This is a genomic window from Burkholderia anthina, from assembly GCF_902498995.1.
GTDB classification, from domain to species: domain Bacteria; phylum Pseudomonadota; class Gammaproteobacteria; order Burkholderiales; family Burkholderiaceae; genus Burkholderia; species Burkholderia anthina.
Genome location: NZ_CABVLY010000009.1, coordinates 168034 through 225704, shown reverse-complemented (window position 1 = coordinate 225704; position 57671 = coordinate 168034). Strand labels below are relative to the sequence as shown.

Here is a 57671-nt window from a genome sequence, read left to right as displayed (position 1 = left end):
GACAGCGCGAACAGCTCGCGCCAGTCGTCGAGCGTGAGCACGGCGCCCGTCGGGTTGCCCGGCGAGCACACGTACAGCAGTTGCGTGCGCGCCCAGACTTCGTCGGGGACGGCCGCGTAGTCGCACGCGAAGTTGCGAGCCGGGTCGCTGTTCGCGAAATAGGGTTCGGCACCGGCCAGCAGCGCCGCGCCTTCGTAAATTTGATAGAAAGGATTCGGACAGAGTACGATCGCCTTCTTGCCGTCCTCGGTCGGGCGTGCGTCGATGACCGTCTGCGCGAGCGAGAACAGCGCCTCGCGCGACCCGGACACCGGCAGCACCTGCGTCGCCGGATCGATCGCCGGCAGCCCGTAGCGGTGTTCGAGCCAGTGCGCGATCGACGTGCGCAGCGCGTCCGAGCCGGCGGTGGCCGGGTACGACGCGAGGCCGTCGAGGGCCGCGACCACGGCGTCGCGGATCAGCGCCGGGGTCGGGTGCTTGGGCTCGCCGATGCCGAAGCTGATCGGTTTCAGGCTGGCGGACGGCGTACCGGCACCGGGCGTCACGTCCTTGAACAGGGCGCGCAGCTTTTCGAAGGGATAGGGCTGGAGCGAGTCGAGTCGAGGGTTCACGGGCGAAGCGGCCATCGCGGCCTGGTTGGGGCGAAAGGGGGCGGCTCAGGGGCCGCGCGGCTGCGAACGGGCGCCGGGCGCGCGGTTCGCAACGGACGATTATAGCGTGACGCAATGCGGTCACGGCCCGCCGGAACGGCGGCCGGGCCGGTCGAATAAAGGGTATCGAACCAAATGAACAACCCGGTACGCGGCAGCCTGCCGACGCTGGCCATCCTGATCGGCGCCTCGGTATGGGGTCTGATCTGGTATCCGCTGCGGATCCTCGCGTCGCTCGGCCTCACCGGCACGCTCGCGAGCGCGCTGACGAGCGCCGTCGCGTTCCTGTTCGTGGTCGTGGTGCGCCACGGCACGATTTCGACGCTGCGCTGGCACTGGGTGCTGCCGGGCATCGCGATCACGGCCGGCGTGACGAACCTCGGCTTCGTGTGGGGCACGATCCACGGCGAAGTGCTGCGCGTGATGCTGCTGTTCTACCTGACCCCGGCGTGGACCGCGATCTACGCGCATTTCCTGTTGCGCGAGCGGCTGACCTGGGCCGGCGCGGGGCTGGCGGCGCTGTCGATCGGCGGCGCGATGCTGATGCTGTGGTCGCCGAAGCTCGGCGTGCCGCTGCCGGCCAACCCGGCCGAGTGGGCGGGGCTCGCGGCCGGACTGAGTTTCGCGATGAGCAACGTGCTCGTGATCAAGGCGAGCCGCGAGCTGCCGGAGATGCGCGCGGAAATGCGCACGGCGACGCTGTTCGGCGGCGCGGCGGTGTTCGGCGCGATCGCGTCGCTGTTCGAGGGCTTGCCGGCCGCGCCGGCGGGCGGCCAGTTCGGCACCGCGGCGCTGATCATCGTCGCGATCGGCGTGACGATCGCGGTGAACAACCTGCTCGTGCAATACGGGCTCGCGCGCGTGCCGGCGAACCGCGCGTCGATCATCATGCTGTTCGAGATCGTGATCACCGCGCTGTCGGCGTGGGTGTTCGCGAACGAACTGCCGACCGCGCGCGAGTGGGCGGGCGGCGCGTGCATCGTGCTCGCGACGCTGCTGTCGAGCCGGGTCCATCGTGCCACGCCGGCACCGGGCAAACCCGGCGACGGGCGGGACGGCGCACGCGCGATGGTATGATGGAAGCCGTTTGCGGGGCCCAACGCTGGATGCGCGCGGCCCCGCTTTTGAATTCCGGGGCGCGTCGCGCACACGGGCCGTTCGGCCCCGCGCATCGCGGCCCCGTCCGTTTCACACCTTCTTCACATCCGATACCGCCGTGCGTCTGAGCTCGATCAAACTCGCTGGCTTCAAATCCTTTGTCGATCCCACGCATTTCCAGGTTCCGGGCCAGCTTGTCGGCGTGGTGGGCCCGAACGGGTGCGGCAAGTCCAACATCATCGATGCCGTGCGCTGGGTGCTCGGCGAGTCGCGCGCGTCCGAGCTGCGCGGCGAGTCGATGCAGGACGTGATCTTCAACGGCTCGACCGCCCGCAAGCCCGGCAGCCGGGCAAGCGTCGAACTGATCTTCGACAACTCCGACGGCCGCGCGGCCGGACAGTGGGGCCAGTACGGCGAGATCGCCGTGAAGCGCGTGCTGACGCGCGACGGCACGTCGAGCTACTACATCAACAACCTGCCGGCGCGCCGCCGCGACATCCAGGACATCTTCCTCGGCACCGGTCTCGGCCCGCGCGCATACGCGATCATCGGGCAGGGGATGATCGCGCGGATCATCGAGGCGAAGCCGGAAGAGCTGCGCGTGTTCCTCGAGGAAGCCGCGGGCGTGTCGAAGTACAAGGAGCGCCGCCGCGAGACCGAGAACCGTCTGCACGACACGCGCGAGAACCTGACGCGCGTCGAGGACATCGTCCGCGAGCTCGGCGCGAACCTCGAGAAGCTCGAGGGGCAGGCCGTCGTCGCGACCAGGTACAAGGAACTCGTCGCCGACGGCGAAGAGAAGCAGCGCCTGTTGTGGCTGCTGCGCAAGAACGAGGCCGCGGGCGAGCAGCAGAAGCAGCAGCGGGCGATCGAGCAGGCGCAGATCGACCTCGAGGCGCAGACGGCCAGGCTGCGCGAGGTCGAGTCGCAGCTCGAGACGCTGCGGGTCGCGCATTACTCGGCGAGCGACGCGATGCAGGGCGCGCAGGGCGCGCTCTACGAGGCGAACGCCGAAGTGAGCCGCCTCGAGGCCGAGATCAAGTTCATCGTCGAATCGCGCAACCGCGTGCAGGCGCAGATCGCCGCACTGAACGCGCAGCGCGAGCAATGGCGCGCGCAGGCCGGGAAGGCGCAGGACGAACTCGAGGAAGCCGAAGAGGCGCGCGCGATGGCCGACGAGAAGGCCGCGCTCGCCGAAGACAACGCGGCGGCGAAGCACGACGCGCTGCCGGCCCTCGAAGCGAAGTGGCGCGACGCGCAGGCACAGCTCAACGATGAGCGCGCGCGGATCGCGCAGACCGAACAGTCGCTGAAGCTCGAAGCCGCGCACCAGCGCAACGCCGACCAGCAGCTCCAGCAGCTTCAGCAGCGCCACGAGCGCCTGAAGTCCGAGGCGGGCGGGCTCGACGCGCCGGACGAAGCGCAGCTCGAAGAGTTGCGCATGCAGCTCGCCGAACAGGAAGAGATTCTCGCCGAAGCGCAGGCGCGGCTTGCCGACGCGCAGGAAACGGTGCCGCGCCTCGACGGCGAACGCCGCGCCGCGCAAGAGCGCGTGCAGGCCGAAAGCGCGCAGATCCACCAGCTCGAGGCGCGGCTCGCCGCGCTGAAGCAGCTGCAGGAGAACGTGCAGACCGAAGGCAAGATCCAGCCGTGGCTCGACAAGCACGAACTCGGCGCGCTGCCGCGCCTGTGGAAGAAGCTGCACGTCGAACCGGGCTGGGAAGCGGCGCTCGAGGCGGTATTGCGCGAGCGTCTCGCCGCGCTCGAAGTGTCGAATCTCGACTGGGTGAAGGCGTTCGCGACCGACGCGCCGCCCGCGAAGCTCGCGTTCTATGCGCCGCCCGCGGCCGGCGAACCGCCTGCCGCGGCAGCCGGGCTGCGCCCGGTGCTGTCGCTGCTGCGCATCGACGACGCGGGCATCCGCGCGGTGCTGAACGACTGGCTCGGCAACGTGTACGTCGCCGACGACGTCGCGCAGGCGCTCGCGGCGCGCGCGCAACTGCCGGCGGGCGGCGCATTCGTCGTCAAGGCCGGCCACATCGTCACGCGGGTCGGCGTGCAACTGTACGCAGCCGATTCGGAGCAGGCCGGGATGCTGGCCCGCCAGCAGGAAATCGAAAACCTGACGCGCCAGGTGCGCGCACAGGCGCTGCTCGCCGACGAGGCGCGCACGGCCGCCGTGCGGGCGGAAGCCGCGCACACGCAGGCCACGCAGGCGCTGGGCGACGTGCGCGCCCAGGCCGAACGCGCGACGCAGCGCGTGCACGCGCTGCAGATGGACGTGCTGAAGCTCGCGCAGGCACATGAACGCTACACGCAGCGCAGCACGCAGATCCGCGAGGAACTCGAGGAAATCGGCGCGCAGGTCGACGAGCAGCGTGCGCTGCGCGCGGAGTCGGAAGCGAACTTCGAGCGCTTCGACGGCGAGCTTGCCGAGTTGCAGGCGCGTTTCGAAGACAACCAGCTCGCGTTCGAAACACTCGACGAATCGCTGACGCAGGCACGCCAGGAAGCCCGCGACCTCGAGCGCGGCGCGAACGACGCGCGCTTCGCCGCGCGCAACGCCGTCACGCGGATCGACGAGCTCAAGCGCAGCATCCAGGTCGCGCACGAGCAGAGCGAACGCGTCGCCGCCTCGCTGGAAGACGCGCGTGCCGAACTGGAAACGATCAACGAGCAGACCGCGCACACGGGCCTGCAGGACGCGCTCGAAATTCGCGCGGTCAAGGAAGAAGCGCTGCAGGCCGCGCGGATCGAACTCGACGATCTGACCGCGAAGCTGCGCGCATCGGACGAGCAGCGTCTCGTGGCCGAACGTTCGCTGCAGCCGCTGCGCGATCGCATCACCGAGCTGCAACTGAAGGAGCAGGCCGCGCGCCTGTCCGTCGAGCAGTTCGCCGAGCAGCTCACGGCGGCCGAGGTCGACGAGGAAGCGCTGCGCGACAAGCTGACGCCGGATCTCAAGCCGTCGTACCTGCAGGGCGAAGTCACGCGCCTGAACAACGCGATCAACGCGCTCGGCCCGGTGAACATGGCCGCGCTCGACGAGCTGAAGGCCGCCAGCGAGCGCAAGGTGTTCCTCGACGCGCAGTCGGCCGACCTGACCGACGCGATCACGACGCTCGAGGACGCGATCCACAAGATCGACCAGGAAACCCGCACGTTGCTGCAGGGCACCTTCGACGAGGTCAACCGTCACTTCAGCGACCTGTTCCCGCGCCTGTTCGGCGGCGGCCAGGCGAAGCTGATCATGACGGGCGACGAAATCCTGGATGCCGGCGTGCAGGTGATGGCGCAGCCGCCGGGCAAGAAGAACGCGACCATCCACCTGCTGTCGGGCGGCGAGAAGGCGCTGACCGCCACCGCGCTGGTGTTCGCGATGTTCCAGTTGAACCCGGCGCCGTTCTGTCTGCTCGACGAGGTCGATGCGCCGCTCGACGACGCGAACACCGAGCGTTTCGCGAATCTCGTGCGCGCAATGTCCGACAAGACGCAGTTCCTTTTCATCTCGCACAACAAGATCGCGATGGAGATGGCGCAGCAGCTGATCGGCGTGACGATGCAGGAGCAGGGTGTGTCGCGGATCGTCGCGGTGGACATGGAAACCGCCGCGGGTTTTGCGCAGAATTGACGTTTGACGAAACCGGATCGCGTTCGCGCGGCGCATGGGCGCCCGTTCGCGGTTCCGACGAAAAAGAATTGCTGATGGAGCGTGCATGGACGAGTTGACACTCGGTTTGATCGGCGCGGGCGCCGTCGTGGTGGGCGGCGTCGTGGTCTACAACGCGTGGCAGGGCGCGAAGGTGCGGCGCAAGATGCCGCGCCCGATGCCGGAAGAAGCGGCCGAGGCGATGAATCGCCCCGAGCGCGACGATGAGCGGCCGTTCATCGAGCCGGTGCGCCAGCCCACGCGGCGTGAACCGGCCGCACCGGCGCCGGCGGCGGCCGCGAGTGCGTCGACCGACGCCGCGCGCGTCGAGCCGACGTTCGGCGGCGTAGCGCCGGCGGACACGCCGGCCGACCTGCAGGCCGAGGCGACCGGCACCGACCCGTCGCCGGAGTCGACCGAATCGGCTGCATCGACCGAACCGACCGTTCACGCAGAACCGGCAGCCGCCGCGTCCGAAGCACCGGCGCCCGCGGCATCGAACGAGCCGGCCGAACCCGTGCTGCCGGCTGCGACGACGATCTCGTCGGCGCCTCCCGCGATCGTCGACCGCCGGATCGACTGCATCGTGCCGATCCGCCTTGGCGGATCGCTGCCGGGCGACAAGATCCTGCCGGCCGCCCAGCGGCTGCGCCGGGCGGGCAGCAAGCCCGTGCATATCGAAGGCAAGCCGGAAGGCGGCCAGTGGGAGCTGCTGCAGAACGGCGTGCGCTATGAAGAGCTGCGCGCGGCCGCACAGCTCGCGAATCGCAGCGGCGCGCTCAACGAGCTTGAATTCTCCGAATTCGTGACGGGTGTCCAGCAGTTCGCCGATGCAATCGACGGCGCGCCGGAATTCCCGGACATGATGGAGACGGTCGCGATGGCGCGCGAGCTCGACGGCTTTGCCGCGCAGTGCGATGCGCAGCTGTCGATCAACGTGATGTCGGACGGCGCGCCGTGGTCGGCGAACTACGTGCAGGCTGTTGCCTCGCAGGACGGGCTGCTGCTGTCGCGCGACGGCACGCGCTTCGTGAAACTCGACGCGAAGCAGAACCCCGTGTTCATGCTGCAGTTCGGCGACACGAACTTCCTGCGCGACGACCTCACGTACAAGGGCGGCAACATGATCACGCTGGTGCTCGACGTGCCGGTCGCGGAAGAGGACATCCTGCCGTTCCGGCTGATGTGCGATTACGCGAAGTCGCTGTCCGAGCGGATCGGCGCGCGCGTCGTCGACGATTCGCGCCGGCCGCTGCCGGAATCGACGCTGGTCGCGATCGATCAGCAGTTGATGAAGCTGTACGCGAAGCTCGAGGAAGCCGGCATCCCGGCCGGTTCGCCGGTCACGCGCCGCCTCTTCAGCCAGTAACGCGTGTTGCGGGCGGCGGCATCCGGTGCCGCCGCCCGTCGCTGCAGTGCCGCACACACGCCGCCCGCGTGCGCTGCGAGGGGCCGTGTGGCACGCATTGCGTGTCGCCGTCGCGGCGTCAAACTGAGATAATCGAACATCCGATTTTTCAGAACGAATCTGCCGCCAGCATGGCCCGAACCCAAGCCGAACCGCCAGCCAGCCAGCCCGACGCGCGTGCCGCGTGGCTGCGCGACCAACTCGAGCGGGCGAACCACGCCTACTACGTGCTCGACCAGCCGGATCTGCCCGACGCCGAATACGACCGGCTGTTTGGCGAGCTGCAGCAACTCGAAACCGATCATCCCGAACTCGTGACGCCCGATTCGCCGACGCAACGCGTCGGCGGCGAAGTGGCAAACGGCTTCACGCCGGTCGTCCATGACGCGCCGATGCTGTCGTTGAACAACGGTTTCGCCGACGAGGACATCGTCGCGTTCGACAAGCGCGTCGCCGATGCGCTCGACAAGACGACCGACCTCGCCGGTTCGGTGACCGACCCCGTCGAATACGCGTGCGAGTTGAAGTTCGACGGGCTCGCGATCTCGTTGCGCTATGAGCGCGGCGTATTCGTGCAGGCGTCGACGCGCGGCGACGGCACGACGGGCGAGGACGTGACGGAGAACGTCCGCACGATCCGCTCGATTCCGCTGAAGCTGAAAGGCGCCCACGTGCCGGCCGTGCTCGACGTACGCGGCGAGGTACTGATGTTCAAGCGCGATTTCGCACGCCTGAACGAACGTCAGCGCGCGGCCGAGCAGCGCGAATTCGCGAACCCGCGCAATGCGGCGGCGGGCAGCCTGCGCCAGCTCGACCCGAAGATCACCGCGCAGCGTCCGCTGTCGTTCTTCTCATACGGGATCGGTGTGCTCGACGGCATGCCGATGCCGGATACGCACAGCGCGCTGCTCGACTGGTACGAGTCGCTCGGGTTGCCGGTGAACCGTGAGCGCGCGGTCGTGTACGGCGCCGACGGGCTGCTTGGCTTCTTCCGCAAGATCGGCGAGAAGCGCGAGTCGCTGCCGTACGACATCGACGGCGTCGTCTACAAGGTGAACCGGCGCGACGAACAGGACCGTCTCGGCTTCGTGTCGCGTGCGCCACGCTTTGCGCTCGCGCACAAGTTTCCCGCACAGGAAGCGCTGACGAAGCTCGTCGCGATCGACGTGCAGGTCGGCCGTACCGGCGCGATCACGCCCGTTGCACGGCTCGAACCCGTGTTCGTCGGTGGCGCGACGGTGACCAACGCGACGCTGCACAACGAGGATGAAGTACGCCGCAAGGACATCCGGATCGGCGATACCGTGATCGTTCGACGAGCGGGCGACGTGATTCCGGAGGTCGTCGGCGCGCTGCTCGATCGCCGGCCGGCCGATGCGGCCGAATTCGTGATGCCGACCGAATGCCCGGTGTGCGGCTCGAAGATCGAGCGGCTGCCCGACGAGGCGATCGCGCGCTGCACGGGCGGCCTGTTCTGCCCGGCGCAGCGCAAGCAGGCGCTGTGGCATTTCGCGCAGCGCCGCGCGCTCGACATCGACGGGCTCGGCGAGAAGATCATCGATCAGCTGGTCGAACTGAATCTCGTGCGCACGCCGGCCGACCTGTTCAATCTGGGTTTCGCGACGCTCGCGGAACTCGACCGGTTTGCCGACAAGTCCGCGCAGAACCTGCTCGACTCGCTCGAGAAGGCGAAGCACACGACGCTCGCGCGCTTCATTTACGGGCTTGGCATCCGGCATGTCGGCGAGTCGACCGCGAAGGATCTCGCGAAGCATTTCGGTTCGCTGACACCGATCATGGACGCGTCGATCGACGAACTGCTCGAAGTCAACGACGTCGGGCCGATCGTCGCCGAGTCGCTTCACCAGTTCTTCGCGGAAGAGCACAACCGGACCGTGATCGAGCAACTGCGCGCGCCCGGCAGGGTCACGTGGCCGGAGGGCCCGCCTGCGCCGAAGGCGCCGCAGGGTGTGCTGGCCGGCAAGACGGTCGTGCTGACGGGCACGCTGCCTACGCTCACGCGCGACGCCGCGAAAGAGATGCTCGAAGCGGCGGGCGCGAAAGTCGCGGGCTCGGTATCGAAGAAGACGGATTACGTGGTTGCGGGTGCCGAGGCGGGCAGCAAGCTCGTGAAGGCCGAGGAACTCGGCATTCCCGTACTGGACGAAGACGGACTGCACCAACTCCTGGAGGGCAACACGCCATGATTCGCGAGATCCTGAAGATGGGCGACCCGCGCCTGCTCGAAGTCGCCAAACCGGTCGAGCGGTTCGATACACCCGAGTTGCACGAGATCGTCGCGGACATGTTCGAGACGATGCATCACGCGAACGGTGCGGGGCTTGCCGCGCCGCAGCTCGGCATCGGGCTGCAGATCATCATCTTCGGCTTCGGCAGCAACAACCGTTATCCGGACGCACCGCCCGTACCCGAGACCGTGCTGATCAACCCGAAGATCGAATACATGCCGCCGGACATGGAAGAGGGCTGGGAGGGCTGCCTGTCGGTGCCGGGCATGCGCGGCGTCGTCAGCCGCTACGCGAAGGTGCGCTATAGCGGTTACGACCAGTTCGGCGCGAAGATCGACCGCGTCGCCGAAGGCTTCCACGCGCGCGTGGTCCAGCATGAATACGACCACCTGATCGGCAAGCTCTATCCGATGCGGATCACCGACTTCACGCGCTTCGGTTTCACCGAGGTGCTGTTCCCGGGGCTCGATCCGGCCGACGACGACTGACCGGCACGCGGACGCCTGCGCGGCATGAGGTGCAGGCGCTGCACCGGAAAAGAAAAAGCCCGCGCAAGCGGGCTTTTTCTTTGCGTGGTACGCGTAGCGTGCTCGCCGTCAGAACGTCAGAACGACTCGTCGGCCGACAGATAGCGCCATTGCCCTTGCGGCAGCGCGCCCAGCATCACGCGGCCCATGCGCACGCGCTTCAGGCCGATCACTTCGAGGCCGACCAGCTCGCACATGCGGCGGATCTGACGCTTCTTGCCTTCGCGCAGCACGAAACGCAACTGCTCGCCGTTCTGCCAGCTCACCATCGCCGGCTTCAGCGCGACGCCGTCGAGTTCGAGACCGTGGCGCAGCTTCGCGAGCGATTCAGCCGGGAAATGCTGATCGATGTCGATGAGCCGCTCGCCGAAGCGCACGCGCACCAGATATTCCTTGTCGATGTCCGACTGCTCGCCGATCAGTTGCTTCGCGATCCGGCCGTTCTGCGTCAGCACGAGCATGCCGGTCGAATCGATGTCGAGGCGACCGGCCGGCGCGAGCGCGTGCAGGTGCTGCGGCGAGAATCGAACCTGCGAACGGTCGCCGCTCCACTGGTTCGCGCGCGTGATCAGCACGGATGCGGGCTCATAGCCGTCTTCCGCCTGACCGGACACGTAGCCGACCGGCTTGTGCAGCAGGATCGTCACTTGCGCGGCCTGCGCGGCGCTGGCGCGCTCGTCGATCTCGATCTTCTGGTCGGGGCGGACCTTGGTGCCGAGCGTGTCGATGCGTTCACCGTCGACGAGCACCCAGCCTTTCTCGATCCATTCGTCGGCTTCGCGGCGCGAGCACAGGCCGAGCTCGGACATGCGCTTCGACAGGCGCATCAGGCCCGTTTCGTCGCCGTGATCGATGTCGGCCTCGCGGCGCTTGACGGGTTGCGCGGTTTTCAGCGGCGCGCCGCTCGAGCGGCGCGCGGTGCTGCTGCGTTCGCCGTCGCGTGCGGGACGGGCCGGACGGTCGGACGACGTGCGGCGCTCGCCGAAGCTGCGCTTCGCGCCTTCACCGGCCGCCTTGTCGCGATAGGGCGCGCGTGCGGCGCCTTCGGCGCCGGCGCGGCGCGGTCGCGCATCGTCATCGCTGCGGCGGGCCGGACGATCGGACGACGTGCGGCGTTCGCCGAAGCTGCGCTTCGTGCCTTCACCGGCTGCCTTGTCGCGATAGGGTGCGCGTGTGCTGCCTTCGGCACCGGCGCGGCGCGGCCGCGCATCGTCGTCGCTGCGGCGGGCCGGACGATCGGACGACGCGCCGCGCTCGCCGAAGCTGCGTTTTTCGCCGTAGCCGGTTGCCTTGTCGCGATAGGGCGCGCGTGCGCCGCCTTCGGCATCCGAGCGGCGCGGCCGCGCATCGTCGCTGCGACGTGCGGGGCGATCGGACGACGCGCCGCGCTCGCCGAAGCTGCGCTTCTCGCCGTAGCCGGTTGCCTTGTCGCGGTAGGGCGCGCGTGCGCCGCCTTCGGCACCTGAGCGGCGCGGCCGCGCATCGTCGTCGCTGCGACGTGCGGGGCGATCGGACGATGCGCCGCGTTCGCCGAAGCTGCGCTTCGCGCCTTCACCGGCTGCCTTGTCTCGATAGGGTGCGCGTGCACCGCCTTCGGCGCTGCGATACGGACGGGCATCGCCGCGCTCGCCGCGGCCGCCCGGCTTCGCATCGCTGCGATAGCCGCGTTCCGCACCGCCGTCACGCGGGGCCCGCTTCGCCGGAGCACGTTCCGCATCCGGACGTTCCGTGGCACGCGGCTTGAATGCACGTTCGCCGGCGGCTGCCGGCGCGGACGCCTTCTTCGGGCGCGCCGGCTTGTCGGCCGCGGACGGTGCGGCGGGGCGCACGGCCTTGCGGGCGACGAGGCTGCCGGAGCGGACGGGGGCGCGGGTCGGCGACGCCGGCTTCGGATTCTTGACGGTTAATTTGGTGCGCATAAACGCTGGGATTCATTCAGACTGCGATCGCGCGCAGCAATTCGGTTTCGAGCTGGATCTGCAGGCGGTTGTCGGACAGGCCGGCACCGTCGAGCAGGAAGATGTCCTCGACGCGTTCGCCGAGCGTATTGATCCGCGCCGCGTGGACGCCGACCTGATGCTCGGCCAGGACGCGCGCGATCGAATAAAGGAGGCCCGGCCGGTCGTTCGCGGACACGGACAGGATGTAGTACTGGCCGCGCTCGTCGGCCCGGAGGTCGACGCGCGGCGTGATCGGAAACGTCCGGGACAGCCGCGACAGGCGGCCCTTGGACGGCTCCGGCAGCGCTGCGGTTTCGGCGAGCCGCGTCGCGAGTTGCTGTTCGACGAGGTTCGCGATGTCGCGGTAGCGCACGTCACGTTCGGTCTGCGTGACGATGAAGTTGTCGAGCGCATAGCCGTGCCGTGTCGTGCTCACGCGTGCATCGAGCACCGACAGCCCGTTGCGGTCGAAATACGCGCAGATGCCCGCGAACAGGTCGGGGCGGTCCTTCACGTACACGAGCACTTGCAGCGCGTCGCCGATCGGCGACGGCCGCGCGCGGACGATCGCGGTTTCGGCATTCACGTGCCGGTACAGCACGCGCGTCTGCCATGCGATGTCGGCCGCGTCGTGGCGCAGGAAGAAGCCGATGTCGAGCTGATCCCACAGCGCGCGGTGCGCGTCGTCGGGCACGGTCTCGAGGCGCAGCAGCGCGAGTGCTTCCTCCTGCCGCGACTTCAGCTCCGAATGCGCGTCGGGGTTCGCGCCGCCGAGCACCGCGAGCGTGATCCGGTACAGATCCTCGAGCAGCTTGCCCTTCCACGCGTTCCATACCTTCGGGCTCGTGCCGCGGATGTCGGCGACGGTCAGCAGGTACAGCGCGGTGAGCCGGCGCTCGGTGCCGACGAGTTCGGCGAAGCGCTTGATCACTTCCGGATCGCTCGTGTCCTGCTTCTGCGCGACCTGGCTCATCGTCAGGTGATGCTGGACGAGCCACACGATCAGTGCCGCATCGTCGCCGGTGATCCCGTGCTCGCGGCAGAAGCGCCGCGCGTCGGCCATCCCGAGCGTCGAGTGGTCGCCGCCGCGGCCCTTCGCGATGTCGTGGAACAGCGCGGCCACATACAGCACCCACGGGCGCTCGAAATTGCCGATCAGCTGACTGCAGAACGGGTACTCGTGCGCGTGCTCCGCCACCGCGAAGCGGCGGATGTTGCGCAGCACCATCAGGATGTGCTGGTCGACCGTGTACACGTGATACAGGTCGTGCTGCATCTGGCCGACGATGCGGCGGAAATTCAGCAGGTAGCGGCCCAGCACGCTCGTCTGGTTCATCAGGCGGAACGCGTGAGTGATGCCTTCGGGCTGCTGCAGGATCTGCATGAACATGCGGCGGTTCTGCGGTTCGCGCCGCCACGCGTTGTTCATGATTTCGCGCGAGTTGTACAGCGCGCGCAGCGTGCGGGCGGACAGGCCCTTCACGCCGCGGGTCGTCTCGTACAGCAGGAACGCTTCGAGGATTGCGTCGGGATGGCGCTCGAACACGCTGTCGTCGACGATCTCGAGCATGCCCTGCTTCTCGACGAAGCGGTCGGGCGACAGCACGCGCGTGATGCCGCTCGTCGCGGGGAACAGCTGCGCCTCGATGTTCTGGATCAGGATCGTCGCGAGCTGCGTGACGGCCTTCGCTGCCCAGTAGTAGCGGCGCATCAACTGCTCGCTCGTGCGCTTGGCCGGCGTCGGCCGGTAGCCGAAGCTCTCGGCCGCCTGCGTCTGCAGGTCGAACACGAGCATGTCCTGGCGCCGGCCGGCGATCACATGCAGCCGCGCGCGCAGCGTCTTCAGGAATCCTTCGTTGCGGCGCAGCTCGCGCGCTTCGCGCTCGGTGATGAGGCCGCGCGTGTCGAGTTCGCGCCAGCTGCTGCCGAAGCCGGCCGCGCGCGCGATCCACAGGATCGTCTGCAGGTCGCGCAGCCCGCCGGGGCTTTCCTTCACATTCGGCTCGAGGCTGTACGGCGTGTCCTGGAACTTCGCGTGGCGCTGGCGCATCTCGAGCACCTTCGCGGTGAAGAACGCGCGCGCGTCGAGCGCTTCGTGATAACGCACGGTGAAGCGCTCGAACAGCGCGGTGCTGCCGACGATGCGGCGCGCCTCCAGCAGCGAAGTCTGCACGGTGACGTCCTGCGATGCCTCCTCGATGCACTGGGCAACGGTACGCACGCTGCTGCCGATCTCGAGACCGAGATCCCATGCCATGCCGATGAAGCGCTCGATCCGCGTGTCGAGCGCGGGGTCGTGCGCATCGGGCAGCAGCACGAGGATGTCGACGTCGGAGTACGGTGCCAGCTCGGCGCGCCCGTAGCCGCCGACGGCGACGAGCGCGAGCGTCGCGGGCAGCCCGCAGTCGTCCCACACGCGCCTGAGCGCATCGTCGGTGAGTTTCGACAGCGCGTGCATCAGCGACGCGACGTTGGTCGCGCTGCGAAAGCGCTCGAGCATGTCGGTCTTGGCGGCCTTGAATTCGGCGCGCCGCGACAGCGCTTCGGGCGAGGGGGCGGCGTGAGCGCTCATGGGCGGCCGTTCAGGTGCGGGCAGGGCGGGCTGGCGCGACCGCGCTCAGACCGCGGCGGCCGGTTGCGCGAACACCGGCCGCGCGGGCGTGCCGGCCGACACGGTCAGCACGTCGTAACCCGTCTCGGTGACGAGTACCGTGTGTTCCCACTGCGCGGACAGGCTGCGGTCGCGCGTCTTGACCGTCCACTGGTCGGGCATCGTGCGGATGTCGCGCTTGCCCGCGTTGATCATCGGCTCGATCGTGAAGATCATCCCGGCCTTCAGCTCGATGCCGGTGCCCGGCCGGCCGTAGTGGACGACCTGCGGATCTTCGTGGAACACCGTGCCGATGCCGTGGCCGCAGTATTCGCGCACGACGCTGTAGCCCTGCGCTTCCGCGTGCTTCTGGATCGCATAGCCGATGTCGCCGAGGTGTGCGCCCGGCTTGACCTGGTCGATGCCGAGCCACATGCACTCGTAGGTGGTCTGCACGAGGCGCTTCGCGAGGATCGAGCCTTCGCCGACGATGAACATCCGGCTGGTGTCGCCGAAGTAGCCGTTCTTGATCACGGTGATGTCGATGTTCAGCGCATCGCCGTTCTTGATCACCTTCTCGCCCGGGATGCCGTGGCAGATCACGTCGTTGACCGAAATGCAGGTTGCCTTCGGGTACGGCGGATAGCCGGGCGGCTGATAGTTCAGCGGCGCGGGGATCGTGCCCTGCTCGTTGAGCATGAATTCGTGACAGAGCCGGTCGAGCTCGGCGGTCGTGACGCCCGCAACGACGTGCGGGGTGATGAAGTCGAGCACTTCGCTCGCGAGACGGCAGGCGACGCGCATCTCGGCGATGTCGTGTTCGTTTTTGAGCGTAATAGCCATCGAGGTATGCCTGGAATGCGGTGAATTGACGGATTATCGCACCTTATGGCGGGCCTCGCAGCCCCTGCCGGCGGTGCGGATGCGGGTTTTCGCGGATTGTCCGGCCCGCTGCCGCGCGGCAAGCAAAAGTAGCGGGCGACTTGAGAGCCGACAAATCGGCGTGCTATACTCTTTGGCTAAGTCGACATCCAAATGCCGAACCTGCCTCGGGCCTGCCCCCGGCGGGGCGGCAGTGGCGATGAAAGGCTTGCGGCACGGGCATTTTCGTACGTGCCGAATCGCAAGCCGGCGCAACCAGGGTGCCGGCCGCGCGGAACGAAGGTCCTTCGGGGCGCGTTCGCGCGGCGGTACGGCAGCCGGCTTAAGACCCAACCCTCGTGGAGAATTTACATGGCAGTTACGATGCGCCAAATGCTGGAAGCGGGTGTCCACTTCGGTCACCAGACGCGCTTCTGGAACCCGAAGATGGCTCCGTTCATTTTCGGTCACCGCAACAAGATTCACATCATCAACCTCGAAAAGACGCTGCCGATGTTCACGGACGCACAGAAGTACGTGCGCCAGCTGGCAGCTAACCGCGGCACGATCCTGTTCGTCGGTACGAAGCGCCAGTCGCGCGACACGATCGCTCAGGAAGCGCAGCGCGCGGGCATGCCGTACGTCAACGCACGCTGGCTCGGCGGCATGATGACCAACTTCAAGACGCTGAAGGTTTCGATCAAGCGCCTGAAGGACATGGAAGCAGCTGTCGAATCGGGCGAAACCGAGAAGATGAGCAAGAAGGAAGCGCTGCTGTTCGAACGCGAAATCGCCAAGCTGCAGAAGTCGATCGGCGGCGTGAAGGACATGGGCGGCATTCCGGACGCGATCTTCGTCGTCGACGTCGGCTACCACAAGATTGCCGTCACGGAAGCGAACAAGCTGGGCGTGCCGGTCATTGCCGTGGTCGATACGAACCACTCGCCGGAAGGTGTGGATTACGTGATCCCGGGTAACGACGACTCGAGCAAGGCAGTCGCGCTGTACGCCGAAGGCGTGGCCGACGCGATCCTCGAAGGCCGTGCGAACGCGGTCAACGAAGTGGTCCAGGCCGCACGCGGCGACGACGAATACGTCGAGGAAAACGCGTAACTGGCCCCGAGCCGGCGCAAAAAGGGGGCTCTCAACAGGCCCCCTTTTTTTAAGCTTGTGCGCCGGACCTGATCGCGTCGAATCGGCGCGGGTCCGGAAACGATTTTCGGCCGTTCGCGTCCAAGCGGGCGGCGTTGTGAATACAGACTCAAGGAGCGAATGATGGCGGCAATTACCGCAAGCATGGTGGCAGAACTGCGCGCAAAGACCGATGCACCGATGATGGAGTGCAAGAAGGCGCTGACGGAAGCCGACGGCGATCTGGCCAAGGCCGAAGAGCTGCTGCGCGTCAAGCTCGGCAACAAGGCGAGCAAGGCGGCATCGCGCGTGACGGCCGAAGGCGTCGTCGCATCGTTCGTCGGCGGCAACGCGGGCTCGCTGGTCGAGCTGAACTGCGAAACCGATTTCGTCGCGAAGAACGACGACTTCCTCGCATTCTCGAAGACGGTTGCAGAACTCGTCGCGACGCAAAACCCGGCCGACGTGGCTGCGCTGTCGGCGCTGCCGCTGGAAGGCTCGACGGTCGACGCAGTGCGCCTGGCCCTGGTCGGCAAGATCGGCGAAAACGTCTCGATCCGCCGTTTCGTGCGTTTCGAAACCGCGAACAAGATCGCGACGTACCTGCACGGCGCGCGTATCGGCGTGATCGTCGAGTACACGGGCGCGGAAGAGCAGGTCGGCAAGGACGTCGCGATGCACATCGCCGCGATGAAGCCGGTCGCGCTGTCGTCGGCCGACGTGCCGGCGGAACTGATCGACACGGAACGCCGCGTCGCCGAACAGAAGGCCGCCGAATCGGGCAAGCCGGCTGAAATCGTCGCGAAGATGGTCGACGGCAGCATCCAGAAGTACCTGAAGGAAGTGTCGCTGCTGAACCAGACGTTCGTTAAGAACGACAAGCAGACGATCGAGCAGATGCTGAAGGCAGCGAATGCGGCAGTGCAGAAGTTCGCGCTGTTCGTGGTCGGCGAAGGCATCGAGAAGCGCCAGGACGACTTCGCCGCCGAAGTGGCCGCGCAAGTCGCAGCAGCAAAGCAGCAGTAAGCAGTCAGGCAGTATCCGCGGCGGGCGTCCGCTCCGCCGCGGCCGGCGCCGCCGCCGGCCGGCCGGGAACCCCGGTTCGGCCGTCGGCGCTTGCCCGAATCAGTATTTCGCCCCTACAGTTCGTGGTTGTCATCCTCTCGTCGCTCGGAAGCCCCTATGTCCAATGCCTATAAACGCGTCCTCCTCAAACTCTCCGGCGAAGCGCTGATGGGCGACGATGCCTTCGGCATCAATCGCGCGACGATCGAGCGGATGGTGGCGGATATCGCCGAAGTCGTGGGTCTCGGCACGCAGCTCGCCGTTGTGATCGGCGGCGGTAATATTTTCCGCGGTGTCGCGGGCGGTGCGGCGGGCATGGACCGCGCAACGGCCGACTACATGGGGATGCTGGCGACGATGATGAACGCGCTGGCGCTGCAGGACGCGATGCGCCACGCCGGTATCGTCGCGCGCGTGCAGTCCGCGCTGCGCATGGACCAGGTCGTCGAGCCGTATATCCGGCCCCGCGCGATCCGCCAGCTCGAGGAAGGCAAGGTCGTGATCTTCGCGGCCGGCACGGGCAACCCGTTCTTCACGACGGACACGGCCGCCGCGCTGCGCGGTTCGGAAGTGGGCGCCGAGGTCGTGCTGAAGGCGACCAAGGTCGATGGCGTATATTCTGCCGATCCGAAGAAGGATCCGTCGGCCACGCGCTACACGACGATCAGCTTCGACGAGGCGATCAGCCGCAATCTGCAGGTGATGGACGCGACGGCCTTCGCGCTGTGCCGCGACCAGAAGCTGCCGATTCGCGTGTTTTCGATCAACAAGCCGGGCGCGCTCAAGCGCATCGTGCTGGGCGAGGACGAAGGTACGCTCGTCCACGTGTAAACTCCCGCGGATGCGGGCAAGCGGCGTGGGTCGTCGGCCGTGGTGCGAAGCGCGCCGGGCGGGGCCCGCGTTCTTTGAAGGTTTGAAGGTTCGGAGGTTGAAATGAGTGTCGCTGATGTCAAGAAGGGCGTAGAGCAGAAGATGCAGCGCTCGATCGAAGCGTTCAAGAACGATCTGGCGAAGATCCGCACGGGCCGTGCGCACACCGGTCTGCTCGATCACGTGCAGGTCGACTACTACGGGTCGATGGTGCCGATCTCGCAGGTCGCGAACCTGACGCTCGTCGATGCGCGTACCATCGGCGTGCAGCCGTGGGAAAAGAACATGGTCGCGAAGGTCGAGAAGGCGATCCGCGAAGCCGATCTCGGCCTGAACCCGGCCACGTCCGGCGACCTGATCCGCGTGCCGATGCCCGCGCTGACGGAAGAGCGCCGCCGCGAGCTGACCAAGGTGGTCAAGGGCGAAGGCGAAACGGCCAAGGTCGCGATCCGCAACCTGCGCCGCGACGCGAACGAAGCGCTCAAGAAGCTCGTGAAGGACAAGGAAATCTCGGAAGACGACGAGCGCCGTGCGAGCGACGACGTGCAGAAGCTGACGGACAAGCACGTCACCGAAGTCGACAAGCTCGTGCAGAGCAAGGAAGCCGAGATCATGACGGTCTGACGACCGTCCTCGCGCGCCGCCTTCTTCCCGCATTACTGTCTCAACGGCCATGACTTATACCAGCTCTACCGTTCGCGTGCCTGACGTCGGCGCCGTGCCGCGTCACATCGCGATCATCATGGACGGCAACGGCCGTTGGGCGACCGAACGCCGCTTGCCGCGCGTCGCGGGGCACACCCGCGGCGTGGATGCCGTGCGGGCGGTGGTCGAAGGCTGCGCGCGCGCCGGCGTCGAATACCTGACGCTGTTCGCGTTCAGTTCGGAAAACTGGCGGCGTCCGAACGAAGAAGTGTCGTTCCTGATGCGGCTGTTCATCACCGCGCTGGAGCGCGAAGTCGGCAAGCTGCACGCAAACGGGATCCGTCTGCGCGTCGTGGGCGACCTCGACCGCTTCGAGCCGCGCATCCGCGAACTGATCCGCCGCGCCGAAACCAAGACGGCGCGCAACACCCGCCTGACCCTGACGATCGCCGCGAACTACGGCGGCCGCTGGGATATCCTGCAGGCGACGAAGAAACTCATCGAGCAGTCCGTGCGCGAGGGGCGCGAGGTCGACGTGACCGAAGACGCGTTCGCGCCGCATCTGGCGATGGCCTACGCGCCGGAGCCCGATCTCTTCATCCGTACCGGCGGCGAACAGCGTGTCAGCAATTTCCTGCTGTGGCAGCTCGCGTACGCAGAATTCTATTTCACCGACAAATACTGGCCGGACTTCGACGGCGCGGCGCTGGCCGACGCGATCGCGTCGTATACCGAGCGCGAGCGCCGTTTCGGGCGTACCAGCGCGCAACTCGAACCGCAATCGCAGAACGCCGACTCCCTTTCATGCTGAAAACCCGTGTGATCACGGCGATCGTCATGCTGGCAGTGCTGCTGCCGGTGACGCTGTTCGCGCCGCTCACGGCGTTCGGCGCGCTGATCGGCGTCGTGCTCGTGTTCGCCGCGTGGGAATGGGCGCGCCTGCTGAAGCTGGGCGGCGCCGGTTCCGTCGTCTATGCAGTCGTCGCGGCGCTGGTACTCGCGGCGACCGTGCCGCTCGGCGTCGACGCGGCTTCATCCCGCCCCCTTTTCATGGCGGCCGGCGTGTTCTGGCTGCTGGTCGGTCCGTTTGCGCTGCGGCGCAAGCCGACGCTCGCGGCCGGCATATGGCGGCCGTTCCTGCTCGCAGCCGGGTTGCTGGTCTTCGCGGCCTGCTGGCACGCGCTCGTTGCGGCGCGTGCGCAGGGCGTTCCGTTCGTGTTGTCGCTGCTTCTGGTCGTCTGGCTGGCCGATATCGGCGCATACTTCGCCGGCAAGGCCTTCGGAAAGCGTAAACTGGCGATCACGATCAGTCCCGGAAAGAGCTGGGAAGGCGCGATCGGCGGCTGGCTTGCCGTGATGGTCGTAGCCGATGTCGCGATGGCCGCGCACTGGTTCGAGCCGACCCTGTTTTCCGCATTTGCCGCGCGCTACGGGATGCCCGGTGCGTGGGCCGCGCTGACGCTGCTGGTCGTCTACAGCGTGATCGGCGACCTGTTCGAGTCGCTGCTCAAGCGTCAGGCGGGCGTGAAGGATTCGAGCGGACTGCTGCCCGGTCACGGCGGCGTGCTCGACCGTGTCGATGCGCTGCTGCCGGTGCTGCCGCTCGCGATGCTGCTGCTTGGTTAAACCACTATTTCTGTTATGCAAAAACGTCTGACACTGCTCGGTTCCACGGGCTCGATCGGAGACAGCACGCTCGACGTGGTCGCCCGCCATCCGGAGCGTTTCTCGGTCTACGCGTTGACCGCGCACCGCAACGGCGACAAGCTCGTCGAGCAGTGCCTGCGCTTCGCGCCCGAAGTCGCGGTGGTCGGCGATGCGGCAACGGCCGCGCACGTCGAGGCGAAACTGCGCGCGGCGGGCAGCAAGACCACGGTGCTGTACGGGCCGCAGGCGCTCGTCGACGTGTCGAAGAGCGACGGTTGCGACACGGTCGTCGCGGCGATCGTCGGCGCGGCCGGCCTCGCGCCGAGCCTCGCGGCCGCGCGCGCCGGCAAGCGCATCCTGCTCGCGAACAAGGAATCGCTCGTGATGTCGGGCGGGATCTTCATGGACGCGGTGCGCGACCATGGCGCGATCCTGCTGCCGGTCGACAGCGAACACAACGCGATCTTCCAGTGCATGCCGCGCGACGCGAACGAGCACGGCGGGATTTCGAAGATCATCCTGACCGCGTCGGGCGGCCCGTTCCGCACGCGCGAGCCGGCCACGCTCGTCGACGTGACGCCGGACGAAGCCTGCAAGCATCCGAACTGGGTGATGGGCCGCAAGATCTCGGTCGATTCCGCGACGATGATGAACAAGGGCCTCGAAGTGATCGAGGCGCACTGGATCTTCGGCTTGGCCGGCGACCGGATCGAGGTGCTGATCCATCCGCAAAGCGTGATCCATTCGCTGGTGTCGTACCGCGACGGCTCGGTGCTCGCGCAGCTCGGCAACCCCGACATGCGTACGCCGATCGCGCATGCGCTCGCGTTCCCGGAGCGCGTCGACGCGGGCGTCGAGCAGCTCGACCTCGCGCAGATCGCACAGCTGTCGTTCGAAAAGCCCGACTACACGCGTTTCCCGTGCCTCGCGCTCGCGCTGAAGGCGCTTGAAGAGGGCGGCATCGCGAGCGCCGCACTGAACGCGGCGAACGAAATCGCGGTCGAAGCGTTTCTCGAGCGCCGGATCGGTTTCATGGCGATTGCGGCGACGGTCGATGCCGTGCTCAACGCGCTGCCGAACCGCAACCCGAACGGGCTCGACGACGTCCTTGCGGCGGATGCCGAGGCACGCCGCCTCGCCGCCGGAATCATTGCCCAAGCGCCTGCGCCCCGCGTGGAGCGTACTGTCTGAATGAGGTGCTCATGAACGTGCTGGTCGAACTGATCGCGTTTGCGGTGGCGATCGGGGTGCTGGTCGTCGTGCATGAGTACGGACATTATCGCGTCGCGCGCTGGTGCGGCGTGAAGGTGCTGCGTTTCTCGATCGGTTTCGGCCAGCCCGTTGCCCGTTGGGTCAGCCGCAAGACCGGCACCGAATGGACGCTCTCCGCATTGCCGCTCGGCGGTTACGTGAAGATGCTGGACGAGCGCGAGCCGGGGCCGGACGTCAAGCCCGAAGAGCTCGACCAGGCGTTCAACCGGCAATCGGTATTCAAGCGCATCGCGATCGTCGCCGCGGGCCCGATCGCGAACTTCCTGTTGGCAATCGTCCTGTTTTCCGCCGTATTCGCAACCGGCGTGACCGAGCCGGTCGCGGTGCTCGCACCGCCGGCCACCGGCACGGTCGCGGCGCGCGCGGGCTTCGACGGCGGCGAGACGATCGTGTCGATCCGCGACGAGCGCGGCAGCGAGTCCGAGCCCGTGCGATCGTGGTCGGATCTGCGCTGGAAGCTGCTGTCCGCCGCATTCGATCATCGCGAGATCGTGCTCGGCGCGCGCGACGGCGGTTCGACGTTCGACTTCCGCGTCGATCTGCGCAACGTTCCCGAAAGCCAGCTCGACGACGATTTCATGACGCACCTGGGCTTCGAGACCGGCGGCGGCACGTTGTCGGTGGCGTCCGTGCAGCCCGGCAGCGCGGCCGAGCAGGCGGGCCTGAAGACCGGCGACAAGCTGCTCGCGCTCGACGGTACGCCCATCGGCGGCGCATCGCGCTTCATCGACACGGTGAAGCACCATGCGGGCAAGCCGGTCGAGCTGCAGATCGAGCGTGGCGGCGCCACGCAGACCGTGTCGGTCGTGCCGCAGACGCAGCGCGACGACGACACGGGGCAGGAGATCGGCCGCATCGGCGCGGCGCTGTCGATGCACACGCCGTCGGTCGACGTCCGTTACGGCCCGATCGAAAGCCTGCAACTCGGCGCGCGCCGCACGTGGGACATCTCCGTCTATTCGCTGAAGATGTTCGGGCGGATGATCACGGGCAACGCATCGCTGAAGAATCTGTCCGGCCCGGTGACGATCGCCGACTACGCGGGCAAGAGCGCGCGACTTGGTCCGTCGGCCTTTCTATCGTTCCTCGCCCTTGTCAGCATTAGCCTCGGCGTACTGAACTTGCTGCCGATTCCCGTTTTGGACGGGGGGCATCTGTTATATTATCTGGTTGAAGCCGCGACCGGGAAAGCCATCTCGGAGCGCTGGCAGCTGATTCTGCAAAGAGCCGGGTTGATCTGCATCGTCGCGTTGTCGGCGATCGCGCTGTTCAACGACCTGGCTCGGTTAATCCATTTCTGAAGCGTCAGGCGGCCGCCGCTGGGCAGTCGCCTGATTCGATGCAGCTAAATATTGGGGATGCACGTTGTTCAAACCTCATCGCTTTGTACCTAAGACAGTTGCAGCGGCCGCGCTCGCCGCTCACGGCCTCGCGGCGCATGCAGCGGCACCGTTCGTGGTGCAAGACATCAAGATCGAGGGGTTGCAGCGCGTCGAAGCGGGCTCGGTGTTCGCCTACCTGCCGATCAAGCAGGGCGATACCTTCACCGACGACAAGGCATCCGAAGCAATTCGCGCGCTGTACGCGACGGGCTTTTTCAACGACGTGCGCATCGCCACGCAAGGCAACGTCGTGATCGTGCAGGTGCAGGAGCGTCCGGCCATCGCGTCGATCGACTTCACCGGCACGAAGGAATTCGACAAGGACAACCTGACGAAGGCGCTGCGCGCGGTCGGCCTGGCCGACGGTCGCTATTACGACAAGGCGCTCGTCGACAAGGCGGAACAGGAACTCAAGCGTCAGTATCTGACGCGCGGCTTCTACGCGGCCGAGGTCAAGACGACGATCACGCCGGTCGACGCGAATCGCGTGTCGATCCTGTTCGCGGTCGCCGAAGGCCCGAGCGCGAAGATCCGCCAGATCAACTTCATCGGCAACAAGGCATTCAGCACCGGCACGCTGCGCGATGAAATGCAGCTGTCGACGCCGAACTGGTTCTCCTGGTACACGAAGAACGACCTGTACTCGAAGGAAAAGCTGACGGGCGACCTCGAGGCCGTGCGCTCGTACTACCTGAACCGCGGCTATCTCGAGTTCAACATCGAGTCGACCCAGGTGTCGATCTCGCCCGACAAGAAGGACATGTACCTGACGGTCACGCTGCACGAAGGCGAGCCGTACACCGTGTCGGGCATCAAGCTGTCGGGCAACCTGCTCGATCGCGAAGCCGAACTGAACAAGCTGATCAAGATCAAGCCGGGCGATCGCTTCTCCGCTGAAAAGCTGCAGCAGACGACCAAGTCGATCGTCGACAAGCTGGGCGAATACGGCTACGCATTCGCGACCGTCAACGCACAGCCGGAAATCGACCAGGCGAACCACAAGGTGAACCTGAACCTCGTCGTCGACCCGAGCCGCCGCGTGTATGTGCGCCGCATCAACGTCGTCGGCAACACGCGTACGCGCGACGAAGTGGTGCGTCGCGAAATGCGTCAGCTCGAAAGCTCGTGGTTCGATTCGAACCGCCTCGCGCTGTCGAAGGACCGCGTGAACCGTCTCGGCTACTTCACCAACGTCGACGTGACGACGGTGCCGGTCGAAGGCACGAACGACCAGGTCGACGTGAACGTGAAGGTCGACGAAAAGCCGACCGGCGCGATCACGCTGGGCGCGGGCTTCTCGTCGACGGACAAGGTCGTGCTGTCGGCCGGCGTGTCGCAGGACAACGTGTTCGGTTCGGGCACGAGCCTGTCGGTGAACGTCAACACCGCACGCAGCTACCGTACGCTGACCGTCACGCAGGTCGATCCGTACTTCACGGTCGACGGCATCAAGCGGATCACGGACGTCTACTACCGCACGTACCAGCCGCTCTACTATTCGACGAGCTCGAGCTTCCGGATCATCAGCGCGGGCGGCGACCTGAAGTTCGGCATCCCGTTCTCGGAAGTCGACACCGTGTATTTTGGCGTCGGTCTCGAGCAGAACCGTCTCGACGTCGATTCGGCGACGCCGCAGAGCTACAAGGATTACGTGAACGAGTTCGGCCGCGTGTCGAACACCGCGCCGCTGACGGTGGCGTGGTCGCGCGACGCGCGTGACAGCGCGCTGATTCCGAGCCGCGGCTACTTCACGCAGGCGAACGTCGAGTACGGTGCGCCGATCGGCAAGATCCAGTACTACAAGGCCGACCTGCAGGCGCAGTACTACTATTCGTTCTCGCGCGGCTTCATCCTGGGCATGAACCTGCAAGGCGGTTACGGTAACGGTATCGGCAACTCGTACCCGATCTTCAAGAACTACTACGCGGGCGGTATCGGCTCCGTGCGTGGCTACGAGCCGAGCTCGCTGGGCCCGCGCGACACGACGACCAACGACCCGATCGGCGGTTCGAAGATGGTCGTGGGCAACATCGAACTGACGTTCCCGCTGCCGGGCACCGGCTACGACCGCACGCTGCGCGTGTTCACGTTCTTCGACGGCGGTAACGTGTGGGGCAACGCGCCGGGCGGCACGAGTACGGGTGCGAACGGCCTGCGTTACGGCTACGGTGTCGGTCTGGCGTGGATCTCGCCGATCGGCCCGCTCAAGCTGAGCCTCGGTTTCCCGCTGCAGAAGCACGAAGGCGACCAGTACCAGAAATTCCAGTTCCAGATCGGAACGGCGTTCTGATCGAACGCATGACAACAGCAACGAGAGGGTAATTTTGCTAACCGGTAAGTTTTCGAAACGAGTGATGTGTGCGCTGACCGTTGCGCTGGCCTTGGGCGCGGCGACGGCACATGCTCAGGACGTCGCCCGCATCGCGGCGGTCAATTCGGATCGGATCCTGCGCGAGTCCGCGCCCGCCAAGGCGGCGCAGACGAAGCTCGAAGCCGAGTTCGCGAAGCGCGACAAGGATCTGCAGGACATGGCGGCCCGTCTGAAGACGATGTCCGATTCGCTGGACAAGAACGGCGCGTCGCTGTCGGCGGCCGATCGCGCGCAGAAGCAGCGCGATCTCGCGCAGCTCGATACCGATTTCCAGCGCAAGCAGCGCGAATTTCGCGAAGACCTGAACCAGCGCCGCAACGAGGAACTCGCTGCCGTGCTGGAGCGCGCGAACAGGGTCATCAAGCAGATCGCCGAGCAGCAGAATTACGACCTGATCGTGCAGGAGGCCGTGTACGTCAGCCCGCGCATCGACATCACCGACAAGGTGCTCAAGGCGCTCGCGTCCGGCTCGACGAACTGAACGGAGCAGACGACGAATGGCATTGACGCTTGAGGAACTCGTAAAGCGGTTCGGCGGCGAGATCGCCGGCGACGCCCAGTGCAAGGTGAGCGGCCTCGCGCCGCTCGACCAGGCAGGCCCTCAGCAACTCGCGTTTCTCGCGAATCCGAAATACCTGTCGCAGGTCGAAGCGACCCGCGCCGGCGCGGTGCTGATCGCGCCGAAGGATCTCGAAAAGCTGCGCGCGGCTGCCGGTCCCCAGGAGGCCGGCCCTCGCAATTTCATCGTGACGCCGAACCCGTACGCGTACTTCGCACGCGTCGCGCAGATGTTCATCGATCTCGCCACGCCGCAGCGCGCGGCCGGCGTGCATCCGAGCGCAACGATCGATCCGGCCGCAAAGGTTGCCGCGAGCGCGGTGATCGGCCCGCACGTGACGGTCGAAGCCGGTGCGGTGATCGAGGACGGCGTGCAGCTCGACGCGAACGTGTTCATCGGCCGCGGCACGACGATCGGTGCGAATTCGCATCTGTATCCGAACGCGTCGGTGTACCACGGCTGCAAGATCGGCCCGCGCGCGATCATCCACTCGGGCGCCGTGATCGGCTCCGACGGGTTCGGCTTCGCGCCGGATTTCGTCGGCGACGGCGACGCGCGCACCGGCAGCTGGGTCAAGATCCCGCAGGTCGGCGGCGTGTCGGTCGGCCCGGACGTCGAGATCGGCGCGAACACGACGATCGATCGCGGCGCGATGGCGGACACCGTCATCGAGGAATGCGTGAAGATCGACAACCAGGTCCAGATCGGCCACAACTGCCGGATCGGCGCCTATACGGTGATCGCCGGCAGCGCGGGCATCGCGGGCAGCACGACGATCGGCCGCCACTGCATGATCGGCGGCGCGGCGGGCATTGCCGGCCACGTGACGCTCGGCGACTATGTCATCATCACCGCGAAGTCGGGCGTGTCGAAGTCGCTGCCGAAGGCCGGCATCTACACGAGCGCGTTCCCGGCCGTCGACCACGGCGAATGGAACCGGAGCGCCGCGCTCGTGCGCAACCTCGACAAGCTGCGCGACCGCATCAAGGCGCTTGAAACCGCGCTTGCCGCCCAAGGCGGCACGGACGCCTGACCCATCATGCGAGACCACGAACCGGGCACGGCCAGCGCATCCGGCCCGGTTCGCCAGACCGGGCCGCATGACGGCCCGCTTCAGCCTTTGCATCACCACCGCGCAGCACCTGCGTGAGACGAACCATCATGAGCACTGAAAAAATCAATCTCGACATCCACAAGATCCTCACGCTGCTGCCGCACCGCTATCCGATTCTGCTCGTCGATCGCGTGCTCGAACTCGAACCGCACAAAGGGATCAAAGCGCTGAAGAACGTGTCGATCAACGAACCGTTCTTCCAGGGGCATTTCCCGAAGCGGCCCGTGATGCCGGGCGTGCTGATCCTCGAGGCGCTGGCGCAGGCCGCGGCGCTGCTGACCTTCTCGGAAGAGCAGCCGAAGGATCCGGAGAACACTCTGTACTACTTCGTCGGGATCGACGGCGCGCGCTTCAAGCGACCGGTCGAGCCGGGTGACCAACTGATTCTGAACGTGACGTTCGAACGCTACATTCGCGGCATCTGGAAGTTCAAGGCGGTGGCGGAAGTGGACGGCAAGGTGGCGGCGGAAGCCGAACTGATGTGCACGGTCAAGACGACCGACGTGGCGCCCTGAGCGACGCGGCACGGACAGGCAACGCAACGCGACACATCATATCGAGAGGCAACGGCGCATGACCAGGATTCATCCCACCGCGATCGTCGAACCGGGCGCGCAGATCGACGAATCGGTCGAGATCGGCCCGTACGCGATCGTCGGTCCGAACGTCACGATCGGCGCGCGGACGACGATCGGCTCGCACAGCGTGATCGAAGGTCACACGACGCTCGGCGAGGACAACCGCATCGGCCACTACGCGTCGGTCGGTGGCCGTCCGCAGGACATGAAGTACAAGGACGAGCCGACCCGGCTCGAGATCGGCAACCGCAACACGATCCGCGAATTCACGACGATCCACACGGGCACCGTGCAGGATGTCGGCGTGACGACGCTCGGCGACGACAACTGGATCATGGCCTATGTGCACATCGGTCATGACTGCCGCGTCGGCAACAACGTGATCCTGTCGAGCAATGCGCAGATGGCCGGGCACGTCGAGATCGGCGACTGGGCGATCGTCGGCGGGATGTCGGGCGTTCACCAGTTCGTGCGCATCGGCGCGCACTCGATGCTGGGTGGCGCATCGGCGCTCGTGCAGGACGTGCCGCCGTTCGTGATCGCGGCCGGCAACAAGGCCGAGCCGCACGGCATCAACGTCGAAGGCCTGCGCCGGCGCGGTTTCTCGCCCGACGCGATTTCGGCGCTGCGCAGCGCATACCGCGTGCTGTACAAGAGCGGCCTGTCGCTCGAGGAGGCGAAGGTGCAGTTGCGCGAACTGGCGACGGCGGGCGGCGAAGGCGACGCGGCAGTCACCGCGCTCGTCGAGTTCGTCGACGCGTCGCAGCGCGGCATCATCCGCTAAGCGATGTCGCTCCCGACCAATCAGATCCGGCTCGCGATGGTGGCCGGCGAGCCGTCGGGCGACCTGCTCGCGGCCTCGCTGCTCGGCGGACTTCACGAGCGTCTGCCCGCGTCGACCCAGTATTACGGGATCGGCGGGCAGCGGATGCTCGCGCATGGCTTCGACTCGCACTGGCAGATGGACAAGCTGACGGTGCGCGGCTACGTCGAGGCACTGGGCCAGATCCCCGAGATCCTGCGGATTCGCGGCGAGCTGAAGCGCCAGCTGCTCGCGGAGCGGCCGGACGCGTTCATCGGCGTCGATGCACCCGATTTCAACTTCAACGTCGAACAGGCGGTGCGCGACGCGGGCATCCCGTCGATCCATTTCGTGTGCCCGTCGATCTGGGCATGGCGCGGCGGCCGGATCAAGAAGATCGCGAAGTCCGTTGATCACATGCTGTGCCTGTTCCCGTTCGAACCGGCGCTGCTCGACAAGGCGGGCGTCGCGTCGACGTACGTCGGCCATCCGCTTGCCGACGAGATTCCGCTCGAGCCCGACACGCACGGCGCGCGCATCGCGCTCGGGCTGCCGCCCGACGGCCCCGTGATTGCGGTGCTGCCGGGCAGCCGGCGCTCGGAGATCGGGCTGATCGGCCCGACGTTCTTCGCGGCGATGGCGCTGATGCAGCAGCGCGAGCCCGGCGTGCGGTTCGTGATGCCGGCGGCGACGCCCGCGTTGCGCGAGCTGCTGCAGCCGCTCGTCGACGCGCATCCGCAACTCGCGCTGACGATCACCGACGGCCGCTCGCAGGTCGCGATGACGGCTGCCGACGCGATCCTCGTGAAGAGCGGCACCGTCACGCTGGAAGCCGCGTTGCTGAAGAAGCCGATGGTGATCTCGTACAAGGTGCCCTGGCTGACCGGGCAGATCATGCGCCGGCAGGGTTATCTGCCGTATGTCGGCTTGCCGAACATCCTGGCGGGGCGCTTCGTCGTGCCGGAGTTGCTGCAGCATTTCGCGACGCCCGAGGCGCTTGCCGACGCGACGCTCACGCAGCTGCGCGACGATGCGAACCGCCGCACGCTGACCGAAGTCTTTACCGAAATGCATGTGTCGCTGCGGCAGAACACGGCCGCGAAGGCCGCCGAAGCGGTCGTCCGCGTACTCGAGCAACGCAAGGGGCGCGCATGACGACCGTTCGTGCATCACGCCGCCGCGCGTCGCTTGACGAGCAGGGCGGGTTCGACTTCAGCCGCCCCGGCGAGATCGTCTGCGGCGTCGATGAAGCCGGCCGCGGCCCGCTCGCGGGGCCGGTGGTCGCCGCCGCGGTGATTCTCGATCCCGCGCAGCCGATCGACGGGCTCGACGATTCGAAGGCGTTGTCCGCCAAGAAGCGCGACGCGCTGTATGAACTGATCGTCTCGCGTTCTCGCGCGTATTGCGTCGCGTCGGCGAGCGTCGACGAAATCGACACGCTCAACATCCTGCACGCGACGATGCTCGCGATGAAGCGGGCCGTCGAGGGTCTGTCGGTGCTGCCGACGCTCGCGCAGATCGACGGCAATCGCTGTCCGACGCTGATGGTGCGTGCCGAGGCGATCGTCAGCGGCGACGCGCTCGTGCCGAGCATCTCGGCCGCGTCGATCCTCGCAAAGGTCACGCGCGACCGGATGCTCGTCGATCTGCATGAACGCTTCCCGGTGTACGGCTTCAACGTGCACGCCGGGTACGGCACCGCGAAACACCTGGCCGCGCTACGCGAACACGGCCCGTGCGAAGCGCATCGGCGCTCGTTCGCGCCCGTGCGGGCGGCGCTCGATCTGGTGGCCGGTTCCCGCTCATAGCGGGCCAGCCCCTGGAAAGGGATTTTTAGTTTCGGGAACGTGCGTTGCCGGCCGCATTGCGGCGTCGCGCGTTGCTTCCACTGCGACCGGCAACGCACGTTCGCAAGCCCGTTATTAGCGGGAACAGACCCTCTGATGAAAAGCATTACTTCCCGCGACAACCCGCTGTACAAGCGCCTGAAGGCGCTCGCGGGTTCGACGTCCCAGCAGCGCCGCGGCGGCCAGGCGCTGCTCGAAGGGTTCCACCTGGCGAGCGCGTATCTCGAGACGGGCGCCACGCCCGAGCTGTGCGTCGCGACCGAAGGCGCGCTCGAGCACGCCGAGGCGCAGGCGATCATCGCGCGCATCGACGCGCAGCGGGTGGTCACGCTGCCCGATGCGCTGTTCGGGCAACTGTCGAACGTGGTCAGCGGCGTCGGTTTCCTGTTGCTCGTCGACCGGCCCGCGCAGCCGTTGCCCGAGCGCGTGACGCACACATCGGTCGTGCTCGACGGCGTGCAGGATGCCGGCAACGTCGGGTCGATCCTGCGCAGTGCGGCGGCGGCCGGCGTGCGGCACGTGTTCTGCGCGCCGGGCACCGCGTATGCATGGTCGTCGAAGGTGCTGCGCTCGGGAATGGGCGCGCATTTTCTGCTGTCGATCCACGAGGACGTCGCGCCGGACGTGCTCGCCGGGCGGCTCGACGTGCCGGTCGCGCTGACCGATTCGCACGGCGCGCAGGCGATCTACGACTGCAACCTGGCCGGGCCGGTGGCATGGGTGTTCGGTAACGAGGGTGCGGGCGTGTCGGCGTTCTGGCGCGACGCGGCCACGCATCGCGTGACGATTCCGCAGCCGGGCGGAATGGAGTCGCTGAATGTCGCGGCGGCAGCGGCGGTGTGTCTGTTCGAGCAGGTGCGGCAGCAGCGGCACGGATGACGACGTGACGCGCGGCGTGCCTGCAGGTACGCCGCAACAAACGAAAAGGCCGCGTCCGACGCGGCCTTTTTTGTTCTTCACGGCGGCCTGACGGCCGTCAGCGGGCAGGCGATCAGTACGACTGCCGGTCGAGACGGATCTCCTGCAGGATCGTCGTCGCGATCTCCTCGATCGACTTGTGCGTCGACGACAGCCACTTGATCCCTTCGCGGCGCATCATGGCTTCGGCCTCGTTGATCTCGTAGCGGCAATTCTCGGGCGCCGCGTACTTGCTGCCGGGGCGGCGCTCGTTGCGGATCTCCGACAGGCGCTGCGGATCGATCGACAGCCCGAACAGCTTCTCGCTGTACGGCGACAGCGCCGACGGCAGCTTGCCGCGCTCGAAGTCTTCCGGAATCAATGGGTAGTTGGCCGCCTTGACGCCGTACTGCATCGCGAGATACAGGCTCGTCGGCGTCTTGCCGCTGCGCGACACGCCGACCAGGATCACGTCGGCTTCCGACAGGTTGCGGTTCGACTGGCCGTCGTCGTGCGCGAGCGAAAAGTTGATCGCCTCGATCCGCGTCTTGTATTCGTCGGTATCGGCATTCTGGTGGCCGCGGCCCATCGCATGGCTCGATTTGAGCTCCAGCTCCTGTTCGAGCGGCTCGACGAAGCGCTGGAACATGTCCAGCACGAGCGCGTTCGAGCGCTTGACGATGTCGTTCGACTCGCTGTCGACGAGCGTCGTGAACACGATCGCGCGACGGCCGTCGTGCACGGCGGCGTCGTTGATCTTTTCGACGGTCGCATAGGCTTTCTCGAGCGAGTCGACGAACGGCACGCGCACGAGGCGGAATTTCTGGTCGAACTGGGAGAGGATCGAATGCGCGAAGGTTTCGGCAGTGATCCCGGTGCCGTCGGAGACGATGAAAACGGTAGGCAGCATGAATCTGGGCGTCGAGCGTGAAGGGCAGTTGCGCGGACGGCTGGAGGTTCGCCTCCAGACGCAGTGACAAGGTCGCGCCACATCCGGCAGCCGGCACGGTAGAATAGCGGCAACCTGTTGGATAAGCAATTGCGGGGGCAGGGTGCAAACGGCACCCAGGGCTTGCCGTTTGATCCAAAACTCCCGGCAAGTTCGGCGATTGGTATGAATATATCGCCTTTCTGCCGGGATTTTTGCAAATCGGGTCGGAAGCGATTCCGTCCTGCGATTGTTTATCTAACAGGTTGCGCAAGACGCGCCGCGCCTTTTTGCAAGCGCCCGCGTCCGAGCCCACTTGCGCAATCGAGCATTTTTTTCACACTTAGGGGCTTGTATGACTAACGCAGCAAACGTCGCAAAGGACCAGGCGTATGTAATCCCGTTCGAGCAGTTGCGGATGACCGATGTGGAGATCGTGGGCGGCAAGAATGCGTCGCTCGGCGAGATGATCAGCCAGCTGTCCGAGGCAGGCGTTCGCGTCCCCACCGGTTTCGCCACGACCGCGCTCGCTTTCCGCGATTTCCTCAAGCACAACGATCTGACCGATCGCATCGCCAAGCGTCTCGAGTCGCTCGACATCGACGACGTGAAGGCGCTCGCCGAAGCCGGTGCCGAAATCCGCAAGTGGATCGTCGACGCGCCGATGCAGGCACGTCTCGAGCAGGAAATCCGCGCACAGTTCGAAATCCTGAAGAGCGGCTCGCCGGGCGAGCTGTCGTTCGCCGTGCGTTCGTCCGCGACCGCGGAAGACTTGCCCGACGCATCGTTCGCCGGTCAGCAGGAGTCGTATCTGAACGTCGTCGGCATCGAGGACGTGCTCGACCGCATGAAGCACGTGTTCGCGTCGCTGTACAACGACCGCGCGATCTCGTATCGCGTGCACAAGGGCTTCACGCACGCGGAAGTCGCGCTGTCGGCCGGCGTGCAGCGCATGGTCCGCTCGGACGTCGGCGCAGCCGGCGTGATGTTCACGATCGACACCGAATCGGGCTTCAAGGACGCCGTGTTCATCACGTCGAGCTACGGCCTGGGCGAAACCGTCGTGCAGGGTGCGGTGAACCCGGACGAGTTCTACGTGTTCAAGACGACGCTCGCGCAGGACAAGTACCCGATCATCCGCCGCTCGATCGGCTCGAAGCTGATCAAGATGGAATTCACGCAGCCGGGCGAGCCGGGCCGCGTGAAGACGGTCGACGTGCCGCACGAACAGCGCAACCGCTACTCGATCACCGACGAAGACGTGATCGAGCTCGCGAAGTACGCGGTCATCATCGAGAAGCACTACCAGCGTCCGATGGACATCGAGTGGGGCAAGGACGGCCGCGACGGCAAGATCTTCATCCTTCAGGCACGTCCGGAAACGGTGAAGAGCCAGGCGAGCGGCAAGGCCGAGCAGCGCTTCAAGCTGAAGGGCCAGTCGCAGGTGCTGGCGACGGGCCGCGCGATCGGCCAGAAGATCGGCGCGGGCCCCGTGCGCGTGATCCAGGATCCGTCGGAAATGGAACGCGTGCAGCCGGGCGACGTGCTGGTGGCCGACATGACCGACCCGAACTGGGAGCCGGTGATGAAGCGTGCGTCGGCGATCGTCACGAACCGTGGCGGCCGTACCTGCCACGCGGCGATCATCGCGCGTGAGCTCGGCGTGCCGGCAGTCGTCGGCTGCGGCGACGCGACCGACATCCTGAAGGATGGCGCGCTCGTTACCGTGTCGTGCGCGGAAGGCGACGAAGGCAAGATCTACGACGGGCTGCTCGAGACGGAAGTCACGGAAGTGCAGCGCGGCGAACTGCCGGAAATCCCGGTCAAGATCATGATGAACGTCGGCAACCCGCAGCTCGCGTTCGACTTCTCGCAACTGCCGAACGGCGGTGTTGGCCTCGCGCGTCTCGAGTTCATCATCAACAACAACATCGGCGTGCACCCGAAGGCGATCCTCGAGTACCCGAACATCGACCAGGATCTGAAGAAGGCCGTCGAGAGCGTTGCGCGCGGTCATGCGTCGCCGCGCCAGTTCTACGTCGACAAGCTGACGGAAGGCGTTGCGACGATCGCCGCGGCGTTCTATCCGAAGCCCGTGATCGTGCGCCTGTCCGACTTCAAGTCGAACGAGTACAAGAAGCTGATCGGCGGTTCGCGTTACGAGCCGGACGAAGAAAACCCGATGCTGGGCTTCCGCGGCGCGTCGCGCTACATCGCCGAAGACTTCGCACAGGCGTTCGAGATGGAATGCCGCGCATTGAAGCGCGTGCGTGACGAGATGGGCCTGACCAACGTCGAGATCATGGTGCCGTTCGTGCGCACCGTGAAGCAGGCGGAACGTGTCGTCGGCCTGCTCGAGAAGTTCGGCCTGAAGCGCGGCGAGAACGGCCTGCGCCTCGTGATGATGTGCGAAGTCCCGACCAACGCGATCCTCGCCGAAGCGTTCCTCGAACACTTCGACGGTTTCTCGATCGGTTCGAACGACCTCACGCAGCTTACGCTCGGCCTCGACCGCGACTCGGGCATGGAATTGCTGGCCGCCGACTTCGACGAACGCGACCCGGCCGTCAAGTTCCTGTTGAAGCGTGCGATCGACACCTGCCGCAAGATGGGCAAGTATGTCGGGATCTGCGGCCAGGGCCCGTCCGATCACCCGGATTTCGCGGAATGGCTGACCGACGAAGGCATCGTGTCGATCTCGCTGAACCCCGACACGATCATCGATACGTGGCAGGCGCTGGCGAACCGGAAGTAACGCCCGGTCATGCCGATTCGACGAAAGGGCGGTGCTGCCGCGCTTTCGTTGAAGGCAAAATGCAAGCTTCATGCTATAAACACCCCGGTAAGCACCGGGGTGTTTTTGTTTGTCGGTATGCGTCGGGGATGTTTTTCTGGAGACCGCAATGATGTCGGGGCATCTGTTCTGGTGGATCGGGGGCGGCGTGCTGGTCGTGGCCGAATTGCTGACCGGCACGTTCTATCTGTTGATGATCGCGCTCGGCTTTCTCGCGGGCGCGTTGCTGCAGCTCGCGGGCTTCGCGCCGCATGCGCAGTTCGGCGCGGCCGCCGCGGTCGCGATCATCGCGATGGTCGTGCTGCGCCGCTCGGGGCTCGGGCGCAAGCAGAAGCGCGATACGTCGACGAATCCGGACGTCAATCTCGATATCGGCGCGACCGTCACGGTCGACGCGTGGCATGACGGCCGCGCGCGCGTGCAGTATCGCGGCGCCGACTGGGACGTCGAGCTCGCGCGCGGCGAGCGCGACGATGCGCGCGTGTATCAGGTGAGTGCCGTGCGCGGCAACTGCCTCGTCGTCGTAGCGAAACCCGCGGGCTGATCGTCCACTGATACAACAAGGAGGGAACGCTTCATGGATACGCTGGTCATCTGGGTCGTCCTGCTCGTCATCGCCATCGTGATCGTGTCGAAGACGGTGAAGATCGTGCCGCAGCAGCATGCGTGGGTGCTCGAACGTTTCGGGCGCTATCACGCGACGCTGTCGCCCGGTCTCAATATCGTGCTGCCGTTCGTCGACCGGATCGCATACCGGCACATGCTGAAGGAAATTCCGCTCGACGTACCGAGCCAGGTCTGCATCACGCGCGACAACACGCAGCTTCAGGTCGATGGCGTGCTGTACTTCCAGGTCACCGATCCGATGAAGGCGTCGTACGGGTCGAGCAACTTCGTGCTGGCGATCACGCAGCTCGCGCAGACGACGCTGCGCTCGGTGGTTGGCAAGCTCGAGCTCGACAAGACCTTCGAGGAGCGCGACTTCATCAACCACAACATCGTGTCGGCGCTCGACCAGGCCGCGGCGAACTGGGGCGTGAAGGTGCTGCGCTACGAAATCAAGGACCTGACGCCGCCGAAGGAGATCCTGCACGCGATGCAGGCGCAGATCACCGCCGAGCGCGAAAAGCGTGCGCTGATCGCCGCCTCCGAGGGCCGCAAGCAGGAGCAGATCAACCTCGCGTCGGGCGCGCGCGAGGCGGCGATCCAGAAGTCGGAAGGCGAGCGGCAGGCCGCGATCAACCAGGCGCAGGGCGAGGCGGCCGCGATTCTCGCGGTTGCCGAGGCGAACGCGCAGGCGATCCAGAAAATCGCGCTGGCGATCCAGTCGCAAGGCGGGATGGACGCCGTGAACCTGAAGGTCGCCGAGCAGTATGTCGGCGCGTTCTCGAACCTCGCGAAGCAGGGCAATACGCTGATCGTGCCGTCGAACCTGTCGGATCTGGGCACGGCGATCGCATCGGCGCTGACGATCGTGAAGAGCGCGGCACCGGCCGCGGGCGGCAAGGGCTGAGCGTGCGCCGAACGCACGGCGATCGGCTCCGGCGCCTCATACCGTAGAAAGCAACACGGCCCGCGTCGAGCGGGCCGTGTCGTTTGCGATGCAGGCTGGGCGAATCAGGTGCCGGCGCGCATGATGCGGGCCTTTTCGCGTTCCCAGTCGCGTTTCTTCTCGGTTTCACGCTTGTCGTGCAATTTCTTGCCCTTCGCGAGCGCGATGTCGCATTTTACGCGACCGCCCTTGTAGTGGAAGTTCAGCGGTACGAGCGTGTAGCCGCGCTGCTCGACCTTGCCGATCAGTTTCTTGATTTCCTCACGGTGCAGCAGCAGCTTGCGCGTGCGGACCGGATCGGGGGTGATGTGCGTCGAGGCTTCGGGCAGCGGGCTGATATGGGTACCGATCAGGAAGATCTCGGCGTTCTTGACGACGACGTAACCTTCCTTGATCTGGCCGCGGCCGGCGCGCAGCGCCTTGACTTCCCAGCCCTCCAGCACGAGCCCCGCCTCGTAGCGTTCCTCGATGTGATAATCGAAGTGCGCTTTCCTGTTGTCGATGATGCTCATGAAAGGATCGGGCCAACTCGTTTAAAATCACGATTTTAGCAAAGCGGGGCGGCAATCGCCCGGCTTGCGTTCTCACTTAAGGCGATGCCGCGCGATTTATGGCAGATGTCCAGAAAACCGTATTGATCCGCCACTCGGCGGAACAGATGTTCGACCTTGTCACCGACGTGGCCGACTACCCCAATTTCCTGCCGTGGTGCGGCGGCGTCGAAGTCCGTCGTCAGGACGACAGCGGGATGGAGGCGCGCATCGATATCAACTTCAAGGGCATCAAGCAGCATTTCGCGACGCGCAACACGCAGCAGCGTCCGACGCGGATCGACATGGAGTTCGCGGACGGCCCGTTCAAGAAGTTCACGGGTTCGTGGCGCTTCATCCCGCTGCGCGCCGATGCGTGCAAGATCGAATTCGCGCTGCACTACGAGTTCTCCAGCATCCTGCTCGAGAAGATCATCGGGCCCGTGTTCAGCCATATCGCGAACACGTTCGTCGATTCGTTCGTCAAGCGCGCCGACCAGCGCTACGGGAAGGGGTGACGTGATGCTGTCGATCGAAGTCTGCTACGCGCTGCCGGATCGCCAGACGCTGATCCCTGTGTCGCTGCCCGACGGCGCGACCGTGCGCGAGGCGATCGACGCGAGCGGCGTGCTCGCGCGGCACCCGGAGATCGATCTCGCGCATGCGAAGACCGGCGTGTTCGGCAAGCTCGCATCGCTCGACGCGCCGCTCGCCGACCACGACCGCGTCGAGATCTACCGCCCGCTGATCGTCGATCCGAAGCTCGCGCGCCAGCGGCGCGTCGACAAGACCCGTCGCGAAGGCTCCATCGAGGGCCGCAAGTGGATGCACAAGGACGCGCGCTGACGCGTGCCAATCCATCCGCCTTCTGCGCCCCGATTCATCAGACAAGACGCGCGGCCGCGCTCAGTGGGCCGCGCTGTTCGCGCTCGCGGCCGCGCCGCCGGCGTGCGTGTCGCTGTGCCGGCGCACCGATCCGTAGACGCCCGCCAGCAGCAGCGCGAGCGCCGCGATCTCGAGCGTGCGCGGCATCCGGTGATCGTAGACGAACGCGTAGAGCATCGCGAACACGGTTTCGAACACGATCAGCTGGCCCGACAGCGTGAGCGGCAACCGCTTCGACGCTGCGTTCCACAGTCCGTTGCCGAGCCACGACGCGCCGATCGCGAGCGCGAGGTTCAGCCCCCAGAACAGCTGCCAGCGCGACGCCGGGACGGCCGCCTGCACCGTGCCGGACGGCAGCGCGAGGATCGCGACCCAGCAGAGGCCGCCGATCAGCCCCGTCACGACACCCCACAGCACCGACCACTCGTTGCCGCTGAAATGATGGTGGCGCTGCAGGTAGCGCGCGTTCGCGACGGCGTACCAGGTCCAGCTCGCGAGCGCGCCGCTTGCGCACGCGATGCCGGCGAGCTTCTGGCTGAGCGTCGTCGCCTGCGCGGCTTCCGACGTGAAGAGGTCGATGTTGATGCAGACGATGCCGGCGATCACCAGCGCGAGCGGGGCGGCGAGGCGCCGCAGCGGGACCGCGCCGTGGTCGCCGAGGCCCACGAGCGTGACGGTCACGGGCAGCACGCCGATGATCAGCGACGTGGGGGCGATGCCGATCAGGTGCACGGCGGTGGACAGCAGCATGTAGTACGCGAGATTGCCGATCAGCGCGAGCGTCGCGAGCGCGACGAGATCCTCGCGGGTCAGTCGCGCGAGCAGCGAACGGGCCGCGGGCAGCGCGGCCGCCAGCGACACGAGGCCGTACATGGCATAGCGGCCGGCGCTCAGCAGCAGCGGCGAGAAATCGGTCATCAGGCGCGGAACGAGAAATACCATGCCCCACAACGCGCCCGCGAGGACGCCATACACTACACCGCGCTGCATCGACTGCTCCGAACAAAATGACTGACGAGCGCGCATCTTAACGATGCAGGCGCGACCGCGTCTTGTTCATTCCTGCACTTCTGCACTCGGGATGGAGCGGGATGCCGAGGTTGTCGCGATCCGGTCCTGTTTGCCGGCGGATCGCGGCGGGTCGGGTTGCCTGCCGGCGATCAGCGGATCAGCGCTCGACCGGTTCGGCCGTCGTCGCATCGTCACCGGCCGCGCGTGCATGCGCGGGGCGCCGCACGGTGCGCAGCTTGCCGCTGTTGCCGCCGCCGCAGAAGAACGTGTCGCGGCCGTCGGATTCCAGCCCCGACACGCCGATGCCGGGCGGCATGTCGACCTGTTCGAGTACCTGTCCCGTGTGCGGGTCGATCCGTCGCAGCTCGCTCTGGTCGGCTTCCCACGTGCCGTGCCACAGCTCGTCGTCGACCCACGTCACGCCGGTGACGAAGCGGTTCGATTCGATCGTGCGCAGCACGGCGCCCGATTGCGGATCCACCTGATGAATCTTGCGCTCGCGGTACTGGCCGACCCACAGCGTGCCTTCCGCCCACGCGAGCCCGGAATCGGCGCCGCCGCCGGGCGCGGGAATCGTCGCGAGCACGCGGCCCGAGTCCGGATCGATCTTCTCGATGCGGTCCTCGACGATCTGGAACAGGTAGCGGCCGTCGAACGCCGTGCCGGCATGCGCGGCGACGTCGAGCGTGCGTACGGTCGTGCCGCGTTCCGGATCGAGCGCGTTCAGCTTGTCGCCGGACGCGAACCATACGTGCTGCCCGTCGAACGTGACGCCGTGCACGCCGTCGCCGCCGGGGAACGGGCCGTATTCGCGAATGATGTCTGCGGTGGAGCGTTTCATGCCTGTCACCTCGTCGTTCGGTGCACCCATCCTAGTCTCCCGGCAGCGGCATAGGGAGTAACAAGGTCGTCGCGAATCCGGGCAGCGGCGGCGTCATCCAGCGGCGTGCGCGACCGCGGCCGAGTGCCTGTACCTTGCCCGCGCCGGCCAGTGCATCGAGCGCGCGCTGCACGGTGCGCTGGTTCGCGCCGAGTGCGAGCGCCAGCGCCGAGCTCGACCACGCTTCGCCGTCCGCGAGCAGCGCGAGCACGGCTGCGTGGCGGTCGTCGACCGGGCGCGCGAGCACGACGGTCTCGCGTATGCCGAGCGGCTCGAGCGCGAAGCCGTCAGGTGTCGCGGTGATGTTCGCGAACGGTCGCAGCATGGCGCGCAGCCGGCCGATCTCGACACGCAGCCGTGCGCGATGCGATTCGTCCGCGTGCTTCGCACGAAACGCCGCGGCGACGAGCGCGTGTCTCGATACGTCGGCAGGCCACGCTTCGCCCAGTGCACGGGCGAGCACGAACAGCACCGGGCGGCGGGCGAGCGACACGGTCGTGCGCGCGTCGCGCACCGTGTAACGGCATGCATCGACGATCAGCGTGTTCGATTCCAGCAGCGCCTCGACCTCGTCGAGCAGCACGAGCCGCGATGTGCCGTGCGCGATGAGTCGCGCGGCCGGCGTATCGAGCACGCGCGCGGCGGTGTCGACTTCGGCCGTCAGCGCGGCGATGCCGGCGTCGTGCGCGGCTGCGCGGGCTCGATGGAGCGCCGCGCGGGCCGCGTGCGGGCGGATGCGGCGCATCGCGATGCCGGCCGCGATCAGTTCATGGGCGGCGCGCGACGCGGCCGGCAGCGGCGCGGGATCGAGGCTCGCGAGCCGCCGCTCGGCGTCGTCGATGTGCCCGATCAGCAGCAGCCGGCGCACGCCGAGATAGCGCGCGTGTGCGGCGTTCGTGCGGTCGCCGTGCGCGTCGAGTGTCGCGCATGCGGCGTCGAGTGCGTGCGACGGCCAGCCGAGGTCGCGCGACGCCAGCGCGATCTCGGCTTCCGCGACGATGCAGCGTGCCCGCGCGACGGCTTCCTTCGCACCGAATGCGCGTGCCGCGCCGCGCACGAGCGCGCGCGCCCGTTCGAAATCGCCGAGCTGCGCCATCGCGATGCCGCGCAGTGCGAGCGCCGGCGCATCGTCGCGCAGCGCAACGCGGTTCAGCGCGCCGAGCGGGTCGCCTGCCGCGAGCGCGCGGGCTGCCGCCGTAATCAGCGAATCCATCCGAATCCCGACACAGTTGTCACTCCCTGCGATCCGATGCCCGGTCCTAATCTAACACCACGCACACGGCCCGATGTGCCGTGCCCGGATACCTGTCGGATGTCGAAAGGAGAACCCAGGATGACGAACCATCTCGCCGGAACGCGCGCCGAATGGCTGGCGGCGCGCAGGGCGCTGCTCGAGGCTGAAAAGGCGTTGACGCGGCAAAGCGACGAACTCGCGCGGCAGCGCCGGGCACTGCCGTGGGTACGTGTCGACAAGACCTACCGGTTCGACACCGAGAACGGGCAGGCGACGCTCGCCGACCTGTTCGACGGCCGCTCGCAACTGCTCGTCTATCACTTCATGTTCGGCCCCGACTACAAGGCGGGTTGCCCGTCGTGCTCGGCGCTGGCCGACGGCTTCGACGGCTTTGCGATCCATCTCGCGAACCATGACGTGACGCTTGCGGCGGTGTCGCGCGCGCCGCTCGCGAAGCTGCTCGCGTACCGGCAGCGGATGGGATGGACGTTCCCGTGGGTGTCGTCGGTCGGCAACGATTTCAACTTCGACTTCAACGTGTCGTTCACCGAAACGCAGCAGCGCACGGGCGACGTCGAATACAACTATGCGCGCGCCGCGCATGCGATGGACATGGAGCCGCCACCGGCCGCCGTCGCGCAGTTCGCGGCGACCTGCGGCACCGACGCGGCCACGTACTCGCTCGACCGGCCGGGGATGAGCGCGTTCGTGCGCGAAGAGGGTGTCGTCCACCACACGTATTCGACCTATGCGCGCGGGCTCGACGGGCTGTGGGGGATGTACCAGTGGCTCGATCGCGCGCCGCTCGGGCGCAACGAGACGGGCCCGTGGTGGCGCCGTCACGACGAGTACGCGCGCGGTTGAGCGTGGAGCGGCTACTACCACCGGGGGCGGCGATGATGCGAGCGACGAAGCCGGCTGAGACGGGCGCGACAGACGCAGGCTGGCGGGTGTTCGGCACCGTGCTCGCCGGGGTGTTCGCCGTCGCCGTGTGGGCGATGCTCGCGCAGCATGCGTCGATGGACGCGATGGGCGCGATGGGCGCGATGGGCGGCATGCCGGTGCCAGGCGGCCGGGCATTGTCGGCGGGATGGGCGAGGCCGTGCGGATGGAGCGCGGGGCGCGCTTTCGCGGCGTTTGCCGGCATGTGGGGCGCGATGACGGTGGCGATGATGCTGCCGGTGCTGGCGCCGGTGCTCTGGCGGTATCGACAGAGCATTCGTGCGATGACATCGGCCCGCGGCGCATGGCTCGTCGCGATTTCGGGCGCCGGGTACTTTTCGGTGTGGATGGCGGTTGGCGCGGCGGTGTTTCCCGCTGGCGACGCGTTGGCGGTTGCCGCGCGGCGACTGCCTTCGCTCGCGGTTGCGATGCCGTTCGCCGCCGGCGCGGTCGTGCTCGGTGCGGGTGTGCTGCAGTTTTCGGCATGGAAAGCGCGTCGGCTCGCGTGCTGTCGGCATGCGCCGGTTGCCAGATGTGCCGGGCGGCCGGGTGCCGGCGCCGCGTGGCGGCATGGCGTGCGGGCCGCGCTGCGCTGCGGCACCTGCTGCGGGAACCTGATGGTCGCGGCACTGGCGACGGGCGGGATGGATCTGCGGGTAATGGCCGCCGTGACGGTGGCGATCGCCGCCGAGCGGCTGGTACCGTCCGGCGGCGAACGCGCGGTGCGAACGATCGTCGGCGGTGCCGCGATCGGCGCCGGAATCATGATGGTCATGTGTGCGGCCGGGCTGGCTCAGGGTTAGGGCGGTTGTGCGGCGCCGCAAGGCCGGCGGATGCGTTGTCGCCAACGCCGCATGGGCCGCCGGCGGCATGAAATCGGCCCGGTGGCGGCCGGTTGTGCGAATGGGGCGACGCCGGGGTGAAACGAAAGACGATCGAAAACGAACCGAACGGCGATCCGAACGATTCGGCCCCCGAACACTGGAAAACGGCTAACCCGTTGTTCGTGTTGTGAAAATTCGCAGCGCTTCGCGTATAATTCGCTTTTGCGCCCATAGGATTTGCCATGCGTCTGATCCAAAAAGCACTCACTTTCGATGACGTGCTCCTCGTTCCCGCCTTTTCCGACGTTCTCCCGCGCGACACCAGCCTGAAAACCAAGCTGACCCGCAACATCTCCCTGAACATGCCGCTCGTGTCCGCCGCGATGGACACGGTCACCGAAGGTCGCCTCGCGATCGCGATGGCGCAGCAGGGCGGTGTGGGTATCGTCCACAAGAACCTCACGCCGGCCGAGCAGGCCCGCGAGGTCGCGAAGGTCAAGCGTTTCGAATCGGGCGTCGTCCGCGACCCGATCACGGTCCCGCCGCAGATGAAGGTGCGCGACGTGATCGCGCTGTCGCGCCAGCATGGCATCTCGGGCTTCCCGGTCGTCGAAGGCCCGCAGCTCGTCGGTATCGTCACGAACCGCGACCTGCGTTTCGAAACGCGTCTCGACGAACCCATCAGGTCGATCATGACGCCGCGCGATCGTCTCGTCACGGTCAAGGAAGGCACGCCGCTCGCCGAAGCGAAGGCGCTGATGCATAGCCACCGCCTCGAGCGCGTGCTGGTCGTCAACGAGGCGTTCGAACTGCGCGGCCTGATGACCGTCAAGGACATCACCAAGCAAACCGAGCACCCGGACGCGTGCAAGGACGAACACGGCAAGCTGCGCGCAGGCGCGGCAGTCGGCGTCGGCCCCGACAACGAAGAGCGTGTCGAGCTGCTCGTGCAGGCAGGCGTCGACGTGATCGTCGTCGACACCGCGCACGGCCACAGCAAGGGCGTGCTCGAGCGCGTGCGCTGGGTCAAGCAGAACTTCCCGCACGTCGAAGTGATCGGCGGCAACATCGCAACGGCCGCCGCCGCGAAGGCGCTCGTCGAATACGGCGCGGACGCGGTCAAGGTCGGTATCGGCCCGGGCTCGATCTGCACGACGCGGATCGTCGCGGGCGTCGGCGTGCCGCAGATCAGCGCGATCGCGAACGTTTCGGAAGCGCTGAAGGGCACCGGCGTGCCGTGCATCGCCGACGGCGGCGTGCGTTTCTCGGGCGACGTGTCGAAGGCTCTCGCGGCCGGCGCGAACGCGGTGATGATGGGCAGCATGCTCGCGGGCACCGAAGAGGCGCCGGGCGACGTGTTCCTGTACCAGGGCCGTCAATACAAGTCGTACCGCGGCATGGGTTCGGTCGGCGCGATGAAGGACGGCGCGGCAGACCGCTACTTCCAGGACAACTCCGCGAACATCGACAAGCTCGTGCCGGAAGGCATCGAAGGCCGCGTCGCCTACAAGGGCTCGGTCAACGCGATCCTGTTCCAGCTGGTCGGTGGCGTGCGCGCGAGCATGGGCTACTGCGGCTGCAAGACGATCGACGAGCTGCACGACAAGGCCGAATTCGTCCAGATCACCGCGGCGGGCATGCGCGAGTCGCACGTGCACGACGTGCAGATCACGAAGGAAGCACCGAACTACCACGTGGACTGATTGCCGATGAAACCGCTGCTGCGAGCCGTGCTGATCATCGATGCCGTGCTGCTGCTGGCGTTCGGCGTGCTGTTCGTGCTGACGCCCTGGCAGGCGCTTTTCAACGCGCTGCAGCTCGCGAACATCCAGCCGGCGATGCTTGGCCAGGCGTTCGGCATCGCGCTGCTCGGGCTCGCGTGGCTCGCGTTTCACGCGGCGGTCAACGGCGAACTCACGGCGCCGGTCGCGCGGGCGGTCGGCCATGTGAACTGGCTGATCGGCGTGCTGACGGTCGTGTGGTCGATCGGCACCGGTAACGGTCCCGCGCTCGCTGCTGCCGGCAGGGTGCTGTCGGCGGTGGCCGGCGTCGCGCTGATCGTGCTCGGCCTCGGCGGCGTGCGGCTCGCATCGGCCGTGCGCCGGCGCGAGAAAACGCAGGCGCTCGAGGCGCGGGTCGCGAAGGGGCCGGTCGAGCCGGCGCCTGTGCCGCAGCGTGTCGAGCCGGTCGTCAGCCGTCCCGAGGCGCCTGCGGCGCCGGCCGCGTCAGGCACGTCGGCCGCATCCGATCGCGCGTCAGGCAGCGTCGCATTCGACGCGCGCCCGCCGTCGCAGGATTGACCTGCGATGCGTCGCGCGAGCCGCCTGCCGCCCGACGCCGCTGTCCATGCTTTTGACGCAGCGCTTCATGCGCTGCTTTTCTTATTCTCTTCATCCCGTCCGCAGCCATGCACGACAAAATCCTGATTCTCGACTTCGGTTCGCAAGTCACCCAACTGATCGCGCGCCGCGTGCGCGAAGCGCACGTCTACTGCGAGATCCACCCGAACGACGTGTCCGACGACTTCGTCCGCGAGTTCGCGCCGAAGGCGGTGATCCTGTCGGGCAGCCACGCGAGCACGTACGAAGACCATCAACTGCGCGCGCCGCAGGCCGTGTGGGATCTCGGCGTGCCGGTGCTCGGCATTTGCTACGGCATGCAGACGATGGCCGTGCAGCTCGGCGGCAAGGTCGAGTGGAGTGATCATCGCGAGTTCGGCTACGCGGAAATGCGTGCGCACGGCCATACGCGCCTGCTCGACGGCATCGAGGATTTCACGACGGACGAAGGCCACGGCATGCTGAAGGTCTGGATGAGCCACGGCGACAAGGTTGCCGAGCTGCCGCCGGGCTTCGCGCTGATGGCGTCGACGCCGAGCTGCCCGATCGCCGGCATGGCCGACGAGGCGCGCGGCTACTACGCGGTGCAGTTCCACCCGGAAGTCACGCACACGGTGAAGGGCCGCCAGATCATCGAACGCTTCGTGTTGAAGATCGCCGGCGCGAAGCCCGACTGGATCATGAAGAACCACATCGAGGAAGCCGTCGCGAAGATTCGCGAGCAGGTCGGTGACGAGGAAGTGATTCTCGGCCTGTCCGGCGGTGTCGACTCGAGCGTGGCCGCCGCGCTGATCCACCGCGCGATCGGCGACCAGCTGACCTGCGTGTTCGTCGATCATGGCCTGCTGCGCCTGAACGAAGGCAAGATGGTGCTCGACATGTTCGAGGGCCGCCTGCATGCGAAGGTCGTGCACGTGGACGCATCCGAGCAGTTCCTCGGCCACCTGGCCGGCGTGACCGATCCGGAAGCGAAGCGCAAGATCATCGGCCGCGAATTCGTCGAGGTGTTCCAGGCCGAGGCGCAGAAGCTGTCGAAGGCGAAGTGGCTCGCACAGGGCACGATCTATCCGGACGTCGTCGAATCGGGTGGCACGAAGACGAAGAAGGCGACGACGATCAAGAGCCACCACAACGTCGGCGGCCTGCCGGAAACGCTCGGCCTGAAGCTGCTCGAGCCGCTGCGCGACCTGTTCAAGGACGAAGTGCGCGAACTCGGCGTCGCGCTCGGCCTGCCGCCGGAGATGGTGTACCGCCATCCGTTCCCGGGCCCGGGCCTCGGCGTGCGGATTCTCGGCGAAGTGAAGCGCGAATACGCGGATCTGCTGCGCCGTGCCGACGCGATCTTCATCGAGGAACTGCGCGGCACGACCGCCACCGCACAGGATGCGGCAGCGGGCCTGTGCGGCGAGGCCGACGTCGGCAAGACCTGGTACGACCTGACGAGCCAGGCGTTCGCGGTGTTCCTGCCGGTGAAGTCGGTCGGCGTGATGGGCGATGGCCGTACGTACGACTACGTGACGTCGCTGCGCGCGGTGCAGACCACCGACTTCATGACCGCGCACTGGGCGCACCTGCCGTACGCGCTGCTCGGCCGTGCGTCGAACCGGATCATCAACGAGGTGCGCGGGATCAACCGTGTGGTGTACGACATCTCGGGGAAGCCGCCGGCGACGATCGAGTGGGAGTGAATTGACGTCCTTCGAAAGCTATCGCCAACTATCGAAAAACTGCCGTAACGTATTGATTTTAAAGTAAATACGTCACGGTACTTATCGGTGGCTATCGCCAGCCAGCAAAATAAGTTGGCGGTAGAGCTGACGGTAGAAATCGAGGTCGGATTAAGACATTCTCGTTCACTATTCAGACTTTTACCGTCTTTGACGGTAAAAGTCTTCTCGGGAAAGCTTGTTTTGCGTGGCTTTCCGGGCATCAACAGGTCTTCCGATCCCTGACGGTAAAACCTGACGGTAAAGCCGTCAAAATACCGGAGGAAACCTCGATGCTCACTGACGCTGCACTACGCAATCTCAAGCCTAAGTCCAAGATTTATAAGGCTTCTGACCGGGACGGGATGTATGTGACGGTATCGACCAGCGGTACTATCACCTTCCGCTACGATTACCGGCTCAACGGTCGCCGCGAAACGCTAACCCTCGGACGCTATGGCCCTGACGGTATTTCGCTGGCGATGGCGCGCGAACTACTCCTGGACGCACGCAAAGCAGTTCTCAAGGGCACATCGCCCGCGCTTGAAAAGCAGCGCGAGAAACGCCGTGTCCAGGCCATCGAGACTTTCGGTACGGCGATGGACGCATGGTTCACCAATGCGAGGTTGGCCGACAGCACCCGCGCCATGCGCAAGCACATCATCGACCGGGACATCCTGCCGGTTTTCCGCAATCGCCTGCTGACCGAAATCCAACCCGAAGACCTGCGTGCCTTGTGCAACAAGGTCAAGGAACGGGGGGCGCCTGCTACGGCGGTACAGATTCGGGACATCGTGAAGCAGGTTTATGTCTATGCCATCGCCCACGGCGAAAAGGTGGGCAACCCTGCCAACAGCGTAGGCGCGGCGTCGATCGCTACCTTCGTGCCGAAGGATCGCGCCTTGTCTCCACTGGAAATTCGGCTGATGGCGCAGCAGATGGAATCGGTGGCGACCTATCCGACCATCAAGCTGGCGCTGAGCCTGATCCTGCTGACGCTGGTGCGCAAGAGCGAACTGATCCAGGCCACTTGGGATGAGGTCGATTTCGAGAACAAGACCTGGACGATCCCGAAGCAGCGGATGAAGGGGCGCAACCCGCACGTGGTTTATCTGTCGCGCCAAGCACTCGACATCTTCGTGACGCTGCACGCCTGCGCGGCCGGCTCAAGGTTCGTCTTTCCCTCTCGTTACGACGCCGAGCGGTTCATGTCCAATGCGACCTTGAATCGGGTCACTCAGCTTATCGCGGAGGCGGCAAAGACCAAGGGGCTGCCGCTGCAGCCGTTCACCGTCCACGACCTGCGCCGTACCGGCTCGACGTTGTTGAACGAAATCGGCTTCAACCGCGACTGGATCGAGAAATGCCTGGCGCACGAGGACGGCCGTTCCTCACGCTCGGTCTACAACAAGGCTGAGTACGCCGAGCAGCGGCGTCACATGCTGCAAGAGTGGGCCAACCTAGTCGATGCTTGGGGTGGCGGGCAGACCTACGTGCCAACGCTGTTGCCGAAGAACGTGGTCGTGCCGGCATTGAGCGCGGTGGCCTGATCGGATGAGAGGCCGCTACGCGGCTTCATTCCTCACTCGAACCCGCCCGAACAGGGCGGGTTTTTCGTTGGTGGACATCGGGCTTCGAGACGCGGCCGCGAGGTGCTTGCTTGCGCTGCTCGATCCAAGCTTCCACTTCGGCCAAGTCCCAGACGACGCAGCGCGGCGTGAGATAGAAGCGGCGCGGGAACTCCCCGCGGCGCTCCATTTCGTAGATCGTCGTCTCAGCCAGGGGGACAATCAGCCGCAGTTCCTGACGGCGGATGGTGCGCCGGAAGGGAAGGGGGCTGAGTCTCGGGAATTGTGGCAGCTCCTCGTAGGCTTCGGTCCCCGGCAAGGGGAGCGCGTTGGATGTTCGCGATAGCTGTTCCACGTCGGACTCCATGAGTACGCTGCATGGAGACATGGTGAATTTCAGTACCTATCCGGACAACTCACTGTGGCGTAGTGCAGCGCACTCAACGACCGTTGCTCAGGCGACGAAGCAAGGTGCGGCCAGTGATAAGTCCAAGGTGCAGCCGGAACGTGCTGTGATCTTCATCCGAAAGGCCGGGATGCGACCCGTCGGTGTGAAGCATCTTGAACAGTCCATTCAAGTAGTTCTTCCCGTCGCTGGTCCACTCGTTCCTGTCGACCGACAGAAATCCGCGCTCCGCTAGCCAAGCGCGCCGGTTTTCGCTGGAAGCCAGCGCGGCGGCCTTCTGCGGATCAATGTGCAAGGCGATGTCGGTTAGCAAGCCTTCCAGAAATGTGCGAATCTGACTGTTCGCTGCCGCCCAGTCGCCGCGTGCGTGCGCGTCGATGGCTTGGTCGAGATGCCCCAACGGTACAGTGAATCCGAACTGCTTCAACAGTTGGTGAACCTCATCATCGGCCGCAGGAAGGTCCACTTCGCCAGGCAACGCCGCGCGCAGTAATGGCGTTCGTTCATCCTCATCCCACGAGACAATGTAGCCGTCGAGCGCCAGCCCTCGCAGAAGACGCTCCTGCTCGGCCTTCGCATACTGCGGCACAACCACTCCAACGGCTTCGCGTACCGCAGCTTCAGCCAGAGCCACAGGTCCGTCCAAGGTGCTGACGATCTGCGTTGCGCGCTGGTTGACGAGGCGTGCCAGTACGGCGCTTTTCGCAGTCACGCTCTTTGCCGGTCCCTGCGGGATTTCGTCGTCCAGCCCTAACCGCACCACGAGTTGATCGAACTTTGCCTGCGTCAACATTTCTGCAAGAAACTCTACCGCGGCGATGATGGTGGGGCGAGTAAATGGATGAGCTTTCATTCCTGCCTACGTCCTTTCGTTGTTGTAGGGCCGGCAACGGTGTGTATCGCCGCTGCCGGCTCCTTGCTATGCAGCCGCGCTCTACACCTTAGCCACTTTGCGTGAGGCTAGGTAGTCGTCTACGTTGTGGCGACGCAGGGCCTTCTTGGCTTGTGCAGGTGTCACCGTGCGGGCGGCCAGCAATGCGTCCAATTGCTCCTGCCACCGCACGGTGCGATGTGCCTCCATGTGTTCCGCAAGCCTGTCGATGTCATCATCCGTGGGGGCTGGTGACGCCCCGCCGACAAAGGCATCGCAGATCGTCACAGTCCCTGACTTGGCCGGCACGTCGGCAGCGCACAGGACAGCCGTGACGATATCAAGTGCATTGGGCTTGTCGATCTGAGCGGGCAGGCTGCTCATCCAGGCACCCGCAACTTCGGTCGAGAAGGAGCGGATCAAGAAGCACACCTCATGCGCATGCCGAGAGATTGCGTCGCCAGCGCCGTGATGGGAGGACTCGATCACCATGCGACGGTAGCCATGCGCATAGGCGCTTTCGATGGAAGGGAAGACCGGAAGCCCCTCGAAATGCGGTGACAACGGAGAATCGTCTTTCCCGTAGCCAGGGCGAAACGTCGGTTGGATGCGAACGGCTGGTCCCGCGTGCTCGGTCAGGGGCAGCACGGCCTCCAGCAATGCCTTGCGCTGCGTGTCGCCAGGCGTGATACCGAGCACGATGATCCCGTAGGGGCGCTTTGCCACCGCCTGCCTTAGTGCATCTTCGAGTGCCAGCGGCAGACGCTGGTTCGTCGTGAAGTGCTGCGCGGCCGACGGCGCTGCTCGACGCTGCACAAACGGCTGTACCACTTGCAGATCGCCGGACTCGGTAACGATCCCGAGCACGTCAACGGGATCGCTGTCGAGACCTTCATCGTCCGGCCGCAGTAGCAGGTCGATGTCGCTATGTAGATTCTCTGGCAGCGGCGTCTCCGCCAACACTACGACGCGCAGCGAGGACGAATAGGCGAGATTGGCGGCCGTATTCAGCCGGTCCTTGTTGTCGCTCCACGATTCCTGCGTCAACGGCACGGTGCCGACCACGACCAGCGTACCGCTGGGCAGTCGGTCCATGCCGCGCGAGAACAGGCCATGTTCGCCCAAGTCGATGGCCGTGTCCGAAGAACGGCCGGCATCCTCCGCGTAGAGCAGTGCGCCGTCGGTGGCTGCCTCGTATCTGGCGATGGCTGCGTCAATGGCTTTTTGCGAGGTCGTCACGTACACGCCCGGCACGGGGCCGTCGGGCCAGACCTTCAGAACGCTGGTGGCCGATGGCTCCAGTGTTTGGAGCATTTCGTCCACCGGCAGAATCAGGTCATGCTGTTTCGCAATGCGCTTGGCGAGCCGGTCGGCCGAGTTGCTGTCCCACTGTGAAGCAGATACGCGAGCGGGGAACGCATTGACTTCGGGCCAGTTACGCAAGCCGGGAATGGCTGCGATCAGGTCGAGTGCCTGCCCATGCTTGAGGGTGAGGTTGTGGCGTTCGAGGTACGCGCGCAAGCGCTCCGCGAACACCTTGAGTTGCTGGGTGTCCATATTGATCTCCGCCGGGCGTCGAGCCGGTGCACGCTTTGCGGGCCGCCCAAGGGATCAAATATGGATTGGGTAGGGCACTGGAATGCTCCGTCTTCGTCGTACCCCCACGGGGCGCGTGCGGCAGGTGACGGCAACCACCGGCTAGGATACCACGCTGTTCTGGCTTGTGAGATACTGTCGGCAGGGCTTCGGGCAGGAGCCTGCCACCCGTCATAGCAAAGCTGTTGACAGCACTGCCGGCAAACTCCCTCTCTTCCTGCGCATGCCATGTTCAGGTTCGAGAAGCGGCAGACGGGTGACGTTTCGCCATGAACCGGGAGAACTTGTCATGTCGAATGAAGCTATTCGGCCGTCCACGATGGACGGCATCAAACGACTCGCCAAATCGCTCAAGGTCGAGCGGGGCATCCAGCATACGCAAGCCTTGGATGCCGCCGCGCAGGCAGCGGGATTCCAGAACTTCCGCCATGCCTGCAATGTGCTGCGCGCCGCCCCCAAGACGGAGCGTTCCCGCCCCGGCCACCGTGTCTTCCTGACTTCCTACTGGAAGGGCCGCGATGGTGGCGGGACTGGACGCGAAACGCTGAGCATCTGGCTATCCGTCCCGTGGGGTGATCTCATCACGACGCTTCAGTTGCAGAACCATCGCGCACTGGCGGACTTCCGTGCCGAGGGGCCTGACCATCTGGCGCGCGAGCACCTGCAAAATTCGCAGTCGGCGGCTCGGCGTGCGGTCTGTGCAGCCGCACGTGCACTGCATTTCATGGATGCGACGAAGCTGCGTCCGTCCAAGAGCCACAGCCGCGCCTTTCCTGGTGGGCGGTCGAGCAATGCGGTTCCTGGCCGTGACCACTACAGCATCTGGTATGACCGTCAGACGAAGCGCTATCTCTTTGCGGACGAGCCCTATGAGAAGGCCGTTGAAGGCAAGGGGCAGGAGCGCGAGACCTGGGCGAAGGAACATGGCTTCGTCATCGTCAAGCCTGAGTGGGCGGGCATGTACGCGCCCGATGTCGGTTCCCGTCTCTACCTGATCGCGGACGAAACGAAAGGCATCCCGCTGGAACCCATCGCGGCGGCGCTGGACCAGCTGCCTTCACCCATTGTCGAAGCCGCATGGGACGGAGAATCAGCACCAATGACACCGTTCTTCGTGAGCCCCGGTGCCATCGCCAAGGTAGCTGCTGCGAAGGACGAGCCGAAGACGCCGCGTAAGCAAAATGGCCAGCGAAATTCAGTTGGCTATGTCCAGACCTTCGTTGGTCCGCAGCGCCGTCCGAAGGGCAGGATGCCGATTGAGGCGCACGCGCATGTCGGCCGCCTGCTGAAGTCGGTGCTCAAGGACACCTATCACCGCAAAGGTGTCTACAACCGGGTCAACGCGATTCGCAGTGAACTCGACGAGTGGACGCAGCGCGAGTACAACCATGCCGAACTGCCGAATGAGCAGTTCTTCGACTTGTACTACCACGAGTCCGGCTCGACGTTTTCGCGCGCGCTTGCCGAAGCCGACCGCGAGCGTCATGTGCGGAGTTTGGCGCACGCGAAGAAGCTCCTGGGCGAGCACTATCCCGATTGCCCGCCGCTGCGGTCACTGCTGAAAAAGGTGGATGCCGCAGTCAAGTCTTTGCGTGACTGGAACTGAGGGCTCGTCACAATGTCTCGCACAAAACAAAGCCAACAACCGCAGCCGCCCGCGTCGCCCATTCGCCCCGAGGCCGAATTGGAAAGCCGGTTGGCAGCGACGCTGTCCGTCGCCTTCCCGAACATTCCCCGCGAGCAACTGGTCGAACAGCGGCGTTTCACCGTGCGCCTTGGTCACGAAACTCATGAGTTCGACAGCGCTGCCCAGTGGGAGAAAAGCGGGCGCGCGGATGTAATCATCTTTCATGACGGGCGACCACTCGCCGTGGTGGAACTCAAGCGCGAGGATCTAGCGCTTACTCATGCTGACTATGAGCAAGCGCAAAGCTACGCGAACCAGTTGACGCCACGACCACCTCTTGTCGTTGTCACGAATGGGCGCGAGACCCGAATCTACGACGCCAATACAGGGCAACTTTGGTCTGGCGAGCAAGACGCCGCGAATGCGGTAGCCCGTCTGCTTGCCAATGCCGCCAAGTTGGCGGCGACAGATATGCGGTGGGCGACCGAAGCTTTGATGGGGCGGGAAACCGGGGTCTGGGTTCCCATCGTGCGATCTGCAACAGCGAGGCTCCTGGCCGAGATGACAGACCCACCCGGCCAGTCCGATCGCGCCTTCGCCGAGCTTCTGCTGTTTCCTCGTCTCAGTACCCTCGGCGCAATCAAATCAGCGCAGGCCGGGACGACCTTCACGATCGTCGAAGGTGCAGCACAGAGCGGAAAGAGCAGTTGTCTGCGCGAACTTGCCTTGCGCACTCGGGACAGTGAAGACTTGGCCGTCCTGATGTTGCGAGGCTCAGGGCCGGGACTGTTTCAGTCGCTGGCCAACTTGTTCGCCATCGAGCTTGAGTGGAATCTCACCGCGAACGATGCTCGCCAGTGGCTGCGGCGGATGTCTGCCGGGTCAGCGGGGCCGGCGCTTTTGCTTGCCATCGACGACGTGGAGCCAGGCACGTCGATGGCGGCCGACCTGGAAGAGTTGGCTAGCCTGCGACCGGGCAATAAGCTCAACGTCATCCTGACCACCGATCGCGCGGAACGGCTGGTTAAGGCCCCAAACGGTCGCACGCAGACGGCGGTCGGAGATCGAGCAAAAGCCATCGAGATCGGCCCCTTGAGGTTGGAAGAGTTTCAAAGTGCGCAGCGCGCTCTCGCCAATCGCAAGGTTCACTTCCAGCAGGGCGCAGAGTACGCGGAGGACTACCGTGCGCCGTGGGTGCTTCGCACGATTTACGACGATGCCGCCCGTATCACACAGCACCAGGACCCAAACAGCGCGTTGCTTCTTCCGCCGGCGCTTGGCTTGGAACTTGTGGATGCGGCGCGCCGAAACTACGCCAATCAGGCGGATCTGCTTCGCGGTTATCGTGTGCTTGCGCGTTGCACTCTTGCCGATGAGGGCGCCCGTTCTGCCGAGCTAGCCTTGGCAGCAGCCAATGGGTTTGTCGTGCGACAAGATGCGCTTTCCGACGAAGCTCGCAATGCGGTAGCCGAACTTAAATCGAAGGGTGCTGTGCGCACCTATCGTCACGCAGGCGGCGAAGACATCGTCGTGCCGACCATTCCTGCCGCATTCCTTTCAGAATTCGCCGATGTTACAGGCGATGAACTCGCGCGGCGCGCCGCAACAGACCCCAAGGAAGCCGGTACTTGGCTTGGTCACCGCTTGGCCGCTGTCTATCTCGGGGACGTGATCGGTGCGCAGGCGATTCGCAGCATGGCGGAGAAAACTGGCGGATTCAGTTCTGGAGTCGTCAACGGTCTTCTCTCCATCGAGCCAACGGAGCAGCCCATCGAAAGCGCACTGATCGCGACGGCAGCGCCAGATGGTTCGTTGATTCATCTGAAGATCGAAGGCGAAAAGTTTTGGCTGTCCAATCGCCACGGCGATGTCATCGGCGAAGCCGTAGATCTCGGAGCGGAGCGGCCGCACACGTATGGCAACACGAGCGCTTGGATGATCCTCGGACAACTTGCGAGGCTTCCTACAGCGATGGTTGGCGACGACAACCAGCGCATGGATGCTTGGATATTGCTGAACATCGGCCAGTGCCCTTTTCCCTTGCTGCGCGCGAACGAAGAGGGACTGGGCCATCTTGTACACGACCTCGGCGATCGTGGTCGCGTCCTTTGCCACGATCAAGGCCCCATCGAGGCAGCGACACAAGCGATGGCCGATCTATTCTCTCGCCCGTGGACACACGCAGACGAATGGGTGAATGCCGCAATCGAAACCGGGTCTCTGCCACTTCTGCATCGCCTAATAATTGCATTGCGTACAGTACGGCTGCGTAACATGCCTGATCTTTCCGACTGGGCCGATGCAGTACTCAGAGATCGTGTGCTTCCTGAGCACGCTGCTGCTCTTCGAGCGCTAATTGATAGCGAAGACGAGGGCACACCGTGACTAAGAGCATGCCAAGGCGCCAAGCCATCCCGTCGTTCGGCCTGCGGGCGGTACCCCGCACCTTGTGCCGAGCCGCGCTTAAGCGAGCTTGATTTCCTGCAGGTACGATCGATATGCATACTCGATCAAATCACGTATCAGTTCGAGCAGTCCTGCCCATGGCAGTCCATCGAAGGGATCGCCGTGTGCAAGGGAATTGCGAATTCCAGCTAGCGTGATGGCTTTGGGCATGCCGTTCTTCTTTGCTGCATCACGAGAGGCTTTGCTTTCATAAAGCAGTGAAATCACGGAGCCGCCATATAGCTTCGTGAAGGTAAGCGAAGCGTCAGTGAGCCCATCCTTTTCGACCATGTGTTCTAGTAATTGAGCAAGCGACGGCATGCGCTCGCTGTGGCTTTTTTTGCCGGATTTTCGCATGTCTTGCTGGATGAAGAACCCTCCATAGCGATCCTTTAGCGCCAGTTCCAGCGCTGTCATGGCGACCAGTTCCCCCGCTTTTACGAGGCCAAAGTCGATCCAGCCGAGGAGATAGAGTCGTTGTGCGCGACGAAATTTACTCCCCACGATTTCCGGTATCGCGGGATGTAGCCGACGCGCTTCAAGAAACCTCTGCCATTCGCTGAAATGGTAAAAAGGGAGGAGGGCGCTGGGGTTGCCGGGTAAGGGCCAAGGCATGAGAAAACTGCCATCCGCTCGTTCGGTGTCGAACAACGAGATGTCGAGGAGGTCTGATCTATCCATCGAAGTGGTGCCGCTCAGTTGTATCGGTTATCACTTCGCGTTAGCCGAATCTTGGTAACTCCGGCGGCATCGCGTGAATCCAGCATCCAGGACTTTCACTATCAAAGAAATCCACATGAACGGGTCCTAAGTCATCTTGAATGACTTGGTGTGCATAGTTGCAATAGACCTGGTCGCCACGAAAAACGGAGACTGCCACGCGCTGGATACCAGTTCCACGCATCCGTCGTAACAGATGTCTGTCATGTTCCCCGAGTCCCCAGCCGAATAGTGTCAATGTAAATCGTTGAGATGTGAGCACCTCGCGGTACACCGTAGATAGGTAGTAGCTGTTCTGGATAGAGGAAATTTTCTGCGGCATTGTTCCTTCGCTGACAAATAGCGGTACAACTCGTTCGCTGCGCCATTCCGCAAGAATTGCCTCCAGTAAGCCCTCTCCGGCATTGTGAATTTTGAACTCCTGTTCCACGACAGTTCGGCACAGGGCTAAGCTTCCATGTGGGTAGAACACCAAGGTGTTCGTCCGTTCCCTATAAGGTTCACGAAATCTCTGCCAAGCGTCGTCAAAGATGCCGTTGCCAACGAAACAATCCTTGAATAAATGGCCATCTTGAACATTGAGTCCATAGGTCATTGTCCAGTAGACCAGCAAGTCATAGTTCAACGATAGAACGGTATCGAACTCCTTGAGAAACTGGTACATACTGGGTAAGTGACCAGTCACTAGATCATACGCAGGATGCACGCCGCGAACGGCCTCAATCAAACACTCCCTGACATTTAGGTAGGCTTGATGCGTGCGATGGTCTGGTATCTGCAGCGACCTGTTGACATTCGACGCCTGCCAAACTAGTCGCAGGATCAGCTCGAAATCAGATGTTCCGAAAAAACGAAAGAGTTGCTGCACGTCCACCGCCAGCAAGCCCGCTCGCTGGGCATGGTCTAACAATGAGCCGTAGCCGAAGCTTGGTGCAACGGCAATGCTCGCTCCATTGCCTAGCAGAATCGTGCCTCGATGGTAGTTAAGTGCAATGTCTCTCCACGGCATTATGGGATATGGCATATGAGGTCTTTACTTACGAGTCATGTAGAAGGTTGGTTCGCCGACGGTGTCTCAAGGAAATATTGGAGCTTGCCGGAAAAAGCCTGTGCGGATGACCTGACTTCACCGCGACCATCCGGTTCCAATCGAAGTAGCACGTGTTTCAGAGCAGAATTACTGGTTGCGAGCCAGTCGCCGATTGTACGAGCGCGCTGACTTTCAACATCACCCGGAGCCACTAGCACTTGCCAAGCCTCCTTGCCCAGAAAGGTAGGAAGATGATTGCTCATCTGGCAGTATGCGCCCGCTGCTAGATCCGCCAACGCTGCAATATCCTCGGACCAGTATGGTGCCGTTGGTGATTCTGTCGTTCCGAACAAATGATCCGCGGCATTTTTCCAGCCCGTCAAGCCAAAAGTCAGATAGGTGGCCAACCTTGCGAAACCTTCGCATTTCTCATGACTGTCCAGTGTTTCGTCGTGGTCGCTTATCCACACTGAAGGTTGATTTTCCCGGCGCAAACCTGAAAGAATCAGTGCAACGAAACTGGCCAGTCGTAGCATTTTCTCGACAGTTCCGTATTTGGTATGAGGAGGGAAGCAGTCGGGAAACACCTCTAAGGCTGATTCAGAGCCTCCGTCAATGAAGCTGCCTACTC

Annotated in this window: 49 protein-coding genes (2 of these 49 only partly in view); 34 read left to right on the top strand and 15 right to left on the bottom strand. The window is 65.3% G+C overall.

Features of this window, described 5'->3' with window-relative positions:
- Positions 1-626, bottom strand: the 5' portion of a protein-coding gene (dapC, locus tag BME24068_RS14575; protein ID WP_174926512.1) for a succinyldiaminopimelate transaminase. The gene continues 622 nt to the left of window position 1, outside the view; 626 of the gene's 1248 nt are visible here — the first part of the coding sequence; its start codon is at positions 624-626; its stop codon lies beyond the left edge, outside the window.
- A gap of 159 nt (positions 627-785) precedes the next feature.
- Here dapC and BME24068_RS14570 point away from each other — a divergent pair, with 159 nt between their 5' ends.
- The 5 genes from BME24068_RS14570 (at position 786) to def (ending at position 9542) form a co-directional block, all read left to right on the top strand.
- A complete protein-coding gene (locus BME24068_RS14570; RefSeq protein ID WP_174926511.1) occupies positions 786-1727 on the top strand; it encodes a DMT family transporter in 942 nt (313 codons plus the stop codon).
- A gap of 139 nt (positions 1728-1866) precedes the next feature.
- The gene (gene smc, locus BME24068_RS14565) at positions 1867-5379 is read left to right on the top strand and encodes a chromosome segregation protein SMC (protein ID WP_174926510.1); all 3513 of its coding nucleotides are present in this window, start codon (positions 1867-1869) and stop codon (positions 5377-5379) included.
- Between the two features lie 85 nt (positions 5380-5464).
- Positions 5465-6766 carry a cell division protein ZipA C-terminal FtsZ-binding domain-containing protein gene (locus BME24068_RS14560; protein WP_174926509.1) on the top strand — a complete coding sequence of 434 codons (1302 nt, stop codon included), beginning with the start codon at positions 5465-5467 and terminating at the stop codon, positions 6764-6766.
- 170 nt (positions 6767-6936) lie between these two features.
- Positions 6937-9012 carry an NAD-dependent DNA ligase LigA gene (gene ligA / locus BME24068_RS14555; RefSeq protein ID WP_174926508.1) on the top strand — a complete coding sequence of 692 codons (2076 nt, stop codon included), beginning with the start codon at positions 6937-6939 and terminating at the stop codon, positions 9010-9012.
- Positions 9009-9542 carry a peptide deformylase gene (gene def, locus BME24068_RS14550; RefSeq protein WP_096507327.1) on the top strand — a complete coding sequence of 178 codons (534 nt, stop codon included), beginning with the start codon at positions 9009-9011 and terminating at the stop codon, positions 9540-9542. The genes ligA and def overlap by 4 nt, the downstream gene beginning before the upstream one ends.
- Before the next feature lie 116 nt (positions 9543-9658).
- On the opposite strand, the gene BME24068_RS14545 is transcribed toward def, so the two are convergent.
- The 3 genes from BME24068_RS14545 to map are packed head-to-tail and all read right to left on the bottom strand — an operon-like array spanning position 9659 to position 14954.
- Complete coding sequence (locus BME24068_RS14545; RefSeq protein ID WP_174926507.1) at positions 9659-11500, bottom strand: pseudouridine synthase; 1842 nt, start codon at positions 11498-11500, stop codon at positions 9659-9661.
- A gap of 16 nt (positions 11501-11516) precedes the next feature.
- A complete protein-coding gene (locus BME24068_RS14540) occupies positions 11517-14093 on the bottom strand; it encodes a [protein-PII] uridylyltransferase (protein ID WP_096503365.1) in 2577 nt (858 codons plus the stop codon).
- A gap of 45 nt (positions 14094-14138) precedes the next feature.
- The gene (gene map / locus BME24068_RS14535) at positions 14139-14954 is read right to left on the bottom strand and encodes a type I methionyl aminopeptidase (RefSeq protein ID WP_046545985.1); all 816 of its coding nucleotides are present in this window, start codon (positions 14952-14954) and stop codon (positions 14139-14141) included.
- A gap of 390 nt (positions 14955-15344) precedes the next feature.
- Between map and rpsB the strand changes: the two genes are divergently transcribed.
- The 16 genes from rpsB (at position 15345) to BME24068_RS14455 (ending at position 31134) form a co-directional block, all read left to right on the top strand.
- Complete coding sequence (gene rpsB / locus BME24068_RS14530; protein WP_011352461.1) at positions 15345-16085, top strand: 30S ribosomal protein S2; 741 nt, start codon at positions 15345-15347, stop codon at positions 16083-16085.
- Positions 16086-16247: 162 nt separating this feature from the next.
- Positions 16248-17129: a translation elongation factor Ts gene (gene tsf / locus BME24068_RS14525; RefSeq protein ID WP_096503363.1), complete on the top strand. Its 882-nt coding sequence runs from the start codon at positions 16248-16250 to the stop codon at positions 17127-17129.
- A 156-nt stretch (positions 17130-17285) separates the two neighbouring features.
- On the top strand, positions 17286-17999 hold the full coding sequence (gene pyrH, locus BME24068_RS14520) for a UMP kinase (protein WP_011885142.1): 714 nt from the start codon (positions 17286-17288) through the stop codon (positions 17997-17999).
- Positions 18000-18101: 102 nt separating this feature from the next.
- Positions 18102-18662 (top strand): ribosome recycling factor, encoded by a 561-nt coding sequence (gene frr, locus BME24068_RS14515; RefSeq protein WP_096503361.1) that lies wholly within the window; start codon positions 18102-18104, stop codon positions 18660-18662.
- A 49-nt stretch (positions 18663-18711) separates the two neighbouring features.
- Positions 18712-19494 (top strand): polyprenyl diphosphate synthase, encoded by a 783-nt coding sequence (gene uppS / locus BME24068_RS14510; protein ID WP_096503359.1) that lies wholly within the window; start codon positions 18712-18714, stop codon positions 19492-19494.
- On the top strand, positions 19488-20309 hold the full coding sequence (locus BME24068_RS14505; protein ID WP_174926506.1) for a phosphatidate cytidylyltransferase: 822 nt from the start codon (positions 19488-19490) through the stop codon (positions 20307-20309). The genes uppS and BME24068_RS14505 overlap by 7 nt, the downstream gene beginning before the upstream one ends.
- Before the next feature lie 15 nt (positions 20310-20324).
- A complete protein-coding gene (locus BME24068_RS14500; protein ID WP_174926505.1) occupies positions 20325-21521 on the top strand; it encodes a 1-deoxy-D-xylulose-5-phosphate reductoisomerase in 1197 nt (398 codons plus the stop codon).
- An 11-nt stretch (positions 21522-21532) separates the two neighbouring features.
- Positions 21533-22903, top strand: a complete 1371-nt coding sequence (gene rseP / locus BME24068_RS14495) for an RIP metalloprotease RseP (protein ID WP_174926504.1) — start codon at positions 21533-21535, stop codon at positions 22901-22903.
- A 64-nt stretch (positions 22904-22967) separates the two neighbouring features.
- Positions 22968-25274, top strand: a complete 2307-nt coding sequence (gene bamA / locus BME24068_RS14490; protein WP_096503351.1) for an outer membrane protein assembly factor BamA — start codon at positions 22968-22970, stop codon at positions 25272-25274.
- A gap of 64 nt (positions 25275-25338) precedes the next feature.
- On the top strand, positions 25339-25836 hold the full coding sequence (locus BME24068_RS14485; protein WP_172441892.1) for an OmpH/Skp family outer membrane protein: 498 nt from the start codon (positions 25339-25341) through the stop codon (positions 25834-25836).
- A gap of 16 nt (positions 25837-25852) precedes the next feature.
- Positions 25853-26947 carry a UDP-3-O-(3-hydroxymyristoyl)glucosamine N-acyltransferase gene (gene lpxD / locus BME24068_RS14480; protein WP_096503347.1) on the top strand — a complete coding sequence of 365 codons (1095 nt, stop codon included), beginning with the start codon at positions 25853-25855 and terminating at the stop codon, positions 26945-26947.
- 128 nt (positions 26948-27075) lie between these two features.
- Positions 27076-27543, top strand: coding sequence for a 3-hydroxyacyl-ACP dehydratase FabZ (gene fabZ, locus BME24068_RS14475; protein WP_021159112.1), 468 nt, complete (start codon positions 27076-27078; stop codon positions 27541-27543).
- Between the two features lie 58 nt (positions 27544-27601).
- The gene (lpxA, locus tag BME24068_RS14470) at positions 27602-28390 is read left to right on the top strand and encodes an acyl-ACP--UDP-N-acetylglucosamine O-acyltransferase (RefSeq protein WP_096503345.1); all 789 of its coding nucleotides are present in this window, start codon (positions 27602-27604) and stop codon (positions 28388-28390) included.
- Positions 28391-28393: 3 nt separating this feature from the next.
- A complete protein-coding gene (gene lpxB, locus BME24068_RS14465; RefSeq protein WP_096503343.1) occupies positions 28394-29563 on the top strand; it encodes a lipid-A-disaccharide synthase in 1170 nt (389 codons plus the stop codon).
- Positions 29560-30216, top strand: coding sequence for a ribonuclease HII (gene rnhB / locus BME24068_RS14460; RefSeq protein WP_174926503.1), 657 nt, complete (start codon positions 29560-29562; stop codon positions 30214-30216). Before lpxB ends, rnhB begins: the two co-directional genes overlap by 4 nt.
- A 135-nt stretch (positions 30217-30351) precedes the next feature.
- Entirely contained in the window at positions 30352-31134 is a 783-nt protein-coding gene (locus BME24068_RS14455) for a TrmH family RNA methyltransferase (protein ID WP_174926502.1), read from the top strand.
- A 112-nt stretch (positions 31135-31246) separates the two neighbouring features.
- On the opposite strand, the gene ppsR is transcribed toward BME24068_RS14455, so the two are convergent.
- On the bottom strand, positions 31247-32062 hold the full coding sequence (gene ppsR / locus BME24068_RS14450; RefSeq protein WP_096503337.1) for a posphoenolpyruvate synthetase regulatory kinase/phosphorylase PpsR: 816 nt from the start codon (positions 32060-32062) through the stop codon (positions 31247-31249).
- 373 nt (positions 32063-32435) lie between these two features.
- Here ppsR and ppsA point away from each other — a divergent pair, with 373 nt between their 5' ends.
- The 3 genes from ppsA to BME24068_RS14435 all read left to right on the top strand — a co-directional run bounded on the left by ppsA (position 32436) and on the right by BME24068_RS14435 (position 36387).
- Complete coding sequence (gene ppsA, locus BME24068_RS14445) at positions 32436-34835, top strand: phosphoenolpyruvate synthase (protein ID WP_174926501.1); 2400 nt, start codon at positions 32436-32438, stop codon at positions 34833-34835.
- A gap of 148 nt (positions 34836-34983) precedes the next feature.
- Positions 34984-35418 carry an NfeD family protein gene (locus BME24068_RS14440; RefSeq protein WP_096503331.1) on the top strand — a complete coding sequence of 145 codons (435 nt, stop codon included), beginning with the start codon at positions 34984-34986 and terminating at the stop codon, positions 35416-35418.
- A 33-nt stretch (positions 35419-35451) separates the two neighbouring features.
- Positions 35452-36387 (top strand): SPFH domain-containing protein, encoded by a 936-nt coding sequence (locus BME24068_RS14435; protein ID WP_174926500.1) that lies wholly within the window; start codon positions 35452-35454, stop codon positions 36385-36387.
- A 104-nt stretch (positions 36388-36491) separates the two neighbouring features.
- Here BME24068_RS14435 and smpB read toward each other — a convergent pair whose 3' ends face one another.
- The gene (smpB, locus tag BME24068_RS14430; protein WP_006758548.1) at positions 36492-36938 is read right to left on the bottom strand and encodes an SsrA-binding protein SmpB; all 447 of its coding nucleotides are present in this window, start codon (positions 36936-36938) and stop codon (positions 36492-36494) included.
- A gap of 98 nt (positions 36939-37036) precedes the next feature.
- Here smpB and BME24068_RS14425 point away from each other — a divergent pair, with 98 nt between their 5' ends.
- Entirely contained in the window at positions 37037-37474 is a 438-nt protein-coding gene (locus BME24068_RS14425; protein WP_014896752.1) for a type II toxin-antitoxin system RatA family toxin, read from the top strand.
- A 4-nt stretch (positions 37475-37478) separates the two neighbouring features.
- Entirely contained in the window at positions 37479-37802 is a 324-nt protein-coding gene (locus BME24068_RS14420; protein WP_174926521.1) for an RnfH family protein, read from the top strand.
- A 60-nt stretch (positions 37803-37862) separates the two neighbouring features.
- Here BME24068_RS14420 and BME24068_RS14415 read toward each other — a convergent pair whose 3' ends face one another.
- The 3 genes from BME24068_RS14415 to BME24068_RS14405 form a co-directional block, all read right to left on the bottom strand.
- Positions 37863-38831 (bottom strand): DMT family transporter, encoded by a 969-nt coding sequence (locus tag BME24068_RS14415; protein ID WP_096503323.1) that lies wholly within the window; start codon positions 38829-38831, stop codon positions 37863-37865.
- A gap of 178 nt (positions 38832-39009) precedes the next feature.
- Positions 39010-39693 carry a Vgb family protein gene (locus tag BME24068_RS14410; protein ID WP_174926499.1) on the bottom strand — a complete coding sequence of 228 codons (684 nt, stop codon included), beginning with the start codon at positions 39691-39693 and terminating at the stop codon, positions 39010-39012.
- Between the two features lie 31 nt (positions 39694-39724).
- Entirely contained in the window at positions 39725-40945 is a 1221-nt protein-coding gene (locus BME24068_RS14405) for a helix-turn-helix domain-containing protein (RefSeq protein WP_174926498.1), read from the bottom strand.
- A 120-nt stretch (positions 40946-41065) separates the two neighbouring features.
- Here BME24068_RS14405 and BME24068_RS14400 point away from each other — a divergent pair, with 120 nt between their 5' ends.
- The 6 genes from BME24068_RS14400 (at position 41066) to BME24068_RS14375 (ending at position 48327) form a co-directional block, all read left to right on the top strand.
- Positions 41066-41830, top strand: a complete 765-nt coding sequence (locus BME24068_RS14400) for a DUF899 domain-containing protein (RefSeq protein ID WP_174926497.1) — start codon at positions 41066-41068, stop codon at positions 41828-41830.
- A gap of 32 nt (positions 41831-41862) precedes the next feature.
- Positions 41863-42711 (top strand): DUF2182 domain-containing protein, encoded by an 849-nt coding sequence (locus tag BME24068_RS14395; protein ID WP_174926496.1) that lies wholly within the window; start codon positions 41863-41865, stop codon positions 42709-42711.
- Positions 42712-42974: 263 nt separating this feature from the next.
- On the top strand, positions 42975-44435 hold the full coding sequence (gene guaB / locus BME24068_RS14390) for an IMP dehydrogenase (protein ID WP_096503315.1): 1461 nt from the start codon (positions 42975-42977) through the stop codon (positions 44433-44435).
- Between the two features lie 6 nt (positions 44436-44441).
- Positions 44442-45032, top strand: coding sequence for a hypothetical protein (locus BME24068_RS14385; RefSeq protein WP_096503313.1), 591 nt, complete (start codon positions 44442-44444; stop codon positions 45030-45032).
- 107 nt (positions 45033-45139) lie between these two features.
- Positions 45140-46759 (top strand): glutamine-hydrolyzing GMP synthase, encoded by a 1620-nt coding sequence (gene guaA / locus BME24068_RS14380; protein WP_174926495.1) that lies wholly within the window; start codon positions 45140-45142, stop codon positions 46757-46759.
- Between the two features lie 311 nt (positions 46760-47070).
- The gene (locus BME24068_RS14375) at positions 47071-48327 is read left to right on the top strand and encodes a tyrosine-type recombinase/integrase (RefSeq protein WP_174926494.1); all 1257 of its coding nucleotides are present in this window, start codon (positions 47071-47073) and stop codon (positions 48325-48327) included.
- A gap of 25 nt (positions 48328-48352) precedes the next feature.
- Here the strand turns inward: BME24068_RS14375 and BME24068_RS14370 are convergent, their stop codons facing one another.
- From BME24068_RS14370 to BME24068_RS14360, 3 genes are all read right to left on the bottom strand, one after another.
- Entirely contained in the window at positions 48353-48712 is a 360-nt protein-coding gene (locus BME24068_RS14370; protein ID WP_174926493.1) for a helix-turn-helix transcriptional regulator, read from the bottom strand.
- A 73-nt stretch (positions 48713-48785) separates the two neighbouring features.
- Positions 48786-49604: a hypothetical protein gene (locus tag BME24068_RS14365; RefSeq protein WP_174926492.1), complete on the bottom strand. Its 819-nt coding sequence runs from the start codon at positions 49602-49604 to the stop codon at positions 48786-48788.
- Positions 49605-49685: 81 nt separating this feature from the next.
- Positions 49686-51179: a glyoxalase superfamily protein gene (locus BME24068_RS14360; protein ID WP_174926491.1), complete on the bottom strand. Its 1494-nt coding sequence runs from the start codon at positions 51177-51179 to the stop codon at positions 49686-49688.
- A 328-nt stretch (positions 51180-51507) separates the two neighbouring features.
- On the opposite strand from BME24068_RS14360, the gene BME24068_RS14355 reads away from it, so the two are divergent.
- Together BME24068_RS14355 and BME24068_RS14350 are read left to right on the top strand one after the other, a co-directional pair.
- A complete protein-coding gene (locus tag BME24068_RS14355; RefSeq protein WP_174926490.1) occupies positions 51508-52824 on the top strand; it encodes a DUF5623 domain-containing protein in 1317 nt (438 codons plus the stop codon).
- Between the two features lie 90 nt (positions 52825-52914).
- Entirely contained in the window at positions 52915-55230 is a 2316-nt protein-coding gene (locus BME24068_RS14350) for a type I restriction enzyme HsdR N-terminal domain-containing protein (protein WP_203368112.1), read from the top strand.
- Between the two features lie 78 nt (positions 55231-55308).
- On the opposite strand, the gene BME24068_RS14345 is transcribed toward BME24068_RS14350, so the two are convergent.
- From BME24068_RS14345 to BME24068_RS14335, 3 genes are all read right to left on the bottom strand, one after another.
- Complete coding sequence (locus BME24068_RS14345) at positions 55309-55941, bottom strand: hypothetical protein (RefSeq protein ID WP_203368111.1); 633 nt, start codon at positions 55939-55941, stop codon at positions 55309-55311.
- Between the two features lie 70 nt (positions 55942-56011).
- On the bottom strand, positions 56012-57034 hold the full coding sequence (locus tag BME24068_RS14340) for a DUF4917 family protein (RefSeq protein WP_174926487.1): 1023 nt from the start codon (positions 57032-57034) through the stop codon (positions 56012-56014).
- Positions 57035-57054: 20 nt separating this feature from the next.
- Positions 57055-57671, bottom strand: partial view of a hypothetical protein gene (locus BME24068_RS14335; RefSeq protein WP_174926486.1) — the 3' portion only. The gene runs 376 nt beyond the window's last position; 617 of the gene's 993 nt are visible here — the last part of the coding sequence; its start codon lies off the right edge, out of view — the gene reads right to left on this strand; its stop codon occupies positions 57055-57057.

What these genes read in the sequence shown, in the direction of transcription:
- lpxB (WP_096503343.1), top strand. Translation starts at nt 28,394, where the DNA reads ATGTCGCTCCCGACCAATCAGATCCGGCTCGCGATGGTGGCCGGCGAG.
- BME24068_RS14410 (WP_174926499.1), bottom strand. Translation starts at nt 39,693, where the DNA reads ATGAAACGCTCCACCGCAGACATCATTCGCGAATACGGCCCGTTCCCC.
- BME24068_RS14405 (WP_174926498.1), bottom strand. Translation starts at nt 40,945, where the DNA reads ATGGATTCGCTGATTACGGCGGCAGCCCGCGCGCTCGCGGCAGGCGAC.
- BME24068_RS14440 (WP_096503331.1), top strand. Translation starts at nt 34,984, where the DNA reads ATGATGTCGGGGCATCTGTTCTGGTGGATCGGGGGCGGCGTGCTGGTC.
- fabZ (WP_021159112.1), top strand. Translation starts at nt 27,076, where the DNA reads ATGAGCACTGAAAAAATCAATCTCGACATCCACAAGATCCTCACGCTG.
- uppS (WP_096503359.1), top strand. Translation starts at nt 18,712, where the DNA reads ATGACTTATACCAGCTCTACCGTTCGCGTGCCTGACGTCGGCGCCGTG.
- guaA (WP_174926495.1), top strand. Translation starts at nt 45,140, where the DNA reads ATGCACGACAAAATCCTGATTCTCGACTTCGGTTCGCAAGTCACCCAA.
- ppsR (WP_096503337.1), bottom strand. Translation starts at nt 32,062, where the DNA reads ATGCTGCCTACCGTTTTCATCGTCTCCGACGGCACCGGGATCACTGCC.
- BME24068_RS14360 (WP_174926491.1), bottom strand. Translation starts at nt 51,179, where the DNA reads ATGGACACCCAGCAACTCAAGGTGTTCGCGGAGCGCTTGCGCGCGTAC.
- BME24068_RS14365 (WP_174926492.1), bottom strand. Translation starts at nt 49,604, where the DNA reads ATGAAAGCTCATCCATTTACTCGCCCCACCATCATCGCCGCGGTAGAG.
- smpB (WP_006758548.1), bottom strand. Translation starts at nt 36,938, where the DNA reads ATGAGCATCATCGACAACAGGAAAGCGCACTTCGATTATCACATCGAG.
- map (WP_046545985.1), bottom strand. Translation starts at nt 14,954, where the DNA reads ATGGCTATTACGCTCAAAAACGAACACGACATCGCCGAGATGCGCGTC.
- ppsA (WP_174926501.1), top strand. Translation starts at nt 32,436, where the DNA reads ATGACTAACGCAGCAAACGTCGCAAAGGACCAGGCGTATGTAATCCCG.
- BME24068_RS14355 (WP_174926490.1), top strand. Translation starts at nt 51,508, where the DNA reads ATGTCGAATGAAGCTATTCGGCCGTCCACGATGGACGGCATCAAACGA.
- def (WP_096507327.1), top strand. Translation starts at nt 9,009, where the DNA reads ATGATTCGCGAGATCCTGAAGATGGGCGACCCGCGCCTGCTCGAAGTC.
- lpxD (WP_096503347.1), top strand. Translation starts at nt 25,853, where the DNA reads ATGGCATTGACGCTTGAGGAACTCGTAAAGCGGTTCGGCGGCGAGATC.
- BME24068_RS14500 (WP_174926505.1), top strand. Translation starts at nt 20,325, where the DNA reads ATGCAAAAACGTCTGACACTGCTCGGTTCCACGGGCTCGATCGGAGAC.
- BME24068_RS14395 (WP_174926496.1), top strand. Translation starts at nt 41,863, where the DNA reads ATGATGCGAGCGACGAAGCCGGCTGAGACGGGCGCGACAGACGCAGGC.
- rseP (WP_174926504.1), top strand. Translation starts at nt 21,533, where the DNA reads ATGAACGTGCTGGTCGAACTGATCGCGTTTGCGGTGGCGATCGGGGTG.
- BME24068_RS14540 (WP_096503365.1), bottom strand. Translation starts at nt 14,093, where the DNA reads ATGAGCGCTCACGCCGCCCCCTCGCCCGAAGCGCTGTCGCGGCGCGCC.
- BME24068_RS14570 (WP_174926511.1), top strand. Translation starts at nt 786, where the DNA reads ATGAACAACCCGGTACGCGGCAGCCTGCCGACGCTGGCCATCCTGATC.
- BME24068_RS14340 (WP_174926487.1), bottom strand. Translation starts at nt 57,034, where the DNA reads ATGCCATATCCCATAATGCCGTGGAGAGACATTGCACTTAACTACCAT.
- BME24068_RS14455 (WP_174926502.1), top strand. Translation starts at nt 30,352, where the DNA reads ATGAAAAGCATTACTTCCCGCGACAACCCGCTGTACAAGCGCCTGAAG.
- ligA (WP_174926508.1), top strand. Translation starts at nt 6,937, where the DNA reads ATGGCCCGAACCCAAGCCGAACCGCCAGCCAGCCAGCCCGACGCGCGT.
- pyrH (WP_011885142.1), top strand. Translation starts at nt 17,286, where the DNA reads ATGTCCAATGCCTATAAACGCGTCCTCCTCAAACTCTCCGGCGAAGCG.
- frr (WP_096503361.1), top strand. Translation starts at nt 18,102, where the DNA reads ATGAGTGTCGCTGATGTCAAGAAGGGCGTAGAGCAGAAGATGCAGCGC.
- tsf (WP_096503363.1), top strand. Translation starts at nt 16,248, where the DNA reads ATGGCGGCAATTACCGCAAGCATGGTGGCAGAACTGCGCGCAAAGACC.
- BME24068_RS14435 (WP_174926500.1), top strand. Translation starts at nt 35,452, where the DNA reads ATGGATACGCTGGTCATCTGGGTCGTCCTGCTCGTCATCGCCATCGTG.
- BME24068_RS14420 (WP_174926521.1), top strand. Translation starts at nt 37,479, where the DNA reads ATGCTGTCGATCGAAGTCTGCTACGCGCTGCCGGATCGCCAGACGCTG.
- guaB (WP_096503315.1), top strand. Translation starts at nt 42,975, where the DNA reads ATGCGTCTGATCCAAAAAGCACTCACTTTCGATGACGTGCTCCTCGTT.
- BME24068_RS14485 (WP_172441892.1), top strand. Translation starts at nt 25,339, where the DNA reads ATGTGTGCGCTGACCGTTGCGCTGGCCTTGGGCGCGGCGACGGCACAT.
- BME24068_RS14370 (WP_174926493.1), bottom strand. Translation starts at nt 48,712, where the DNA reads ATGGAGTCCGACGTGGAACAGCTATCGCGAACATCCAACGCGCTCCCC.
- BME24068_RS14545 (WP_174926507.1), bottom strand. Translation starts at nt 11,500, where the DNA reads ATGCGCACCAAATTAACCGTCAAGAATCCGAAGCCGGCGTCGCCGACC.
- BME24068_RS14505 (WP_174926506.1), top strand. Translation starts at nt 19,488, where the DNA reads ATGCTGAAAACCCGTGTGATCACGGCGATCGTCATGCTGGCAGTGCTG.
- lpxA (WP_096503345.1), top strand. Translation starts at nt 27,602, where the DNA reads ATGACCAGGATTCATCCCACCGCGATCGTCGAACCGGGCGCGCAGATC.
- rnhB (WP_174926503.1), top strand. Translation starts at nt 29,560, where the DNA reads ATGACGACCGTTCGTGCATCACGCCGCCGCGCGTCGCTTGACGAGCAG.
- BME24068_RS14375 (WP_174926494.1), top strand. Translation starts at nt 47,071, where the DNA reads ATGCTCACTGACGCTGCACTACGCAATCTCAAGCCTAAGTCCAAGATT.
- BME24068_RS14400 (WP_174926497.1), top strand. Translation starts at nt 41,066, where the DNA reads ATGACGAACCATCTCGCCGGAACGCGCGCCGAATGGCTGGCGGCGCGC.
- BME24068_RS14425 (WP_014896752.1), top strand. Translation starts at nt 37,037, where the DNA reads ATGGCAGATGTCCAGAAAACCGTATTGATCCGCCACTCGGCGGAACAG.
- BME24068_RS14560 (WP_174926509.1), top strand. Translation starts at nt 5,465, where the DNA reads ATGGACGAGTTGACACTCGGTTTGATCGGCGCGGGCGCCGTCGTGGTG.
- BME24068_RS14415 (WP_096503323.1), bottom strand. Translation starts at nt 38,831, where the DNA reads ATGCAGCGCGGTGTAGTGTATGGCGTCCTCGCGGGCGCGTTGTGGGGC.
- BME24068_RS14385 (WP_096503313.1), top strand. Translation starts at nt 44,442, where the DNA reads ATGAAACCGCTGCTGCGAGCCGTGCTGATCATCGATGCCGTGCTGCTG.
- rpsB (WP_011352461.1), top strand. Translation starts at nt 15,345, where the DNA reads ATGGCAGTTACGATGCGCCAAATGCTGGAAGCGGGTGTCCACTTCGGT.